The organism is Exiguobacterium sp. ZWU0009 (assembly GCF_000798935.2).
Lineage (GTDB): Bacteria > Bacillota > Bacilli > Exiguobacteriales > Exiguobacteriaceae > Exiguobacterium_A > Exiguobacterium_A acetylicum.
In genome coordinates this window covers 2,389,032-2,446,702 of sequence record NZ_CP018057.1, presented here as the reverse complement: position 1 = coordinate 2,446,702, position 57,671 = coordinate 2,389,032, and the positions used below count along the sequence as shown (strand labels likewise).

General features: G+C 46.6%; 56 protein-coding genes, 1 riboswitch and 2 other annotated features (2 of these 59 cut by a window edge). Of the genes, 36 read left to right on the top strand and 20 right to left on the bottom strand.

All coding sequences use genetic code 11. The annotated features are described in order from the left end of the window. Positions 1-60 carry the end of an EAL and HDOD domain-containing protein gene (locus L985_RS12770; protein ID WP_047393469.1) on the top strand. It extends 1,197 nt beyond the left edge of the window, so the window shows 60 of its 1,257 coding nt (coding positions 1,198-1,257); the start codon falls outside the window, past its left edge; its stop codon occupies positions 58-60. A 124-nt stretch (positions 61-184) separates the two neighbouring features. Here the strand turns inward: L985_RS12770 and pckA are convergent, their stop codons facing one another. Continuing rightward, positions 185-1,753 carry a phosphoenolpyruvate carboxykinase (ATP) gene (pckA, locus tag L985_RS12765; RefSeq protein ID WP_197499330.1) on the bottom strand — a complete coding sequence of 523 codons (1,569 nt, stop codon included), beginning with the start codon at positions 1,751-1,753 and terminating at the stop codon, positions 185-187. Between the two features lie 234 nt (positions 1,754-1,987). Beyond that, positions 1,988-2,114, top strand: a riboswitch (SAM riboswitch). A 128-nt stretch (positions 2,115-2,242) separates the two neighbouring features. Here pckA and metK point away from each other — a divergent pair. The 3 genes from metK to L985_RS12750 all read left to right on the top strand — a co-directional run bounded on the left by metK (position 2,243) and on the right by L985_RS12750 (position 4,861). Further along, positions 2,243-3,451, top strand: a complete 1,209-nt coding sequence (gene metK / locus L985_RS12760; protein ID WP_023469108.1) for a methionine adenosyltransferase — start codon at positions 2,243-2,245, stop codon at positions 3,449-3,451. A gap of 138 nt (positions 3,452-3,589) precedes the next feature. Further along, positions 3,590-4,078, top strand: coding sequence for a GNAT family N-acetyltransferase (locus L985_RS12755; RefSeq protein WP_029342389.1), 489 nt, complete (start codon positions 3,590-3,592; stop codon positions 4,076-4,078). A 78-nt stretch (positions 4,079-4,156) separates the two neighbouring features. Beyond that, entirely contained in the window at positions 4,157-4,861 is a 705-nt protein-coding gene (locus tag L985_RS12750; RefSeq protein WP_047393471.1) for an alpha/beta fold hydrolase, read from the top strand. A 50-nt stretch (positions 4,862-4,911) separates the two neighbouring features. Here L985_RS12750 and L985_RS12745 read toward each other — a convergent pair whose 3' ends face one another. Further along, the gene (locus tag L985_RS12745; RefSeq protein ID WP_256375409.1) at positions 4,912-5,511 is read right to left on the bottom strand and encodes a tRNA 5-(aminomethyl)-2-thiouridylate-methyltransferase MnmM; all 600 of its coding nucleotides are present in this window, start codon (positions 5,509-5,511) and stop codon (positions 4,912-4,914) included. A gap of 153 nt (positions 5,512-5,664) precedes the next feature. Between L985_RS12745 and L985_RS12740 the strand changes: the two genes are divergently transcribed. From L985_RS12740 to L985_RS12720, 5 genes are all read left to right on the top strand, one after another. Further along, the gene (locus tag L985_RS12740; protein WP_047393473.1) at positions 5,665-6,843 is read left to right on the top strand and encodes an MDR family MFS transporter; all 1,179 of its coding nucleotides are present in this window, start codon (positions 5,665-5,667) and stop codon (positions 6,841-6,843) included. A 184-nt stretch (positions 6,844-7,027) separates the two neighbouring features. Further along, a complete protein-coding gene (locus L985_RS12735; RefSeq protein WP_047393475.1) occupies positions 7,028-8,062 on the top strand; it encodes a peptidoglycan bridge formation glycyltransferase FemA/FemB family protein in 1,035 nt (344 codons plus the stop codon). Between the two features lie 94 nt (positions 8,063-8,156). Next, positions 8,157-8,801, top strand: coding sequence for an HAD family hydrolase (locus L985_RS12730; RefSeq protein WP_029342385.1), 645 nt, complete (start codon positions 8,157-8,159; stop codon positions 8,799-8,801). Positions 8,802-8,839: 38 nt separating this feature from the next. Beyond that, positions 8,840-9,062 (top strand) — a binding site (T-box leader). Between the two features lie 46 nt (positions 9,063-9,108). Next, complete coding sequence (gene leuS, locus L985_RS12725) at positions 9,109-11,514, top strand: leucine--tRNA ligase (protein ID WP_047393477.1); 2,406 nt, start codon at positions 9,109-9,111, stop codon at positions 11,512-11,514. A gap of 131 nt (positions 11,515-11,645) precedes the next feature. Next, on the top strand, positions 11,646-12,623 hold the full coding sequence (locus L985_RS12720) for a hypothetical protein (protein ID WP_029342383.1): 978 nt from the start codon (positions 11,646-11,648) through the stop codon (positions 12,621-12,623). Between the two features lie 59 nt (positions 12,624-12,682). On the opposite strand, the gene L985_RS12715 is transcribed toward L985_RS12720, so the two are convergent. Further along, entirely contained in the window at positions 12,683-13,954 is a 1,272-nt protein-coding gene (locus tag L985_RS12715; RefSeq protein ID WP_047393480.1) for a BaiN/RdsA family NAD(P)/FAD-dependent oxidoreductase, read from the bottom strand. A 192-nt stretch (positions 13,955-14,146) separates the two neighbouring features. On the opposite strand from L985_RS12715, the gene L985_RS12710 reads away from it, so the two are divergent. Next, on the top strand, positions 14,147-15,811 hold the full coding sequence (locus tag L985_RS12710; RefSeq protein WP_047393482.1) for a putative polysaccharide biosynthesis protein: 1,665 nt from the start codon (positions 14,147-14,149) through the stop codon (positions 15,809-15,811). Beyond that, a complete protein-coding gene (locus L985_RS12705; RefSeq protein WP_047393985.1) occupies positions 15,798-16,517 on the top strand; it encodes a pseudouridine synthase in 720 nt (239 codons plus the stop codon). The genes L985_RS12710 and L985_RS12705 overlap by 14 nt, the downstream gene beginning before the upstream one ends. A 60-nt stretch (positions 16,518-16,577) precedes the next feature. Here the strand turns inward: L985_RS12705 and L985_RS12700 are convergent, their stop codons facing one another. Together L985_RS12700 and L985_RS12695 are read right to left on the bottom strand one after the other, a co-directional pair. After that, a complete protein-coding gene (locus tag L985_RS12700; RefSeq protein WP_047393485.1) occupies positions 16,578-17,210 on the bottom strand; it encodes an SDR family oxidoreductase in 633 nt (210 codons plus the stop codon). 108 nt (positions 17,211-17,318) lie between these two features. Continuing rightward, on the bottom strand, positions 17,319-17,537 hold the full coding sequence (locus tag L985_RS12695) for a DeoR family transcriptional regulator (RefSeq protein WP_023469095.1): 219 nt from the start codon (positions 17,535-17,537) through the stop codon (positions 17,319-17,321). Between the two features lie 321 nt (positions 17,538-17,858). On the opposite strand from L985_RS12695, the gene pepV reads away from it, so the two are divergent. Genes pepV through L985_RS12665 form a run of 6 tightly spaced genes read left to right on the top strand, consistent with a single transcriptional unit; the run spans position 17,859 to position 24,896 of the window. Next, entirely contained in the window at positions 17,859-19,256 is a 1,398-nt protein-coding gene (gene pepV, locus L985_RS12690) for a dipeptidase PepV (RefSeq protein WP_047393487.1), read from the top strand. 59 nt (positions 19,257-19,315) lie between these two features. Then, a complete protein-coding gene (locus L985_RS12685) occupies positions 19,316-20,464 on the top strand; it encodes an MFS transporter (RefSeq protein ID WP_047393490.1) in 1,149 nt (382 codons plus the stop codon). 8 nt (positions 20,465-20,472) lie between these two features. After that, positions 20,473-20,991: an RNA 2',3'-cyclic phosphodiesterase gene (gene thpR, locus L985_RS12680; protein ID WP_029342376.1), complete on the top strand. Its 519-nt coding sequence runs from the start codon at positions 20,473-20,475 to the stop codon at positions 20,989-20,991. A 1-nt stretch (position 20,992) separates the two neighbouring features. Further along, complete coding sequence (locus L985_RS12675) at positions 20,993-21,868, top strand: hypothetical protein (RefSeq protein WP_231925647.1); 876 nt, start codon at positions 20,993-20,995, stop codon at positions 21,866-21,868. Between the two features lie 34 nt (positions 21,869-21,902). Then, positions 21,903-24,044 carry a type I pullulanase gene (pulA, locus tag L985_RS12670; protein WP_047393492.1) on the top strand — a complete coding sequence of 714 codons (2,142 nt, stop codon included), beginning with the start codon at positions 21,903-21,905 and terminating at the stop codon, positions 24,042-24,044. A gap of 51 nt (positions 24,045-24,095) precedes the next feature. Further along, positions 24,096-24,896: a phosphotransferase family protein gene (locus L985_RS12665; protein WP_029342373.1), complete on the top strand. Its 801-nt coding sequence runs from the start codon at positions 24,096-24,098 to the stop codon at positions 24,894-24,896. A gap of 41 nt (positions 24,897-24,937) precedes the next feature. Here L985_RS12665 and budA read toward each other — a convergent pair whose 3' ends face one another. From budA to cydS, 3 genes are all read right to left on the bottom strand, one after another. Beyond that, entirely contained in the window at positions 24,938-25,651 is a 714-nt protein-coding gene (gene budA, locus L985_RS12660) for an acetolactate decarboxylase (RefSeq protein ID WP_047393495.1), read from the bottom strand. A gap of 11 nt (positions 25,652-25,662) precedes the next feature. Continuing rightward, a complete protein-coding gene (gene alsS / locus L985_RS12655) occupies positions 25,663-27,354 on the bottom strand; it encodes an acetolactate synthase AlsS (RefSeq protein ID WP_047393497.1) in 1,692 nt (563 codons plus the stop codon). A gap of 162 nt (positions 27,355-27,516) precedes the next feature. Further along, on the bottom strand, positions 27,517-27,618 hold the full coding sequence (cydS, locus tag L985_RS17280; protein ID WP_023469087.1) for a cytochrome bd oxidase small subunit CydS family protein: 102 nt from the start codon (positions 27,616-27,618) through the stop codon (positions 27,517-27,519). Between the two features lie 176 nt (positions 27,619-27,794). Between cydS and trmB the strand changes: the two genes are divergently transcribed. Further along, a complete protein-coding gene (gene trmB / locus L985_RS12650) occupies positions 27,795-28,436 on the top strand; it encodes a tRNA (guanosine(46)-N7)-methyltransferase TrmB (protein ID WP_029342370.1) in 642 nt (213 codons plus the stop codon). A 116-nt stretch (positions 28,437-28,552) separates the two neighbouring features. Beyond that, entirely contained in the window at positions 28,553-29,068 is a 516-nt protein-coding gene (locus L985_RS12645) for a hypothetical protein (RefSeq protein ID WP_029342369.1), read from the top strand. A 41-nt stretch (positions 29,069-29,109) separates the two neighbouring features. Here L985_RS12645 and L985_RS12640 read toward each other — a convergent pair whose 3' ends face one another. Then, on the bottom strand, positions 29,110-29,466 hold the full coding sequence (locus L985_RS12640) for a DUF1304 domain-containing protein (RefSeq protein WP_047393499.1): 357 nt from the start codon (positions 29,464-29,466) through the stop codon (positions 29,110-29,112). 69 nt (positions 29,467-29,535) lie between these two features. Further along, positions 29,536-29,838, bottom strand: coding sequence for a PepSY domain-containing protein (locus L985_RS12635; RefSeq protein ID WP_012371126.1), 303 nt, complete (start codon positions 29,836-29,838; stop codon positions 29,536-29,538). Between the two features lie 119 nt (positions 29,839-29,957). Between L985_RS12635 and L985_RS12630 the strand changes: the two genes are divergently transcribed. Continuing rightward, positions 29,958-31,028 (top strand): M42 family metallopeptidase, encoded by a 1,071-nt coding sequence (locus L985_RS12630; protein ID WP_029342367.1) that lies wholly within the window; start codon positions 29,958-29,960, stop codon positions 31,026-31,028. Positions 31,029-31,185: 157 nt separating this feature from the next. Further along, on the top strand, positions 31,186-32,199 hold the full coding sequence (locus L985_RS12625) for a PTS sugar transporter subunit IIC (protein ID WP_029342366.1): 1,014 nt from the start codon (positions 31,186-31,188) through the stop codon (positions 32,197-32,199). Positions 32,200-32,282: 83 nt separating this feature from the next. On the opposite strand, the gene L985_RS12620 is transcribed toward L985_RS12625, so the two are convergent. Then, entirely contained in the window at positions 32,283-32,573 is a 291-nt protein-coding gene (locus L985_RS12620) for a hypothetical protein (protein WP_029342365.1), read from the bottom strand. Positions 32,574-32,699: 126 nt separating this feature from the next. Between L985_RS12620 and L985_RS12615 the strand changes: the two genes are divergently transcribed. The 7 genes from L985_RS12615 to L985_RS12585 all read left to right on the top strand — a co-directional run bounded on the left by L985_RS12615 (position 32,700) and on the right by L985_RS12585 (position 38,088). Further along, positions 32,700-33,008, top strand: coding sequence for a thioredoxin family protein (locus L985_RS12615; protein ID WP_023469079.1), 309 nt, complete (start codon positions 32,700-32,702; stop codon positions 33,006-33,008). Between the two features lie 53 nt (positions 33,009-33,061). Beyond that, a complete protein-coding gene (locus L985_RS12610) occupies positions 33,062-33,859 on the top strand; it encodes a DUF1444 domain-containing protein (RefSeq protein ID WP_029342364.1) in 798 nt (265 codons plus the stop codon). Between the two features lie 53 nt (positions 33,860-33,912). Next, the gene (ytpR, locus tag L985_RS12605) at positions 33,913-34,521 is read left to right on the top strand and encodes a YtpR family tRNA-binding protein (protein WP_047393503.1); all 609 of its coding nucleotides are present in this window, start codon (positions 33,913-33,915) and stop codon (positions 34,519-34,521) included. Between the two features lie 37 nt (positions 34,522-34,558). Beyond that, positions 34,559-35,491, top strand: a complete 933-nt coding sequence (locus tag L985_RS12600) for a hypothetical protein (RefSeq protein ID WP_047393505.1) — start codon at positions 34,559-34,561, stop codon at positions 35,489-35,491. Between the two features lie 78 nt (positions 35,492-35,569). After that, positions 35,570-36,865 carry a UDP-N-acetylmuramate--L-alanine ligase gene (gene murC, locus L985_RS12595; protein WP_023469075.1) on the top strand — a complete coding sequence of 432 codons (1,296 nt, stop codon included), beginning with the start codon at positions 35,570-35,572 and terminating at the stop codon, positions 36,863-36,865. 174 nt (positions 36,866-37,039) lie between these two features. Beyond that, a complete protein-coding gene (locus tag L985_RS12590; protein ID WP_023469074.1) occupies positions 37,040-37,555 on the top strand; it encodes a DUF2179 domain-containing protein in 516 nt (171 codons plus the stop codon). Between the two features lie 92 nt (positions 37,556-37,647). Next, positions 37,648-38,088, top strand: a complete 441-nt coding sequence (locus tag L985_RS12585; RefSeq protein ID WP_023469073.1) for a Dps family protein — start codon at positions 37,648-37,650, stop codon at positions 38,086-38,088. A gap of 53 nt (positions 38,089-38,141) precedes the next feature. Here L985_RS12585 and L985_RS12580 read toward each other — a convergent pair whose 3' ends face one another. Continuing rightward, positions 38,142-39,254, bottom strand: a complete 1,113-nt coding sequence (locus tag L985_RS12580; RefSeq protein ID WP_029342360.1) for an aminopeptidase — start codon at positions 39,252-39,254, stop codon at positions 38,142-38,144. Between the two features lie 139 nt (positions 39,255-39,393). On the opposite strand from L985_RS12580, the gene L985_RS12575 reads away from it, so the two are divergent. The 4 genes from L985_RS12575 to ccpA all read left to right on the top strand — a co-directional run bounded on the left by L985_RS12575 (position 39,394) and on the right by ccpA (position 42,950). Next, a complete protein-coding gene (locus tag L985_RS12575) occupies positions 39,394-39,963 on the top strand; it encodes a DUF948 domain-containing protein (RefSeq protein WP_029342359.1) in 570 nt (189 codons plus the stop codon). Beyond that, entirely contained in the window at positions 39,960-40,496 is a 537-nt protein-coding gene (locus L985_RS12570; RefSeq protein WP_029342358.1) for a YtxH domain-containing protein, read from the top strand. Before L985_RS12575 ends, L985_RS12570 begins: the two co-directional genes overlap by 4 nt. A gap of 199 nt (positions 40,497-40,695) precedes the next feature. Continuing rightward, on the top strand, positions 40,696-41,781 hold the full coding sequence (locus tag L985_RS12565) for a bifunctional 3-deoxy-7-phosphoheptulonate synthase/chorismate mutase (protein ID WP_023469069.1): 1,086 nt from the start codon (positions 40,696-40,698) through the stop codon (positions 41,779-41,781). Positions 41,782-41,939: 158 nt separating this feature from the next. After that, positions 41,940-42,950: a catabolite control protein A gene (gene ccpA / locus L985_RS12560; RefSeq protein ID WP_023469068.1), complete on the top strand. Its 1,011-nt coding sequence runs from the start codon at positions 41,940-41,942 to the stop codon at positions 42,948-42,950. A 53-nt stretch (positions 42,951-43,003) separates the two neighbouring features. Here ccpA and L985_RS12555 read toward each other — a convergent pair whose 3' ends face one another. From L985_RS12555 to L985_RS12540, 4 genes are all read right to left on the bottom strand, one after another. Continuing rightward, on the bottom strand, positions 43,004-43,759 hold the full coding sequence (locus tag L985_RS12555) for a maltotransferase domain-containing protein (RefSeq protein WP_148662038.1): 756 nt from the start codon (positions 43,757-43,759) through the stop codon (positions 43,004-43,006). Positions 43,760-43,864: 105 nt separating this feature from the next. Next, entirely contained in the window at positions 43,865-45,058 is a 1,194-nt protein-coding gene (locus tag L985_RS12550; RefSeq protein ID WP_047393512.1) for an acetoin utilization protein AcuC, read from the bottom strand. Further along, positions 45,055-45,687: an acetoin utilization AcuB family protein gene (locus L985_RS12545; RefSeq protein WP_047393515.1), complete on the bottom strand. Its 633-nt coding sequence runs from the start codon at positions 45,685-45,687 to the stop codon at positions 45,055-45,057. The genes L985_RS12550 and L985_RS12545 overlap by 4 nt, the downstream gene beginning before the upstream one ends. A gap of 18 nt (positions 45,688-45,705) precedes the next feature. Next, positions 45,706-46,338, bottom strand: coding sequence for a GNAT family N-acetyltransferase (locus L985_RS12540; RefSeq protein WP_023469064.1), 633 nt, complete (start codon positions 46,336-46,338; stop codon positions 45,706-45,708). 146 nt (positions 46,339-46,484) lie between these two features. Here L985_RS12540 and acsA point away from each other — a divergent pair, with 146 nt between their 5' ends. Continuing rightward, positions 46,485-48,188: an acetate--CoA ligase gene (acsA, locus tag L985_RS12535; protein WP_047393518.1), complete on the top strand. Its 1,704-nt coding sequence runs from the start codon at positions 46,485-46,487 to the stop codon at positions 48,186-48,188. Positions 48,189-48,233: 45 nt separating this feature from the next. Here the strand turns inward: acsA and L985_RS12530 are convergent, their stop codons facing one another. After that, positions 48,234-50,792 carry a transglycosylase domain-containing protein gene (locus L985_RS12530; protein WP_052169450.1) on the bottom strand — a complete coding sequence of 853 codons (2,559 nt, stop codon included), beginning with the start codon at positions 50,790-50,792 and terminating at the stop codon, positions 48,234-48,236. A 148-nt stretch (positions 50,793-50,940) separates the two neighbouring features. Next, positions 50,941-51,147 (top strand) — a binding site (T-box leader). A gap of 56 nt (positions 51,148-51,203) precedes the next feature. Here L985_RS12530 and tyrS point away from each other — a divergent pair. Continuing rightward, positions 51,204-52,451, top strand: a complete 1,248-nt coding sequence (tyrS, locus tag L985_RS12525) for a tyrosine--tRNA ligase (protein ID WP_029342350.1) — start codon at positions 51,204-51,206, stop codon at positions 52,449-52,451. 261 nt (positions 52,452-52,712) lie between these two features. Here tyrS and L985_RS12520 read toward each other — a convergent pair whose 3' ends face one another. The 3 genes from L985_RS12520 to L985_RS12510 form a co-directional block, all read right to left on the bottom strand. Then, entirely contained in the window at positions 52,713-53,240 is a 528-nt protein-coding gene (locus L985_RS12520) for a biotin transporter BioY (RefSeq protein ID WP_023469060.1), read from the bottom strand. Between the two features lie 153 nt (positions 53,241-53,393). Further along, on the bottom strand, positions 53,394-53,993 hold the full coding sequence (gene rpsD, locus L985_RS12515) for a 30S ribosomal protein S4 (protein WP_023469059.1): 600 nt from the start codon (positions 53,991-53,993) through the stop codon (positions 53,394-53,396). 233 nt (positions 53,994-54,226) lie between these two features. Beyond that, positions 54,227-54,712 carry a GAF domain-containing protein gene (locus L985_RS12510; protein WP_023469058.1) on the bottom strand — a complete coding sequence of 162 codons (486 nt, stop codon included), beginning with the start codon at positions 54,710-54,712 and terminating at the stop codon, positions 54,227-54,229. 223 nt (positions 54,713-54,935) lie between these two features. On the opposite strand from L985_RS12510, the gene ezrA reads away from it, so the two are divergent. Both ezrA and L985_RS12500 read left to right on the top strand, forming a co-directional pair. Continuing rightward, positions 54,936-56,642 carry a septation ring formation regulator EzrA gene (ezrA, locus tag L985_RS12505; protein ID WP_047393521.1) on the top strand — a complete coding sequence of 569 codons (1,707 nt, stop codon included), beginning with the start codon at positions 54,936-54,938 and terminating at the stop codon, positions 56,640-56,642. A 67-nt stretch (positions 56,643-56,709) separates the two neighbouring features. After that, positions 56,710-57,671 carry the 5' portion of an amidohydrolase gene (locus tag L985_RS12500; RefSeq protein ID WP_029342348.1) on the top strand. 598 nt of this gene lie beyond the right edge of the window, so only the first 962 of its 1,560 coding nucleotides appear in the window; the start codon lies at positions 56,710-56,712; its stop codon lies beyond the right edge, outside the window.

The window sequence follows — 57,671 nt, the reverse complement described above, 5'->3', positions numbered from 1 at the left end:
GAGTGGCTCAACCAAAAAGAAACACATCTTCAAGAAAAAACGGATTCTGTTTTAGACTAAAAGTGAAGTGCATGTTTTTCTTGATTGAGAAAAACGTGCACTTCTTTTTTTGTTAATCATGAATTAATTTCTTAAGAGATTTACCGATTTCTAAGCTTAAAAAAAGAGCCCGAGGGCTCTTTTTTTATAGACGTGGACCAGCTGACTTGATTGCATCTGTCGCACTTTCGAAGCGAAGGAAATTGTGTTGGAATTTCTCAGCAAGCGAACGCGCTTGTGTGTCGTATTCGTCCGGATTCGACCAGACGCGTACCGGATTGAGTAACTCGCTTGGAACACCTGGAACTTCAAGTGGCATATGAAGTCCGAAAATCGGATGTTCTTCTGTTGGAATCGTTGCAAGTGTACCGTTGACGGCAGCATTGACCATCGTCCGGGTGTAGGATAGCTTCATGCGGCTACCCGTACCGTAAGCACCACCCGTCCAGCCGGTGTTGACGAGATAAACGGTGACACCATGACGATCAATCAATTCGCCGAGCATCGTCGCATACTTTTCAGGCATGAGTGGAAGGAATGGTGAACCGAAGCACGTTGAGAACGTTGCTTCCGGCTCCGTTACACCACGCTCTGTTCCAGCGAGTTTTGATGTATAACCTGATAGGAAGTGATACATCGCTTGTTCTTTCGTCAACTTGCTGATCGGAGGCAAGACACCGTACGCATCAGCCGTCAAGAAGACGATCGTCTTCGGGTGACCAGCGCGTGATGGAACAGCGATGTTATCAATTGCTGTAATCGGATAAGCAGCACGCGTATTTTCCGTCAACGATGTGTCATCGTAATCAGGGTGACGTGTTTCATCAAGAACGACGTTTTCAAGAACCGTTCCGAAGCGGATTGCGTCAAAAATCTGTGGTTCTTTTTCACGTGACAGGTTAACCGTCTTCGCATAACATCCTCCTTCGATGTTGAAGACACCATCGTGTGACCAACCATGTTCGTCGTCACCAATCAATTGGCGGCTATCATCAGCGGAAAGGGTGGTCTTACCAGTCCCAGATAGACCGAAGAACAAGGCAACGTCACCTTCGTGTCCGACGTTTGCCGAACAGTGCATTGAAAGAACGTTTTCTTGTGGCAAGAGGTAGTTCATGACGGAAAAGATTGATTTTTTGATTTCGCCCGCATACTCCGTTCCACCAATCAAGACGATTCGGTGTTCGAACGACATGGCGATGAACGTCTCAGAGTTCGTTCCGTCAACGGTAGGATCTGCCTTGAAATGTGGTGCGTAGACGACCGTGAACGGTTCAAAGGCAGCCACTTCAGGATATTCGCGTAAAAAGAGTTGTTTGGCAAAGAGATTATGCCAAGCGTATTGTGTGAGCACACGGACCGGAAGGGTGAAGTGCGTATCTGCACCTGCTGCAGCTTCTGTGTAGTAGAGATGATCGGCTTCGTTCATGTAACGAAGAACCTTCTGCAACAATTGTTCAAATTTGTCTCCATCCATTGGTTGGTTAACGTGACCCCAATCAATGTGAGACTCGCAGGAAGAATCACGGACGATGAACTTATCTTTTGGTGAACGACCTGTAAATTTCCCCGTTTCTACAGATAATGCGCCGTTCTCAGCAAGGACACCTTCTTCGTTTCGAATCGCATGTTCGACAAGTTCAGCAACAGATAGTTGTTTGAACACATGCTCTTTCTTGAGTAGTTCTTCGATATTCAGGACCGTCATCGGCATCCTGACCCCACCTTTCCCCTACGTTGGTTTTGGCTCATCGTATTTAGTATGACACATTTATTATATATGACATACTAAAGAGAGAGCAATCATTTTCTGGTGCTGATTTCTATTTATCTGGAAACGCTTTCAGCATTAACAGTTTAACATCTCTTTCAAAAAGTTTCGACTAGAATTTGAAACCTTGCTTGACAGAGTAGTTACAACTTTATATCATGTAATTCGTAACGGATACTCTTATTCTGAGCAGGTGGAGGGAACAAGGCCCGAAGAAACCCGGCAACCGTCCTACATTAATTCACATATTAATGAGGGAAAAGGTGCTCTCCTGAAGCGAAGTAAACACTTCGAACGATAAGAGGGTAAAGGAAGAACGCACAACCTTTCCCTGACCATTTTTTGGACTTGGAAAGGTTTTTTTCATTTTACCGTCCCACTCAACTAGGGGAAATGAGTACACCGTCAAATTCTTTTTTGGGAGGGTCATACATGACAAACCTTAATCGCCGACTTTTCACGTCGGAGTCAGTCACTGAAGGTCATCCAGATAAAATCTGTGACCAAATTTCGGATTCAATTCTTGATGCAATCCTCGCAGCGGATCCAAACGCACGTGTTGCGGCAGAAACTTCTGTCACGACAGGTCTTGTTCTCGTTGCAGGTGAGATCACGACATCCACTTACGTCGACATTCCAAAAGTCGTTCGTGAGACAATTCGTGAAATTGGTTACACACGCGCGAAATACGGTTTCGACGCGGACACGTGCGCTGTATTGACATCAATCGATGAGCAATCAGCAGACATCGCTCTTGGTGTCGACCAAGCGCTTGAAGCACGTGAAGGTAGCATGTCTGATGCAGAAATCGATGCTATCGGTGCAGGAGACCAAGGTCTCATGTTCGGTTACGCAACGAAAGAAACACCAGAACTCATGCCACTTCCAATCTCGCTTTCACACCGTCTCGCACGCCGTTTGGCAGAAGTGCGTAAAAACGGTCAACTCGACTACCTTCGTCCGGACGGAAAAACACAAGTCACGGTCGAATACAACGAGAACAACGAGCCGGTTCGTGTCGATACAATCGTCATCTCGACACAACACGCAGAAGAAGTCACGCTTGAGCAAATCCAAGCTGACTTGAAAGAACACGTCATCACACCGGTCATCCCGGCTGAATACATCGACGCAGCAACGAAATTCTTCATCAACCCAACTGGTCGTTTCGTTATCGGCGGACCACAAGGAGATGCTGGATTGACTGGTCGTAAGATCATCGTTGATACGTATGGTGGATACGCACGCCACGGCGGTGGAGCATTCTCAGGTAAAGATCCAACGAAAGTCGACCGTTCAGCTGCATACGCAGCACGTTACGTCGCGAAGAACCTCGTTGCTGCAGGTCTTGCAGACAAAGCAGAAGTTCAACTTGCGTACGCAATCGGTGTCGCGCACCCAGTATCAATCGCGGTTGATACATTCGGTACAGGAAAACTTCCTGAAGCGCAACTCGTCGAATTGGTTGCTGAAAACTTCGATCTTCGTCCGGCTGGAATCATCAACATGCTTGATCTCCGTCGTCCGATCTATCGTCAAACAGCTGCATACGGTCACTTCGGTCGTACAGATGTTGAGCTTCCATGGGAGCAAACAGATAAAGCAGCAGTTCTTGAAGAACAAGCAAAACGTTTCGCATAATCAAAAAGTCCGAGAACCCTACGCGGGTTTTCGGACTTTTTTTGTTTACGGGGAACTTTGCAGGAAACGAATGTTTTTTCTAGAAGAGGGTAAAAGTACATGAGTCGATTCGTATGAATACAAAGGGGGGTTCCGATTATGGAAATACGCGAAGCTATTCCAGCTGATGCAGGACGTATTCATGACATTGCCGTCACATCTTGGTTGGATACGTATGCAGAAATCTATTCCGAACGTTCGAAAGCGCATTTCGTGCAGGAGGCGTATCCGCAAGAAGAAGTCGTTCGTGCGATCCGGACGGCGGAAGAAGCACGGGGAGAGTATTTTTATGTCGGAATCATCGACGAGGAAATCGTCGGTTTCATTCATGCTGTTGATGTTGAGGGAACGTGGGAGATCGTTCGTCTGTACGTCTTACCGAAATATCAGCAAAATGGTATCGGGCGACGTCTGATCCGTGAACTCGAACGACAAGGAGCCGTCCCACTCGAAGTCTACGTGGAAGCACGTAACTATAAAGCACGTCAGTTCTTGACCTCATTTGGTTTTGAAGAACTGAGTGAGATGACGGAAGAAGTCTTTGGTCAAGCAGAATCAGTCATTCGTCTTCGCCATGTCGCCTCGTGAAATCCGTCTTGGGACGGTTTCGATTGCGCTTGAAATAAGGTATCGTGAAAAGGAAGTATGAAGTGAAGAGGTGAGTTTGTGGTTGAACAACCAACAGGAATCATCGTATTAGTCTATCCGTTACAACTGCGTGCCCGTCCGAGTGAAGCTTTGATTCGGGTACTCGAACGAGAGTATGAAGTGTTACTCGTCGACGCACCACGTCGCATCTCGTTTGAAGAACATGGTCAACTGTTAAAAGAAGCATTACGTGAAGCCGGAAAACGTAAGTTACCGATTCATATCGTCGCCTGTAGCATGGGCGCACTTGTCGTCAATCGTCTGTTGCAAGAATATGAATTACCTGTCGCCAGTCTGTCGTTCATTTCACCGTTATTTGATTGGCACCCTTCGAAACAACTCGGAGGCGTCAAACAAGTCTTCGCAAGTGCGTTCGATCGTTTCCGACCTGATGTGCCACTCGGTACGTTACCATTTGGTCAAAGTACGGAAGATACTGTTCGTATCGGTGAACTGACCTATGCACAGTACCGGGAAATCGAAGAAGAGATCGTCGTACATGACGAGGAACGAAAAAAACTGCCGCGTGTGAACTTGGCTTGTTTTTATGCACCGGACGATCAATTCGCAGACGTCAAGTTGACGCTTGAAGTATGCCGGAAAATGGGGGGCGATCAGATTTACTTACAACGTCTACACGGATTTCCGCATTTTAGTTTCGAACGGTTGAACACACGGTTTGCAGAAAAATTAATGTTGTTCTTTAAGCTTGTTGAAGAATGAAATAACAAAAGTGATGCCTCTAAAAAAAGGCATCACTTTTTTGTGTCCAATCATCCGCGTACTTTTTTCTCGATTGCGATGATGAACGGTGGATGATTTTGTTGATTCAAGAAACGGTACTGAAGAACGGCGTAATCTTGCTGATCAAGGGCTGTCACGTAATCGAGGACGGCGTCGCGCTCTCGTTTTCCTTCCAGGTGACCGTGATAGACGACGAGGACGACAAGACCGCCGGGAGCGAGGACCGGGAGGAGGGCATCGAGTGCTTCGAGCGTCTCTTCACCTGTCGTTGTGATCGATTTGTCGCTTCCAGGCAGATATCCGAGATTGAAGACACCGGCACGAACGGGACGTTGTTCGTCCGAAAGACGGGCACCGACATGGATGTGGCTTTCATGATAAAGGTCGACGCGTGCTAACATTCCGGCTTCGTCGAGACGTCGCGTCGATTCCTCGATGGCTTGTGCCTGGACATCGAACGCAAGGACTCGACCTTCTGGACCGACGCATTCTGCTAAAAACTGCGTATCATGTCCATTTCCGGCAGTCATGTCGACGACGCAGTCTCCGGGCTCGATAACGGACTCGAGTAATTGTTTCGTATAAGGTAGTACACGGGCAAGTGACATGGCATAGACTCCTGTTCCTATAGTCTGTTTTTCTAGTAATGGTTCAGTATGTGCAAGATTCTTTCTGCATTATATCATTTTTTGATTCGTTGACGAAAAGCGAAGTGGCTTGACAGACAAGGGACGGATTGCGTAAAGTGGCAAGGTTGAGAATGAAATAGGAGGACCACAGGTATGCCAAAATTACCAAAAGCGGTCTGGATCCTTGTCCTTGCGATGGCCATCAATACGACGGGATCCTCTTTTTTATGGCCGTTTAATACATTATATATACATGAATATTTAGGAGAGTCGATGACGAAAGCAGGGATGGCGTTGTTCGTCAACTCGGCCTTAGCAATCGTCGGAAACTACTTAGGTGGAAAAGCGTTTGACCGTCTCGGCGGCAAGAAGACGCTCGTCATCAGTGTCATCGGACTTGTCCTGTCTTCCGTCGGCTTGTTGCTGTTTCATCAGACATACCTCGGATACGTCGCGATGCTTGGATTGATTGGATTCGTCGGTGGGATGGTTTTTCCGACGATCTACGCGATGACGGGTGTCATTTGGCCTGAAGGCGGGCGTCGTGCCTTTAATGCGATCTATGTCGCACAAAACGTTGGTGTAGCGCTCGGGACAGCTGTCAGTGGTCAAATCGCTGCCTTTTCGATTCAGTACATCTTCATCGCCAATCTCGTCCTCTATATCGCCTTTGCCATCATTTTGTTCGTCGGGTTGTCCTGGATTCAGGCACCAGCGCGGATGCATGCGGCCCATGAAGAGACCGAAACGACACGCACGCCCCTTGCACGCGGTGCGGCACGGACGATGTTGCTCGTCTCGATTGGTTATGCCTTACTTTGGTTCGTTTATGTGCAATGGCAGGGAACGTTTGCTGTACACACGAAATCGCTCGGTGTCACGATTTCCGAATACTCGATTCTTTGGACGATCAACGGAGCACTCATCGTGTTCGCGCAACCTTTACTAACACCAATTCTTCGTTGGTTTGGAGATGACTTAAAGCGACAACTGATGACAGGTACAGGAATCTTCCTCTTGTCTTATCTGATCGTTCCGTTCGCAGGTGGCTTCAAGATGTTCCTCGTCGCGATGATCATCCTGACGGTCGGTGAGATGTTCATCTGGCCAGCGGTTCCTGCTATGGCGGCGAGACTCGCGCCAATCGGGAAAGAAGGAGAATTCCAAGGGTATGTCAATATCGCTGCTTCAGCAGGGCGGATGATCAGTCCGACCGTTGGAGGGTTGATCTACGACTTATCTGGTATGTCAGCGGTCTTCTTGACATTGATTGGATTGATCCTGTTAGCGGGCGTCGTCTTCCTTCGTGCCATTCCTAAAATCACATCATGAGCATCATCTGTAAGACAGCGGACACTTTGATTCGCTGACTTTTGTTACGTCGTTCGTTCTAAAAACATAAAATAAATATTTAATAATATGGAATATTTCGGCAAAGAAACGGGTACTTTCTAAGCAAGAACTTGAAAAGAAAGGTCATATGAACGTTGCTTCTTTTTTGACTGGAGGTGCACGAATGGAAAGGTGTCAATTCATCACAGATGCCGCAACTTGGACGACACACGTACAGCAACAGCCTCTTGATATCTTCTACAGTCACCAATACGTCACGCTCAATGCTAGACCGTCTGAGCAAGCGGTGCTATTCCGTTATGAAGGTGATGCAGGAACACTATTTTATCCCTTTTTAAAGCGCCGGATTTTTGATACACCTTATTCAGATCTCATCACGCCGTATGGCTACGGTGGACCGGAAATCATTGGTCAACTGACTGCGACTGAAATGCAGCATGCACGCTTATTGTTCGAAAGGTGGGCAGAGCGAGAAGCGATCGTCTCGGAAATGATTCGCTTTAATCCATTGACGGGGAATGAACGCTTCATGCGGGATTGGACGAAAGTCTCTTTCATCCGTCATACGACGAGTATCGATTTACGCCCTTCAATAGAGGACATCCTGCAAACATTTCATAAGAAGACGAGAAGTATGATTCGCAAATCGCTTGCCTCTCCTTTAACTGTTAGAACAGGAACACGAGACGACCTATCTGTTTTTGTAGCGTTGTATCATGAAACGATGGACCGGAAGAATGCTTCGGCTCATTACTATTTTACAGCGAATTATTTTGAGCAATTATTTGAAGCAAATCCCCTCTGTGAGCCATTGTTACTGATTGCGGAAATCGACGGAGAACCTGTTGGTGGATACTTCGTATTGCTCGGAAAAGAATATGCCCACGGTCATTTGATTGGTTGTAAGCGGGATGAAGCGAAGGTGTTTCCGAATCAGCGACTCGAGTACGAAGCGATTCTTCAGGCGAAAGCACGCGGTCTCGTCGAACAACATCTCGGGGGTGGATATCAAGAACGGGATAGTCTCTTTGAGAGTAAATGCCGCTATACTGGATATCGACTATTTGAGTATCATCAAGGAAAATCGATTCTTCAACCAGCCATATACGATCAGTTATGTATACGATACGGGTCAGATGCCGATTCGGATTATTTTCCGGCTTACCGACAAACCAGTGTCCAAATGGCGACAAGTTAAACAGTAAGTAAATGAAGAAGGTGAAACGACTACATTGTGTAGTCGTTTTTTTGATATGCTGAAATCATGATAGATCAATAAAGGGGGATGTGTCTTGAAAAAACGAGGTCTTATTTTTGATATGGATGGGGTCATCTTAGATAGTGAAATTCGCTACTTTGAGGTCCATCAGCAGATGTTTAAAACGTTATCGATTCCGCTCGATCCGGTTCAGTATGCGACGTTCATGGGAAAAACAGGAGATGAGATGTGGGAAGAACTTGTCGCGCAACACGACCTTCCAGAAACAGCGAGTGCGTTACTTGAGGAAGAACATCGCTTGTTTCAAATTCATGCAAAACCAGAAGAATGTGGTTTAAAAGAGGGAGTCAAACAAGTCATCGAACAAGCGGCGTCTCTTGGTTATGATATCGGGATCGCCTCTTCAAGTTCGCTTCAAAAAATCGAACGCGTCATCCGTCATTATGAGCTTCCAATTACGCATTACGTTAGTGGGGAAGAAGTCGTACGTTCGAAGCCTGATCCTGCGATTTTTCGACTTGCGGCATCACGAATCGGACACGCACCTGAAGATTGTCTCGTCATCGAAGACGCTGCGAACGGGATGATCGGCGCAAAAGCAGCAGGCATGGAAGTGATTGCGCTTCTCGATGACCGGATGCCGACGCAACGTCTAGAACAAGCGGATCATGTGGCGCGATCGCATGCAGAAATCGAGGAAATTTTACGGAAGCGTTGACGCTTGAGGAAGAAACAGATTACACTAGGAAAAGATAGTCAAATGCATGGAACTGAAGTAGTAGGGGAAAGGTGCCGTCAAGAGAGCTGGTGGAAGGTGCGAACCAGTCGGTAACAACCGTGAACTCGTCAGGGAGCACGATTCGTGAAGTCGTAGTAGCGAATCCGGTCTTTCACACCGTTATCCGTGAATCAAGCGGTCTGTCATAGACAGACAACGTGGGTGGTACCGCGGAAGCCAAACCGGTCTTTCGTCCCTATTCCTAGGGGCGGAGGACCGGTTTTTTTAGATTAGAGGAGGAAAAGACATGCCGTACAATCATCGCGAAATTGAACCAAAATGGCAGGCGCGTTGGGATCAAGACAACGCCTTCGTCACGACAGAAGATCCAGAAAAAGAAGGGTTTTATGCCCTTGATATGTTCCCGTATCCGTCAGGTGCCGGACTCCACGTCGGTCACCCGGAAGGCTACACAGCAACGGATATCCTCGCACGGATGAAACGGATGCAAGGGTACAACGTCCTTCACCCGATGGGATGGGATGCGTTCGGGTTACCAGCAGAACAATATGCCCTCGATACAGGGAATGACCCACGTGAATTCACAGCAAAAAACATCGAGACGTTCAAGCGTCAGCTGAAAGAACTTGGATTCTCCTATGACTGGGATCGTGAAATCAATACGACGGATCCGAAGTACTACAAATGGACACAGTGGATCTTTACGAAGTTGTATGAAAAAGGACTTGCATTCGTGGACGAAGTCGCGGTCAACTGGTGCCCAGCGCTTGGAACCGTTCTTGCGAATGAAGAAGTCATCGACGGATTATCTGAACGCGGAAACCATCCGGTCGTGCGTGTCCCGATGCGTCAATGGGTCTTGAAAATCACGGAATATGCAGATCGTCTTCTTGAAGATCTCGATGACCTTGATTGGCCGGATTCTGTCAAAGAGATGCAACGGAACTGGATCGGAAAATCAGAAGGTGCTGAAATCGACTTCACGATTGATGGACACAAAAAACAAGTCACGGTCTTTACGACACGTCCGGACACAATCTTTGGTGCGACGTACCTCGTGCTTGCGCCGGAGCATCCATTCGTAGCTGACATCACGACAGCGGATCACAAGGAAGCCGTCGATACGTACATTTCGCAAGTCCAAACAAAGTCGGATCTCGAGCGGACGGATTTAGCGAAGGAAAAAACAGGTGTCTTCACAGGTGCTTTTGCTGTCAACCCAATCTCAGGTGATCGCCTTCCAATCTGGATCGCTGATTATGTCCTTGCTTCGTATGGAACGGGTGCAATCATGGCTGTTCCAGGACACGATGAGCGTGACCATGAATTCGCGAAACAATTTGACTTGCCAATCGTTGAAGTCGTCGCGGGTGGAAACGTTGATGAAGCAGCCTATACAGGAGAGGGCGAACACGTCAACTCACATATGCTTGATGGTCTTGGAAAACAAGAAGCAATCGAGACGATGATTGCTGAACTCGAAACGAATCAAGTCGGACGTAAGAAAATCACGTATCGTCTCCGGGACTGGTTGTTCAGTCGTCAACGGTATTGGGGTGAACCGATTCCAGTTGTTCACATGGAAGACGGTTCAATGAAGACGCTCAGCCAAGAAGAATTGCCACTTGAACTTCCGATCATTCCGGAAATCAAACCGTCTGGTACTGGCGAATCACCACTTGCGCTTGCGGAAGACTGGTTGGATTATACGGATCCTGAAACAGGAATGAAAGGACGTCGCGAGACGAATACGATGCCACAATGGGGCGGAAGCTGCTGGTATTATCTTCGTTTCATCGATCCGCACAATGAAGAGGCGATCGCGGATCCAGAAAAATTAAAATACTGGCTTCCAGTTGATATTTATATCGGTGGAGCGGAACATGCTGTTCTTCACTTGTTGTATGCGCGCTTCTGGCATAAAGTCTTGTATGATGCAGGCGTCGTACCAACAAAAGAACCATTCCAGAAGTTATACAACCAAGGGATGATTCTTGGAGAGAACAACGAGAAGATGTCGAAATCACGCGGTAACGTCATCAATCCGGATGAAATCGTCAAATCGCATGGTGCGGATACGTTACGCTTGTATGAAATGTTCATGGGACCACTCGATGCATCAGTTGCCTGGTCTGAAAACGGTCTTGACGGTGCGCGTCGTTTCCTCGACCGTGTCTGGCGCTTGTTCGAACGGACAGCAGACATTCAGGACGTCACAGAAGTCGATGCTGACTTCGAACGGACGTACCACCAGACGGTCAAGAAGGTCACAGAAGACTTCGCGAACATCCAGTTCAACACCGGAATTTCGCAACTCATGGTCTTCGTCAACGAAGCAAATAAGCAACCAGTTCTTCCACGTCACTTCCTTCGTGGATTCATTCAATTGTTAACACCAGTCGCACCGCACCTTGGTGAGGAACTCTGGGAACAACTTGGATTTGAAGAGACATTGACGTATGCGGCATGGCCAACATTCAATGAATCGAAACTGGTCAGCGATACGATGGAATTCGTCATTCAAGTGAACGGAAAAGTTCGCTCGAAAATCGAAATCAACATCGATGCGACAAAAGAAGAAATCGAAGCACTTGCCTTCGCTGATGAAAAGACACAAGAATGGATCGGCGACAAAACAGTTCGTAAAGTCATCGTCGTACCGAAAAAATTAATCAATATCGTGGCAAACTAAGCCATAGCCCCTTTCATTCGCTTGACGCGGATGGAAGGGGTTTCTTCATTTCCGTCGCAAGTCCGCTTTTTTTTTGAACGACCTTCTGCTACACTGAATCAGAAACCGAGAAAGAAAGGCGAGTACCATCAATGAAACGATCTTATATAGTCTATACAACGATTTTTGCTGTCGTTTCGGGGTTGATCCTTTGTATACTGCTCGTCTTCTCGAAGCCGGAGACGTTGTCACGTATTCAGGAAACGTTCGCGAAAATCGAGACGCAATCGAAGCATCAGGCAGCCGTTAAACAGGTGCCACCGAAAACGCCTTCAGCTATTCCAAATCCAGAAGAGCCGTTAATCAAAAATGTCCAACAAATGTTATATGATGATTCCATTGGTTCGTACCTCGTCGTCACAGACGATTATCGTTTCTTTGAAATCAGTGGAACCGGAGAACGCATCAATGCATCTTTCCAGTTAGAAGAAGGAAAGTTGTTGCTCGCTGGTCTTGACGGTATGACCCTCGTTGACGGGGAGACCGTCGCGCTATTGACGTCGAATCAGATTCTGGTCACGATTACGCGAAAAGATGGTGTCTGGAGCGAAGAGAAACGTGAAAAAGTACAAGGAACGACGATACGGGACAGTTTCCACGGTCTTGGATATGATACGAAGAAGAAAGAATTCTATACGATTAATCATATTCGAGCACTGGGACGAGTCGAGGTGACCTATTTTGCGATGAAAGAGGATAAGATCAAGATTGATCCTGACGCCTCGGAAAAGAAAAAACGTGCGTTGAAGAAAAAACAGAAACCACCTTATCTGTCAGTCATCAAACGGGAGAAGATCGAAGCGGCGAGTGGGATGCGAAGTGATGCGAAGAAATCGTTCGAGTCTGAGTTCCGACCGATTGGTCTTGCTGAACGACAAGGTCGGATCTACACACTGGATTCAGAAGCCCTCTATCTCTATTCGATCGATCGAAAGGACAAAACGATCACGGGCGAGACAGCCAGTCCGAAAGTATATGGTTCGAAGGGGATTTTCGTGCAAGATAATGAGTTGTTTGCGTTAGTCGTCACGGATAAATTCTCAAGCCGATCGTTTACACCGATCGATTAAATCCTGACACAATAAGACCCGATTCCTCTGCTAAACAGAAGAATCGGGTCTTATTCATATTAAAAGACAGAGTCACGTGCCATCTCTGCAGCGTGACTACCGGCGCAATGACCCGTCACGAATGCAGCTGTGATGTTGTAACCACCTGTATAGCCATGGATATCAAGAATCTCTCCGGCAAAGAATAACCGCTCAGCTTTTTTCGACATCATCGTCTTTGGATCAATCTCTTTGATCGAGACACCACCACCCGTGACGAAAGCTTTATCAAAGTCGAGCGTTCCTGTTGCTTTCAGTGGGAATCGTTTTAATTTTTGTAAGAAGTCCGTCCAGTCCTGTTTCTTGACTTGTGTGCAGACTTCATCGCCAAATCCGATTTGAGCAAAGAGAAGTTCAAGCAGACGTTCCGGCACGAAGCCGCGGAGGGCATTGCGCACCGTTTTCTTCGGGTTTGCTGCAAGCGCGGCTTGGAAGCGTTCCGTTAACGCACCGAGTGATTCGTCCGGGAAGAGATCGATTGATAGATGGACGATCGTTTCCTTCGAACGTTTGCGCTCCTTGATCGTGTACTGGCTACAGCGTAAAGCAATCGGACCGCTTAAACCGAAGTGTGTGAAGAGTAGATCACCCGTATGTGTTTTGATTGCTTTGTCCTTTTTACCGTGGACCGTTAAGGCGACGTCACGCAGCGACAGCCCTTGTAATGTTTTTTCGTGAATGAACGTATCCCCTAATAAGATCGGGACTTCGGTCGGGAAGAGCTCTGTGATCGTATGACCCGCTTTTTCAGCCCACGGATAGCCGTCGCCTGTCGAACCGGTATGCGGAACGGATTGTCCGCCAACCGCGACGATACAACTCTTTGCTTCAAGGCGCATGCCGTTCTCTAAGAGGACAGCTGCAAAAGAACCGTCCGGATGGAAGTCGAGCGTAGCGACTTGCGCGTCTGTTTGAATCTCAGCGCCATGCGCGCGAATTTGATCAATCAATACACGAACGACATCTGCGGCTTTATCCGAAACAGGGAACATCCGCCCGTTGTCTTCTTCTTTGAGTGCGACACCAAACCCTTCGAAGAGTTCGATGATCGATTCATTGTTGAATTGAGAGAAGGCGCTGTAAAGAAAACGTCCGTTTCCCGGAATCGACTGGACGAGCTCATCGAGTGGTTTTCGGTTCGTGACGTTACAACGTCCGCCGCCTGAGATTGCAAGCTTCCGACCTAATTTATTTCCTTTATCAAGCAGGAGCGTCCGAGCTCCAGCCTGTAAAGAGGCGAGCGTCGCCATCAAGCCGCTCGGTCCGCCTCCGATTACGATTACATCGTACATATGGTCACCTCATTCATAGAATTCTGCTTGTTTCACTTTAGCAGAAGTTGTGACTGTAAACAAACCGTCTCTTTCAATTCAAGATAGACAGCGGTATAATGATTTGCAATTGTGTACGAGAGAACTTGTATAATGAGACAGTCACGATCAGAGTGTCGAGTATAAAAATTAGAAAGCGTGAGGGATGTTACCATGTCCACAGTCAGTAATAAGCAGTCTACTTCTTCCGGCAATTCAGGGTTCGTTCGTGGAACGATGCTCCTGTCCGGTGCGTCACTGATTTCCCGCGCACTGGGTTTGATTTATCTCTTTCCGTTTCAGTTCATGGTCGGCGCGACGGGCATCATGTTCTATACCTATGCCTACAATTATTATGCGATCATGATTGGACTCGCGACAGCGGGGATTCCTGTCGCCGTCTCGAAATTCGTCGCGAAATACAATGCACTAGGTGAGTACGATACGAGTGAACGATTATATCGGTCTGGTCTGAAAATCATGTCCTTGACCGGGATTGTTTCCTTCCTCGCTTTATTCTTTCTCGCACCGTATTTAGCACACCGGGCCATTCCGGGTGGTGACGTTGATTCAGCAGCATACGTTGATGCTGTCACGATGACGATTCGGGGCGTAAGTTTCGCTTTACTCTTGATTCCACCGATGAGTATGACCCGAGGCTACTTCCAAGGGTATCAATCGATGGGACCAACAGCGATTTCGCAAATCTTGGAACAAATCGTCCGGATCATCTTCTTGCTTGCAGGAGTCAGCATTGCGATTTATTTATTTGATTCAGGTGCAGCATTTGCCGCAACGATTGCAACGTTCAGCGCCTTCATTGGCGCAATCGGTAGTGTCGCGGTTCTGATCTATTATTTCCGCAAACGTGCCAGCGGCTTGCAGGAACTTCGTGCTACTCAAACCGTCCGTTCGCCGGATCGCCCGTTAACGGATTTGTATAAAGAATTATTGACGTATGCGATTCCAATCGTCATGGTCGGTCTTTCGACACCCCTTTATCAAGTCATCGACCAGAATACGATGAATGCCGCCTTACAAAATATCGGCTACACGCTCGAAGCGGCTGGAAACGCGACTGCCTATCTGATTGCGGATAGTCATAAGATTGTCTTGATTCCGGTATCGGTCGCAACAGGATTGTCGTTGTCGGCAACTCCACTGTTGACAGCTTCCTTCACGCAAGGCGATATGCGGAAAGTACGGGCTCAAATCTCACAGATTTATCAACTTGTTTTCTTCGTGACGATTCCGGCAGTCGTCGGAATGATTCTTTTAAGCGAAGAAACGTTTCATGTACTCTTCCCGAAAGATCAAGCAGCATGGGTCTATCTGTTAAGCTATGCACCGAGTGCCTTATTCCTTGCCCTGTATTCTGTTACGGCAGCAGTCCTTCAAGGGATTAACCGTCAGTACTTCACGATCATTGCGACCCTCGCAGGATTACTTGCGAAGTACCTCTTGAATGCGCCATTGATTCATTTGACGGGTGATGGAACGGGTGCTGGTTATGCGACGATCATCGGTTATCTCGTTGCGACGGGATTGATGTTCTTCCGGATCACACAAACAGTGAAGTTCCCATTCAGTACCGTCTTGCGCCGGACATCATTGATTCTAATCATTAGTGCTTTGATGGGGGCGGGTGTCGCGCTTGTGAAGTGGGGAATGGTGTCCTTCTTACCAGAGACGACATGGGCATCTCTTTTGATCCTGATCATTGGTGCGGCAGTTGGAATCGTGATTTTTGCTGGACTCTCGATTTGGAGTGGTTTAGCAGAAGTCGTATTAGGACGGAAAATTTCATTGAAACGAGGACGAGGTCATGCGTCTAGATAAATTATTATCTAACATGGGGGCAGGCTCCCGAAAAGAAGTAAAACTTTTGCTTAAGGCAGGAGCAATTCAAGTCGATGGTGAAATCGTTCGTGATCCGAAACAGCATGTCGATGTTGAGTCGCAACAGGTTCTGATGTACGGCGAACCGGTCACGTATCAAAAATACATCTACTTGATGATGAATAAACCACCGGGTGTCATTAGTGCGACAGAGGATAAACGAGATGAGACCGTCATCGATCTGTTGTTTGAAGACGTGACGTATTTCAAACCGTTTCCGGTCGGACGACTTGATAAGGATACAGAAGGCTTATTGTTACTGACAAACGATGGAGCGTTCAATCATGCCTTGATGTCTCCGAAGAAACACGTTGAAAAAACGTATTACGCGGAAGTGACAGGTGTATTGACGCAAGAAGACGTCGAGGCAATTGCGGCAGGCGTCACCTTAGAAGACGGTTATCAGGCAAAGCCAGGAAAACTCGTCATCTTATCGACGACAGAAACAGATTCAACGCTTGAATTGACGATCACGGAAGGGAAGTTCCATCAAGTCAAACGGATGATGCTTGCCCTCGGTAAAGAAGTCACGTTCTTGAAACGGCGCTCGATTGGTCGCTTGGAGCTTGATCCGGCACTTGCACTCGGGGACTACCGTGAACTGACGCAAGAGGAATTGTCGTTATTTGATTGGCAACCTGAATAAGCAAAACGAAAAGGCGATGGAATGAATGTACATTCCATCGCCTTTTGTTATGGGATTCAATTATTGATTACGCAGTGCTTCCGCGATCGGATAAGGACCGCTGAGTACTTCGAATACACGCGATTGTGTCGGATGATCAATCAAGTGAACGAACAGCGCCGCAACATCGTCACGAGGCACCTTACGATCTTCGTATGAATCAAAATGCTCTTTCGTTTCAACAGTACCTACCGGGTCATCGTAGCTGAGTGGGCCAGGACGGACGATCGTATAATCAAGTCCGCTTTCTTTTAGGTGAGCGTCTGCTGCTGCTTTCGATTCGAGATATACTTTTAGTTCGCCTTTCGGTTCTTCCGTACCGACTGAACTGAGCATTAGGAAACGATTGATCCCGTTGGCTTTTGCTGCATCGATGACTTTAATCGCGCCTTCCTGATCGACGGCACGTGTCAATTCGTCCGATGCGCCACCAGCACCCGCTGCAAAGATAACGACGTCCGCATTACTGACGACGCCACTGACATCCTTCGTCAAATCCCCAAGTCTGACTTCAGATGCACCGAGTGCAATCAAATCATTGATTTGATTTTCTTCCCGTACGACAGCGATCGCTTGGTGATCTCCTTGTTTAGCGATCAATTCGACCAACTTACGTCCCGTCGTTCCGTTTGCTCCAATGATTAAAATATTCATTCTTATCATCTCCTTCTCCCAATAGCTATACCCCACGTTTTAAAAAAGATAACAAAAAAAGACGCGAAGAATCGCGTCATCGAAAGATATACATAGTGAAACAGTGGATCAACCCGCTTGCTTTTGTTTCTTACTCGACGTCCATGTACCGCGTCGAGGGCTCACAATGAGATTGTTGTATTCGAGCACGTTCAAATCCCGCTGGACGGTCCTTGAAGTGATGCCAAACTCTTCAACCAACTCTGCTGTCGTAGTAGCTCCGTTCTCTTGGATGTAGAGATAAATCGATTTAATCCGGGTCAACATACGGTCTGTAGAATCTTTCATTGGTATAACCACTCCCCCAATGGATAGAATAGTGTTCTAAAGCTTCGGGTGACAAAAGACAATGCAATATCCAGTTGTTTCGCCTTTAGTATAACGTTTTGATATTAAAATGCAAGTAATTTAACCGAACGTTTTCATAAAAAACATATTCAAATGGTTTGTAAAGTCGATGATTCAGGTTTTATTTAAGATTAATGTTCGTCATTTCAATAAATAAAAAAGAAAACAGAATTTGGATGTTCGTATCTGAACGAATATTCGCTATACTAGGAAGGTGTATAGGAAACGAATCCAAAACCCGTAATGAAGGAGCGAAATCAGATGGTGAATTGGAAAGAGGAAGTACTCGCACGTCGCGAGGACTTATTGGAAGATTTAAAAGAACTATTACGGATTCCGAGTGTACTCGACGAATCGACGATCGAAGAGGGCGCACCGTTTGGTCATGAAGTCAAACGTGCCCTCGATTGGATGCTCGCGACAGGGGAACGCGATGGGTTCACGTCAAAAAATGTCGATGGGTATGCAGGACATTTGGAGTATGGTCAAGGGGAAGAGTTACTCGGTATTCTTTGTCACTTAGACGTCGTACCAGCTGGTGGCGATCACTGGACATACGGTCCATTCAACCCGACGCTTGTAGATGGAAAACTGTATGCGCGTGGAGCAATCGATGATAAAGGACCGACGATGGCAGCGTATTATGCCCTGAAAATCGTCAAAGAGCTTGGCTTACCACTCTCGAAGCGCATCCGTCTGATTGCAGGAGGGGATGAGGAGAGTGAATGGCGTTGTGTCAATCATTACTTCAAACATGAAGAGATGCCAACACTCGGTTTTGCACCAGATGCCGACTTCCCGATCATCAATGCGGAAAAAGGACTCTATGATGGGTTATTGATTCAAGGGAAACCAGCGCAAGCCTCGGATACAGGCTACCATCTCGTTCGTTTTGAAGGTGGCGAACGTCCAAACATGGTTCCAGGTCATGCCCAAGCGCTTCTTCGTGTCGTCGAAGTAGGAACGCTTGAAACGGATTTCCATTCTTATCTTGAAGAACAAGGTTTGACGGGAACAGTCAAGCAAGAAACAGAAGGTCTCGTACTTGATGTCAACGGTGTCGCAGCCCATGCGATGGAGCCGGACAACGGTAAAAATGCTGCCTTACATTTGGCACGTTTCCTCAATACGCTTCACTTGGATTATAACGGTCGTCGTTACATTCAACTCGTGACGCATATGTTCCGGGATTCTCGCGGTGTAGCAATTGGTGTCGCTGCTTCGGATGAAACAGGTGACTTGACGATCAACGGTGGCGTTTTCCGCTATGCTGAAGAACAAGGAACGGCGTCGATTAACATCCGTTACCCGTATACGGCAGACTTCACGGAACGTCTGCAAATCATTAAGGAAGCCGCGGCAGGATATGGTTTTGAATTGCAGACGCGGACGCATATGACACCGCACCATGTCGATCCAAACCATGAATTGATCAAGACGCTAAGTGCCGTTTATGAGCGTCACACGAACCAATCAGCTGATCTGATAGCGATTGGTGGCGGCACATATGCGCGTTCGTTGACGGCGGGAGTTGCTTTTGGTCCAGTCTTCCCGGGTGGTCCTGAAGTTGCCCACCAAGTCGATGAATATGTTGATTTTGATGAACTATTGCTTGCTGTCGCAATCTATGCAGAAGCGATTTATGAGCTCGCAAAATAATGATTGATGATCCCCGCATCGTAAAGATGGGGGGATTGCTTCTTGAAAGGAAGTTCCGTGTGAAAAATCGTCAAACCTATCATTTCCAAGCCTTATATTTCTTTATTTTCTTTGGACAAGGAGCGCTCATTCCGTATCTCGCGCTTTATTTCTCAAACGACGCGTTCGGACTGTCGGCTTCAGAGATTGGAACGATCGTTGCGATTGGACCGATTCTCTCCATTTTCCTACAACCTGTCTGGGGAATCGCGGCGGATCGCCTCGGGAAGCCGAAACGACTCTTACTCGTCGCGATGCTTGCTGCCGGTATTTTTACACTCAGTTACTTACTGACTTCTGCTTATCTACTTTTATTGTTGATTTCTTGCGTCTGGGCGTTGTTCCAGTGCGCGCATATTCCGCTCGTGGATACATTAGCGATCGAGTACACGCGAAAGCGTAAGGTGGATTATGGTGCTTTACGTCTTTTCGGCTCAGCAGGGTTCGCTTTAGCTGTTTTTGTTCTTGGGCAAATCACTGAGGATGGCGGACTAAATCTGATTTTTTATGCAACCGGTGCAGCATGGGTTCTCGGTTTCCTTGTGCTGATCGGTATTGAAGAGACGGGCAGCGTCCATGTTTCACATCAGCAACCCGTACCGCTAAAACAGCTCTTTTCGAATCGACGCTTCTTGTTATTCCTAGCAGGGGGAAGTTTAATCTTCGGACCAATCTTCGCCAACAATTATTACTTTGGTAGCTACGTCACGATTCGTGGCGAGACGACGGCACTCGTCGGAACACTATTCTTTGTCGCCGTTCTGTGCGAAATTCCGTTCATGCGCATCGCCTCGCGTCTGTTATTACGATTCGGAGCGATTCCGGTTCTTGTATTCGTCTCCTTGTTGTCGGCTGCGCGGACGGCGATGATTGCTTTAGAACTTCCGATCGTCACGCTATGGGTATTATCTGCGATGCAAGGAATGATCGTTGGTCTGTTGATCCCTGTCGCCTTAGATTATGTCCGATCGCTCGTTCCAGAGACGATGGTCGCAACAGCCGTCAGTACATATATGGCAATGACGACGGGACTCGCGACAGCGTTGTTTAATCTGATGAGTGGTTTTGTACTCGAGGAGAGTACAATCTATACCGTCTTTTGGGTATATACAAGTAGTAGTATCCTAGGCGCGATTCTGTATGGTATTAGTGGTCGTATGAAGGAGTGAACGCGACGATGAGACAAGAACAACACTTTTTCATTGCTTTGCCGATCCCTTCTAAAGATTTGGCAAATCTTGCTGAACGGTTATCGCTACCAGAGTACTTTCGTAATGTCTATACGTTAGAAGAGTACCATCTAACACTTCGTTTTTTCGGTCCATTAGAGGAAAAAGAACAGCAGTCGTGGAAACAGCAGTTACAGCAGATCGCACGTACGATGGAACCCTTCGTGCTGCGATTCGATCGTTTGATTACGTTTGGTCGGGGTGAACGACCACGCGTCGTAGGATTTGGAACAGAATCGAAGGAATTGTTTCAACTAGTGGAACAGATTGATCCGAATTCGACTAGACCATTCGTTCCGCATGTCACGATCGCGAAAAAATGGCGCACAGAGGCAGCCGAATGGAAGACGAGTCCGATCCGATCAGTAGAGTGGACTGTTCGTGAACTCGTTCTATTTGAAGTACGACCAGAGGTTTCACCGCGATATGAGCCGGTTTACCGGATTCATCTAGGTGAAGAGGAATGAGGTGATCCCCATCGCAATTTTGATGAAACTATATGACTTAGATAGTCGATTTGAAAAAAATCCGCTAGAGATGACGAAACGATTCGGTGAACACCAAGCACTTGATTATGCCCATGTCTATCGCAGATGGGAGGCAGGAGAGTTGTTTCCAGGAGAAACGCTCATCCGTCCGAAGAAGTGGTGGCAAGTGATGAAAAAAAGTGAAGTCATTCAACTTCCGGGTAAACAATTATCTCGAAGAGCGTTTGATAAATGGTACAAAAAACGTCTCGAGTTACAAAAACTCTTGAACGTCACTGGCGGAGCAGGGGAGGAGGACATTTGGCGGATTCCATTGAAACGTCATTTAGACTTCTACCAGATGCTGCATCTACTAAATGAACAGTATGCGATGTTTTATCGAGCGGTCATCCAATATCAAGTCGGAGAAGTCGAGTTGAGTCCGTTCGTCGTCGGTCCGTCTGCGATCTATATCATGGAATGGCTTGATGGCGACGAAAGTATCTATCATATCCGACGAGATAAGTTATGGCGGGAGCAGCCGTTCAAGGCTTCTGCGAAACAAATCTTGAATCCGAACATCGGTTTAAAGCGGACAGAAGATATTTTACGGGTCGTACTCGGACGTGATTACGTCTTGCCGATTGAACGAGTCATCCTCGCCCCTTCAGGTTATTTTGATCAAATTCCAAAAGAAACAACGACGACTTATGTCAATAAAGTCGATTTTCCGAATTGGGTGCAACGGATGAATGCGAATGCGACACATACAAAGGCATTTCAGATGCGGGTGTGTGAAAAGATCCTAAAAGAGACGGTATCGATTCCGTTTCACATGGCGATTCAAAGTGAGGGGCAGTCTCGAATCCAAGAGTAAGGGAGGGAGCGACGGCATTGTCGTTGCGAAAGAGATGACGAACCAAGAAGTAGCGGTACCAGTGATCCGGGCGGAGTTCTTGTCGTTCCAAAGCATCCGGGTCGAGGTCGAAGGCAATCCGTCAATCCACTGGTCGCTTGAATGTGATGGACAATCACTTGCGATCCAGCAAGTCGAGACACACCGTGAGGAACAATTGGTGGTTTATGAATTGACGGTTCTGGAACCAGTCGAGCTAGAATGCCGATATGAGGTATTCGGAGCGGGTAGGTCAATCCGCGTCGTTCCCGACCGGTTAGTCCGGACGGAAGTATTCGAGCGCAAGTACCGTTACGAAGGGGAGCTAGGTGTCTGGGAAGAAAAGGGCGCATTTCACTTTGCTGTTTGGTCACCGGTCGCAGAACGGATCATGTGTGTCGTGTACGATCAAGATGAACAATTGCTCGGAAAGCACGAAATGGAGCGACAAGAGCAAGGTGCCTATCATCTTCACCTGGAACAAGATATCGCAGAGTGCTGGTATCGGTATGAAGTGACGACATACCTTGGCACACAGGAGGTCGTTGATCCGTACGCTAGTGCGATATCGGAGAATGGTCGATACGGCGTCATCGTTGACGTCGAACGGACGATTTCCAAGTGGTTCCCGAAGCGCGTCGCGCGTCCTCTGTTCGTCAAACCGTCAGACGCTGTCATCTACGAAGCGAATATTCGTGATTTCACGATCGATCACTCAGCTGGTTCAAGTCATCCGGGTCAATACGCAGGGATGACGGAACGAGGGACGTGCTCTCCTCGAGGTCATGCGACGGGACTTGATTATCTCCTGGATCTCGGGATCACCCATCTGCAATTGCTACCAGTCCACTTTTTTGAGACGACCGATGAACGAACGCGGTCTCCGTATAACTGGGGATACGACCCAATGCTTTGGTTCGGGTTAGCTGGGAGTTATGCGAGTTCGGTTGAACCACTCGTTCGCGTCAGAGAGTACGCGGAAATGGTAGAGCGGCTCCATGAAGCAGGCATTCGTGTCACATTCGATGTCGTCATGAATCACGTCTTCATTCGAGAACGCTCCTCTCTCGAACAGCTTGTCCCTGGTTATTATTTCCGCTACGAAGTAGACGGGACACTATCGAACGGAACGGGTGTCGGAAATGATACCGCATCCGAGCGATTCATGATGCGCCGCCTCATCGTTGACTGTTTGACGTACTTTGCTCGTGTCTACCGTATTGATGCCTTTCGATTTGATTTGATGGGGATTCATGACATTGAGACGATGAATGATGTTCGTTCGGCGCTCGATGCGATTGATCCAACGATTCTGGTGTATGGAGAAGGATGGGATCTTGCGACAGCGTTACCGGAACGATTAAAGGCGATGAGTGCCTCTGCTGCGCAAATGCCGCGGATTGCCCATTTTAATGATGTGTTCCGTGACGCGTTAAAAGGATCGACGTTCAGTGAGTTCGACCGAGGATTCGTTGCGGGAGATGGCTGGAAGGAAGGGGAGGTCCGAAACGGAATTGCGGGAAGTATTCACATCGACAATCAAACGTACGGACGTTTTCCGGAACCTACCTATTCCATCAATTACGTCGAGGCGCACGATAATCATACGTTATACGATAAATTAAAGTTATCTTGTCCAGGGGCGGATGAACTGCAATTATTGCGGATGAGTCGCCTAGCTCAGACGATTGCCTTGTTTGCGCAAGGGATTCCGTTTCTTCACGCAGGTCAAGAGTTTTTGCGCACAAAACAAGGTGTTGAAAACAGCTATAACGCACCAGACGAGATCAATCGAATGGACTGGGAACGGCGGGATGATCATCTGTCCCTTGTAACCTACATCAAGACGATTTTGCAGATTCGTAGAATGCATGGCGGATTCCGATTGCACCGAGCGAATCAGATTCGCGAGTTGCTTCATTTCATCGACTTACGTCCGGGTGTCATCGCTTATGAACTTGGAGCGGTCCACTCGTATGATGCATGGCAACGCACGCTCATCGTTTACAATACGACGCGCGAAATCGTTGAAGTCGGACTGGAGCATTCGCGCTGGAATGTGCATGTACAAGGGGATGAGGCCTCGGTCGACCCGCTTCTAAAAGGTGTCGACAGGATTCAGGTCCTTCCGTTGTCAACGACGATTGCAACGTGTTAAGATAAGCATTGTGCCTTAGGCAAATCTACTAAAAAAGTTGAGCGGATTATAATGGAATTAGATATTTTAGATGCGCTTGGCGAAGGCTGGACCCTTACGCCAGCAGGTGGAATCACAGGAGAAGCGTACATCGCTTCAACCGGACAATCGAAGTTGTTCTTAAAACGAAATTCATCGCCGTTTTTGGCGATTTTATCCGCAGACGGAATCGTTCCGAAGTTATTATGGACGAAACGGATTTATAGTGGGGACGTCATCAGCGCCCAACAGTTCATTGAAGGGAACGAGTTAGAGCCCGAAATGATGGAACGCCCTGAAGTAGCACGTTTGCTTGGGAAAATCCATGATTCGAAGGAATTACTGTTCATGCTACAACAGCTTGATCAGCGCCCGATTGAACCTGATGAGTTATTGCGACAATGTCGTTTGTACTTCCAACCGGATGATTTAGAGGATCCGGAGCTCGTGGAACATGCGATGGTTTACCTCGAACAAAATCTGGAGCAGGTAAGAACGGATGAGCAGGTCGTTTGTCATTCAGATTTGAACCACAATAACTGGTTGACGGGAGCAGACGGTCAACTCTACCTGAACGATTGGGATGATGCGATCATTGCTGACCGTGCGTACGATCTTGGAATGATGTTATACAGTTATGTCGACGAAGCAGCTTGGCCAGAATGGTTTGAACATTATGGACATCCATTGACGAGTGATTTGAAGCGACGCATGCACTGGTATGTCGTAGCGCAAGCGGTACTATCACTCTACTGGTATGAAGATACGCGTCATCCAGATGTCGACGACAGTTATCATTTTCTTGAACAGCTACTTGAATACTCAAACGACTAAAAAGCGTGTCATTCCGAAAGGGAACGACACGCTTTTTTTGCTTAACCTTCTGCGATTTTAATTTCTTTTTCAATATCGTGACTTTCGAGATCTGCCGATCGATAAGCCTCTGTCGTCGGTAGACGTAAATCAAGTTGCGACTTTTCTTCGAATGTGACGGTGACGTTCTTGACTGTGTAGTCAAAGACGTGACCACCACCTTCGTGGGCAGCATCGATGAAATGAAGATGATATCCGGCGACGGCGATCCCGTGACCGAATCGTGGTGTATAGTATCCGGCAAGCGTTCCTTCCGTGTGCTCGAACGTACGAGCACTTTGAGAAGCGACAGCTTCCGTAATCGGAACGAACGGCTTCTCCTGACGCGCAACGGTGCGTGTCTGAACCTCCGTGAACGTTCCATCAATCCGGATAGCATAAAAGCTATTGATCGTAGGGAGTTGTTCGTTCAGCCAGTGCTCAAACGTCGCTTTTGACATCTCTTCCGTCACGGTCAGGGTTTGTTCCGGCTCGAAACGGGTTAATGTCGCGAAAGGGGTCGTCGTCTCGGGTTGAAGCGGTCGAGCGCTACCATCTGAGCGGAGTTGATAGAACTGTCCATCGAATCCAATCATCTCACCGTCTAAGTGGTCAAACGTTCCGATACCGAAATCACGTTGATCAAGGACGGAAGCGTACGTCACTTCACTCTCGAATACGCCGTCAAGCAGTGCCATCATCGTTGAAATCTGGACGAGTGTTTTATCGTGTGCCATGTGAATCCTCCTTAGTTCAATTGATCGAGATGAACTTGTTCTCCGAGTGCAATGTTGTCGCGGTAATCGATCGGCACATCAACGATGACGGGACCGTCTGTCGCGAGTGCTTCATCCATGATTGCTGCGAGTTCCGAAGGATGATTGACACGGAGTCCTTTTGCTCCAAAGCTTTCCGCATATTTGACGAGATCGACGTCACCAAATGACGTACCGGATTTCCGTTTGTATTTCATCTCTTGTTGGAACGCGACCATATCGAATCCGCTATCGCGCCAAACGAAGTGGACGAGTGGTGAGTTCAAACGGACAGCTGTCTCAAGTTCCATTGCAGAGAAGAGGAATCCGCCGTCACCTGAAATCGAGACAGCTTTCTTCCCAGGACGGACGAGTGTAGCTGCGATTGCCCATGGAAGTGCGACGCCGAGCGTTTGCATCCCGTTACTAAAGAGGAGGTGGCGTGGTTCGTACGAACGGAAGTGACGTGCCATCCAGATATAGTGTGAGCCGACATCGACCGTGACCGTGACATCGTCCGCAATTTTTTCACGTAACGTCTTCATGAAATAAAGTGGATGCGTCAATGGAGAATCCGCGACAGGAGGAACATCGCGATCGACAAGACGTTGATGTAATCCTTCAAGGAACTGAACCGAGCTTTCCGGTAATGTGAGTGGTTGCAGGCGTTCAGCGATCGCGTCGACTGTTTTCGCCATATCACCGACAAGCTCACGGTCGGGACGATAGAAATGATCAATTTCAGCACGCATTTGATCGATGTGAACAAGCGTCCGGTCGTGCGTTGGTTGGTTCCAGAATTTCGGGTCATAACCGATTGGGTCATATCCGATCGAGAGGACGAGATCGGCTTCTGCAAGTAACGCATCTCCCGGCTGATTACGGAACAATCCAACACGTCCGTAAAAATTCGATTCAAGCTCACGTGATAATGTACCGGCCGCTTGGAATGTCTGAACGACAGGGATCGAGACATTTTTGAGTAACGAACGAATCGCATGTACGACGTCTGGTTGACTCGCGCGCATACCGAGTAACAAGACAGGGAGTTTTGCATCTTGAATCAGACGGGCTGTTTCGTCGACCCATGCTTCTGGTGCCACACCAAGCTTTGGTGCTTCGACCGCACGGAACGCCGTGACGTTCGCTTCGCTTAGCCCGACGTCTTGCGGGATACTGACGAAAGCAGCTCCAGCTGTCGTTTCAGCTGTTCGGAAAGCATTCGATAATACTTCTGGAATGTTGTCGGCATCTTGCACTTCCGCACTGAAGTTCGTAATCGGTGTAAAGAGTGCCTGGTTGTCCATTGACTGATGTGTTCGTTTTAAACGATCGGCTCGCGTGACAGCTCCGGCAATTGCGACAACAGGGTCACCTTCAGAGTTCGCTGTCACAAGACCAGTCGCTAAATTCGATGCCCCAGGACCAGATGTCACAAGGACAACACCCGGTTTGTCCGTTAAGCGTCCGATGGCTTGAGCCATGAAGGCAGCATTTTGTTCGTGCCGTGCAACGATGAGTTCAGGTCCCCGGTCCTGTAACACATTGAAGACGGAATCGATTTTGGTGCCGGGAATACCGAAGATGTAATCGACACCCTGCTCGATGAGTGAATCGACGACTAGGTCCGCACCTGTTTTCTTCTGTACTAGTTCTTTTGAATCACTGTTTTTATTTTCGTTCATTACAATTCTCCTTTTTACCAACGTTTTTGGTGTTCGATAGCTGTAATAAATTATCTGTTTCAAAAAAAGTATACATCTGTTTCATGGTAAAACCAACCTAAAATCGTTTAGAAAATAAAAAAAGTACCTTGTGTACGATTACACAAGGTACAGAGATTGCTCTTATTCGACGTCGACTTTTCCGAAAGTCGCCCAGACGAACAAAGCAGTGATTCCCAATACGAGAACGATGGGAGATGCCCAACTAATCAAGAAATCATCCACAGGATAGCCCTCCTTTTCGGTTCTTACGTACCTTAAGTGTATTAGAATGCTCACTATTTCTCAAGTGACGAACTGCTGAACATTCTTCGAAAGGAAATGAAGAAGTTCTTATATAATTACCCGAATCATGATAAACTTATCTGCGGATAATTTAAGTTTGGAAAGGATGAACGATAGTGCGTTTACGACATAAACCATGGGCGCAGGATTATATGAAGGAACAATCCTCGATCTATATAGCAGAACCAGCATCTCTTAAAGGAGCATGGGCTAGCGAGTTCAAAAATGATAATCCGATCTATATCGAAGTGGGATCAGGGAAAGGAGCCTTCATTACCGGAATGGCGCACCAACACCCGGATGTCAACTTCATCGCGATTGAATTATTCGAAAGCGTTGCCGTGACAATCGTTCAAAAATTGGTCGAGACACCACAATCGAACGTTCGCGTCTTGACGGTCGATGCAAAAGACCTACGTGATTACTTTGAAAAAGGCGAAGTGGCCCGCGTGTACTTGAACTTCTCTGATCCATGGCCAAAGACACGTCATGCGAAACGCCGTTTGACGTATAAAACATTCCTCTCGACATATGAAGATATTTTACCGGCGAAAGGGCAAATCCATTTCAAGACAGATAATCGGAAGTTGTTTGAATCGAGTTTGATGACGATGTCAGCATACGGCATGCGCTTCGACTGGATGTCGCTTGATTTACATGCGAATGAACCGGAAGATAACGTCCGAACAGAGTACGAAGAGCGTTTTTCATCAATGGGTCAACCGATTTATCGGATGGAAGCAACGTACCAAAATTAATTTAGACAAAAAGTTTTCTTATTTTCCTGGTATTTCTTTCACACTTTTTTCTTATTAATTGGTACAATGTTGTTGACTGAAGAACTTGTACTTATAGGTAAAGGGGGAATTTGGGGATGTGGCAGAAAAGCTTAGCCTTCGTAACGGCGCTCTTTCTCGCGTTAAGTATCGGTCAATCGGTACTTGCTGCGGTTGATACCTCAGAAATGACGAAAGCATTAAATGAGGAATTACCAACGACGCATTACGATTATAAAAAAGGTTCGGTCGAAATCGAGGATCCGAAGACGTTCACGAATGAAAAAGGAGAAGAAGTCATTGGCGGAATCGCTGTCATCGAGACAGTCCGTGACGGCATCTTCATCACGATCAAACGTGAAATCCACTTCTTCAATGCCGATAGCGGTAAATTGTTGACGAGTGCCGATGCTGCAAAAGTTGATGGCGTAAAAGAATACATCGACAGCAACTCGGATAATCTTCAACAAAAAGTCGTCTACTGGTTACCGATGCTCTTGATGTTGTTGATCATCGCTGTACCAGCGGTCATCTTATACATCGTTGTTCCACGTCTATACTCGACGACGGAATACATGAACCCGATCTACGAACGCAACGACAACCCGCGTTAATTAAGAAAAAAAGCCTCTATCCAATCGGATAGGGGCTTTTCTCATGCAAGCAATACAAAGATGAAAGCAAGTATGGCAGGCAAGCCTTGTTTGAGTAAAATAGAGCGATTGGCAGTCGCGGCACCATAAAGCGCAGCGATGATGACACACGCTAAAAAGAACAATTGGACAGCGGCATCCTCACGAATCAGACCGAATACTAATCCGGCTGCTAAAAACCCATTATATAAGCCTTGATTCGCAAAAAGTGTGCGAATTTGTTGTGATGCAACAGCTTCATCCGTTAAACCGAATGTTCGACGAGCCGCTTTGGAAGAAAGAAAGAACATTTCAAGTGCTAAAATATAAAAGTGCTCCAAAGCAACGAGGATAACGAACAGCGTAGCAAGAATCGACATGAATCATACCTCCCTCAGATGAACGTGGAAAAAAGACCGTACTTCATCGATCGAAGCACGGTCTTTTGATTAAGCGTATTCGAGTAAAGCGCCAGTTTCGGCATCAACTGTGAATTGATACGTTTTTTCGTCATCACCTTCAAGGACCGAGATGCCACCTTTGTAGCTTTGGTAGTCACGTGACTCATATGCGTAAGCCTCTGGTGTTGCAGAGATCCATGCACCTTGGACACGTCCTTTTGCTGAAAATGTGCGTTTCGTGATTTCGAGCGCTTCCTCGGCAGAAAGTTGTTTGTTATCAACGGCTTTCTTCACTGCGAAAGCGGCGACGACAGCTGCTGCCAATCCGATAATCCAATAGCGTTTTTTCATTAAAATTCCCCTCCTTACAGGTTCTATTCCTACTGTACCAAATAATTCGTTCAGAGAGAAACAAAAGGTTAAGTGATAGAAGCAATTTTTTGTATAATGAGAAGCAGGAGGCGATACATATGAATGAAAAAACGAGAGAGTTATTTCGAACACTGACGGAATTAAATGGGGCACCGGGGTTTGAGCACGACGTTCGTCAGTTCGTTCGCGAACGCATCACACCTGTCACGGATGAGATCGTTACGGATGGACTCGGTTCGATTTTCGGAAAACGAACAGGCGATGTGACAGGACCGAAAGTCATGGTTGCCGGGCACATGGACGAAGTGGCATTCATGGTGACGCAAATCACGAAGAACGGAATGTTACGGATTCAACCGCTCGGTGGCTGGTGGAGCCAAGTGTTGCTTGCGCAACGCTTCTCGATCTGTACGGACAACGGTGTCATCCCTGGTGTTATCGCATCGATTCCACCACACTTATTGACAGAAGAAGTACGCAATAAGCCAATGGCGATCAAAGACATGTTCATCGATATCGGTGCGGACTCCAAAGAAGAGGCGGAATCGTTCGGAGTACGTCCAGGTATCCCTGCCGTACCATTCTTCCCGTTCACACCGATGGCGAATCCGAAGAAGATCATGGCGAAAGCATGGGATAACCGCTATGGTGTCGGAATGGCGATTGAATTGCTGGAAGAGACGACAGCGGCGGATCATCCGAACATTTTGTTCTCGGGTGCAACGGTTCAAGAAGAAGTTGGATTGCGCGGTGCGCAAACAGCGACAGCACTCATCGATCCCGATGTCGCGTTCGTCGTCGACGCTTCTCCTGCCAATGATGCATCAGGAGACAAAACGGAATTCGGTCAACTCGGACAAGGACCATTGCTTCGAATTAAAGACAGTGTCATGATCCTCTCAAAAGAGATGACGGATTACGTCCTCGATACGGCAGAATCGAACAAAATCCCGTACCAATACTATGTCGGTGCAGGTGGGACCGATGGTGGTGTCATCCATCGTTCGAATAATGGGATTCCAACGACAGTCGTTGGCTTACCAGCACGCTACATCCATACGCATGCATCGATCATGCATACAGATGATTATGATGCGGCGAAGGAATTGCTTCGGAAACTCGTCACGAATCTCGATGCGACAACGCTCGCGACGCTACAAGTCAAGTGAATGACATGACAGACAGTGGATGTGAATCCGCTGTCTGTTTTTGTTTAATAAGAATGATGTAAATACTAACTGTCTTGTCAGTTGAAAAAACAATGTAGTCGGATAGAAAGGAGATTTGATATAATGATACGCGATGTTAAGAAAAGGACGTGACAAGATGTTCAAACAAAAAGGGATTTCACTTAGCCCTAAAGTATATTTCATAACCGTATTAAGTTATATGGCACTTGGCTTGTTTAGTTCGTTGATCATGGGTCTCATCATCCGGACGATTGGTGAAGGACTGGTCGATCGTGGTGTAGAGGCGAAGTTTCTCATTCAGTTAGGAGAGCAGGCGATCGCGCTGACGGGACCAGCAATCGGTGTGGCTGTAGCGTTTGCACTTGAGGCACCACCGCTGATCTTGTTCGCAGCAGTTGCCGTTGGTGCGTTCGGATATGAAGCAGGAGGACCAGCAGGTAGTTACATTGCAACGCTTCTTGCGACAGAGATCGGAAAACTCGTTTCAAAGACGACGCGACTTGATATTTTATTGACGCCGTTCGTTACGTTACTAGCTGGATTCGTTGCCGGACGTTACGCAGGGAAGTGGATTGGAAAAGGCATGACGGATCTGGGCGAGTTGATTCGTTGGGGAACGGAACGCGAACCATTATTCATGGGAATTTTCGTTGCTACCGTCATGGGTCTTGCATTGACAGCGCCGATTTCGAGTGCTGCGCTTGGAATCATGCTTGGTTTGGATGGACTTGCTGCAGGGGCGGCGACGATCGGTTGTGCGGCACAGATGATTGGATTTGGCGTCATCAGTTACCGTGATAACGGAATCGGTGGTGTGGTTGCCCAAGGGATTGGAACATCGATGTTACAAGTAGGGAATATCATTCGAAATCCTTGGATTCTTCTACCACCGACGGTAGCCGGTGCTATACTAGCGCCATTCGCGACTGTTCTGTTAATGCTTGAGAGCAATCCAGAAGGTTCTGGTATGGGTACGAGCGGATTCGTTGGTCCGTTGATGTTATTAAAAACGATGGGGTTCGAAATGGAGTATTACCTAGCAGTTGCTGTCCTCTGTTTCCTTGCGCCTGGTATCATCAGTTATTTCATCTATCGTGTCTTACGACGCTTTGGGCGAATTCAAGATGGCGACTTAAAAATCGAATATTAAGTACAAAAAGCTGATTCTAAAGGATATGCCTGTTTGACCGGATGGTGGACGAACAAGCATATGACTTTTTGAATCAGCTTTTTTCATAAAGAGAATCCAAATGAACTTGAATAAAAACTCGTAAAGAAAACGTAGAGATAAATGAGATAAAGTGGAGTCAAATACCGCATGCGTACGACGGGTAATTTTCGAGCGAGTCGTTTTCCGAGTGCTTCGAGTAAAATGATGATCGCAAAACCGATGACTAAATACAAAAAGATTTCCGGTAAGCTCCGTTCGGAATCGATGAAAGAATAGCCGTAACGTAAACAACTTGTCATGCCGATGAAGCCGACGAAGCGTTCGAACGGATGTTTGATTGGTTGATCTGCCATAGTGAAGTCCTTTCCAGGTGTTTTCTAGTTGCAGTATAGCAAACCAAGCACGAAAACGCACAGCCACAATTGAATATGCTATGATGAGAGCAATGACTTCTAGGGAAATCAAAGGAGGAAATCATCATGAAAACATTACAATCCAAACAAGAATTCGATACAGCAAAACAAGGAAATGCCGTCTTTTTATTCTCAGCAAACTGGTGCCCGGATTGCCGCTTCTTAGATCCGTTCATGCCGGAAATCGAGCAAACATTTAACGGCTTCGAGTTTTACTATGTCGATCGTGACGATCATATTGAAATTGCCCAGGAAATGGACATCTTCGGAATTCCAAGTTTTGTTGCGTTCCGCGATGGTGAAGAGACAGGGCGTTATGTTGGGAAAGAGCGGAAAACACCAGAACAGGTGACAGCATTTTTAGAGACGGTTTAAGAAAAAAGCGAGCGCTGACTCGCTTTTTTTCATGATAGAAAGGATGAATTCGAATGGAACTACAACAAATCCGAAGAATGATGACACAAACATTTGAAGAAGAAGGGTACACGACGTATTTCGATCGTGAAAAGTCTGTATTACGAATTGAGCGAAAGCACGATAAATCAGGCGTTGATGTCGGATTGAATCCGCTTGTCGCAAAAGCAAAACGAAGAGGTGTCATCGCGGTCGAAGAGACGATCGAATATATCCGTGCTGTACTCGGACAAACGGATCAAATCTCACTCGTTGGACAAGAACAAAAAATCTTTCCCGTCATTCGCGCTAAATCGTTTGCCGATACGACAAAAGAAGGAAAGACGCTCGTCAGTACACCACATACGGGCGAGACGAAAATCATGTACGCACTCGATTTAGGAGCGACTTATCGTTTGATTGATGAGGAGTTACTGGCATCTGCAGAGTGGACAGCTGAACAGTTATCAGAAGCAGCGCGTTTTAATGTGAAATCGCTTGATGCGCCATTCAAACAAGACGAAGTCGCAGGGAATATCTTTTATTTCTTGAGTCTCGGTGACGGATACGAGGCGAGTCGTGTTTTGAACAAGACGTTATTAGCCGATTATGCGGCGCAAATCGAAGGAGAATTCGCTGTAGGGATTCCGCATCAGGATGTCCTGATTTTCGCTGATATTCGGAATGATGCCGGATATGATGTCTTACAGCAACTGATGTTTGACTTCTTCTCGAACGGTCGTGTCCCGGTCACGGCATTACCATTCTTATATGAAGATGGCAATCTAGAACCGGTCTTCGTCCTTGCGAAAAACAAGCAGCCGAAAGAGTGAAGAATCTGATACAATAGGCATTGTGAGAAAGACGGAAGGGAGTCATGGATTGAATGAATGTGTTTTATAATAAAGAGGGCGTCGGCGACGTCTTAATGATTATTTTGGAAGACGCACCACGTGCGGAAGTGACAGCGACTCGTGAAGGAGACGTAGCAATTATCAAGCATGGTGATCGTGTCGTCGGTTACAACCTGTTTGATGCTTCGACTACATTTACGATCGAGACACAAGGACCGGTTGAATTGACGGAAGAATTGGCAACACGCATCCAAAAGGAACTGGCGAGTCGAGATATCAAATTGTCACTCGAACAAGTGGATTATTCTCCGAAATTCGTTGTTGGGTTCGTTGCTTCTTGCGAGAAGCATCCGGATGCTGATAAATTATCGGTCTGTCAGGTAGAAGTAGATAACGGAACTTTACAAATCGTTTGTGGAGCACCGAATGTAGCGGCGGGTCAAAAAGTAGTCGTTGCTAAACCAGGAGCGGTCATGCCGTCTGGGTTAATCATCCGTCCTTCGGCGTTACGCGGCGTACCATCAAGCGGTATGCTCTGCTCAGCGCGTGAGCTCGGGCTTGTCAATGCACCACAAGAAAAAGGGATTCTTGTACTCGATGATACAAAAGCAGTAGGGGAAGCATTCTCAATCGGTCGATGATTCGACCGATTTTTTAACAAGATGGAGGGGTGAACGTATGAGTAATCGTTATGAACAGTCACTAAAAGAGCAGGCTGCCCGGATTCGTCGAGAGCTTGCAGGGGAACGTGAGACAAAGCCGGTAGAACGTCCGAAAAAAGAGGAGCGTGAAGATCGCTTCGTTTTAACGGATGTTCCTTCACCGATTTATGGATTCCAACGTCCGAAGCAATCTGCATCGGAAACCGTAAAAGCTACGGAAGAAACGGAAACGAGTGAGCAGGTTTCGGAAACAGTGGAAGAGGGAAATACCGATGAGGTTGCTTTGACGGATCAAGAACTGATCGCGCCAGAAGTCGTAGTAGACGAAGCGGAAGCAGATGCTGGTCTTGTACCGGTGACGGACGTCGAATTGCTCGTACCGGAACCTCACACAAGTGAAGAACTCGTGAGAGAAGAAGTACCGACCGTAACGGAAGTAGAAGAAACGGACGTAATTGAAACCTCTTCCAACAGTGAGGCCGTGGAACACTCAACTGTTCCGAAAGAAGTCGTATTAGACGAAGCGGAAGCAGATGCTGGTCTTGTACCGGTGACGGACGTCGAATTACTCGTACCGGAACCTCACACAAGTGAAGAACTCGTGAGAGAAGAAGTACCGACCGTAACGGAAGTAGAAGAAACGGACGTAACTGAAACATCTTCCAACAGTGAGACGATGGAACAATCAGCTATTACGACAGAGGCATCAAATGAAGCGTCTGCTGATGAAAAAGAAGCTGAGCAACAATTGGAGAGCTTCGAACCGATTCTTGATACATCTGCTATTGAAGTAGATCAAGATTCATCTGTTACCGAGGTGGATAAGCCTGTTCAGTCGGAAGTGAAAAAACCGGTCGGACCGCCTGTCAACGTCGTCATGACAACGAAAGACTTGATGGCGATGTATCGCGCACGTCGCGAGCAAAATAATTTACATGGTAAAAAATAAATCGGTTTGCTATAATGGTACAGGTTTTGTACCCGAGCCCGATGGTACGGACCGGAACGTGAATTGGAGGGCTTTTATATGACAAAGTATCATTTTGTTGGAATCAAAGGAACGGGGATGAGTGCGCTCGCCCAAGTACTACATGAGATGAATCATGAGGTACAAGGTTCAGACATCGAAAAGCACATTTTTACTGAAGACGCGTTACGAGCTAAGGGAATTCCATTTTTCCCGTTCAATGCGGATAACATCAAAGAAGACTACGTCATCATCCAAGGGAATGCCTTTGGGGATGATCATCCAGAAATCGCACGGGCAAATGAACTTGGTTTAACCATCCATCATTATTACGATTTCTTAGGACACTTAGCAAATGAATATCGTTCAGTCGCCATTACAGGCTCACACGGAAAAACGTCGACGACAGGTTTGCTTTCACACGTCTTAAGTGGAATCACACCAACGGCTTTCTTGATCGGAGACGGTACAGGAGCAGGTGTAGAGGATGCGAAGGCATTTGTCTTCGAGGCATGTGAATACAAACGTCACTTCTTATATTACAAGCCGGACTACGCTATCATGACGAATATCGACTTCGATCATTCGGATTATTTCACAGGAATCGATGACGTCGTTTCGGCATTCCAAGAGATGGCGATGCAGGTTAAGCAAGCGATCGTTGCTTGTGGAGATGATGAGCATCTTCAAAACATTCAAGCGAATGTACCTGTTCTCTATTATGGATTTGGAGAAAACAATGATTTCCGCGCAGAAAACGCGACGTCAACGCCAGACGGTACATCATTTGATGTCTATTTACGTGATGATTTCTACGGCACGTTCCTCATTCCAGGATTCGGTCGTCATCATGTCTTGAATGCACTTTCTGTCATTGCGATCTGTCAGTACGAAGGATTGAGCAAAGACGACGTTGCTGAACGTTTAGCTACATTTGGTGGTGTGAAACGCCGCTTTAGTGAGTCGGAATTCGGCACACAAATCCTAGTAGATGATTACGCGCACCATCCGAAGGAAATCAGCGCAACGATTGAGTCGGCACGAAAGAAATATCCGGACCGTGAAGTCATTGCGATTTTCCAACCGCATACGTACACACGCTTAAAATCATTCATGGATGATTTCGCGACTTCTTTACGTGAAGCAGATGCGACATATCTATGCGAAATCTTTGGATCGGCACGTGAGCAGGAAGGGCAAGTTCGCGTCGAAGATTTACAAGAGAAGATTCCGCAAGCTTCTATTCTGACACGCGACAACGTTTCTGTCCTACGTCAGCATGAAAATGCTGTGCTTCTGTTCATGGGAGCAGGCGATATCCAAACGTACCAGCACCAATACCAAAGTGTAAAATAAATAACAGATCAAAAAGTGTCACTCGACTGGAGTGGCACTTTTTTTGTCGTAATTTTGAATTATGATAATAATTTCAAAAAACCGATGAGGAAAATCTAAAATAGGATTGCATCTTGAAATAAAGTTTGAAATAGTGTGTATGTGTTGAAGTTATTAACAGAAAGGAAAGACACCATGGGACAGATTTTACTCATCTTATTGCTCCAGTTGATTTACGTTCCTGTATTGACATTACGGACGATCATGCTCGTCAAAGGGCGGACGGTCATCGCCGGATTATTTGGAACGGTTGAAACATTAATTTACATTTTTGCACTAGGAATCGTGTTCCAAGACTTAACGACACTCGGTATGGTCGTTTATGCGCTTGGATTTGGTCTAGGAATACTCGTCGGTGGATATGTCGAACGAAAACTCGCCATCGGTTACAATATGATTCAAGTGCATACGCAAGAATTTCCAGCGGAACTGATTCAAGTCATTCGTGATAATGGATTTGGTGTGACACATTATCAAGGACAAGGACGCGACGGTGTCCGTTACCGGTTAGATGTTCTTGCAGCCCGAACACGTATGAAAGTGTTACGTAATCTCGTTGAGGAATACGAGCCAAAGGCCTTCCTCGTTGCCTTTGATTCCGTTGACTTTAAAGGTGGCTACATGTTGAAAGGTCTAAAACGCCCTCGTTGAATGACTCTTCCTGAAAATGATGTTTATCCTTTGTTATTTAAGGATAAAGATGAAGTAGGACGTCATTTGAAATCAGGAAAGGGGAATGTCAGATGATTAGTAATCATGCAAAATCAGCTTTAAATCAACAGGTAGCAAACTATGGAGTACTGTTCGTTAAACTCCACAATTATCATTGGTACATTAAAGGACCAGATTTCTTAACACTTCACGAGAAGCTCGAAGAACTGTATACATGGGTGTCTGAACAATATGATGTCGTTGCGGAACGTCTCCTAATGAATAACGGAACACCTTCTGCGACACTGAAAGAGTATTTAGAGCAAACGACGCTTGAAGAAGCGAAATCGGGGTTATCGGCAGATGAAATGATTGATTCTGTCATCAAAGACTTCCAACAAGTCCGAAAAGAGATGCTCGATGCGATTGAACATCTTGAGGCACAAGACGTGACGGTTGAAGATGATCTGCTTGGTCAAGCGAAGGAAATCGAAAAACAAATTTGGATGCTTCGTGCGACATTGAAAAAATAAGTTAAAGAAAACGGATGACCCGGTCCTGTAAAGGATCAGCCATCCGCTTTTTCTTATTTCAAGTTTTCAGGATTGAGGACTTCGAGTTCTGGAAGGACGAAACGACCGTCTTTGCGGATCAATACGTCGTCGAACCAGATTTCTCCACCACCGTAATCAGGACGTTGGATGTTAACGAGATCCCAGTGAACGGATGAGTCATTACCGTTGTAGGCTTCTTCGTAAGCTTGACCTGGTGTGAAGTGGAAGCTGCCATCGATCTTTTCATCAAACAAGATATCTTTCATCGGATGCTGGATGAATGGATTGACACCGATCGCGAATTCGCCGACGAAACGAGAACCAGCATCTGTATCGAAGACTTGGTTGATTCGATCTGTATCGTTTGCCGTCGCTTCTACGATTTTACCGTCTTTGAACGTCAGTTTGACGTTTTCAAAGGTGAACCCTTGATACGGAGATGGTGTGTTATATGAGATGACACCGTTGACCGAATCCTTGACCGGTGCCGTAAAGACTTCGCCGTCTGGAATGTTGGCGTTTCCAGCGCATTTGATGGCTGGGATGTCTTTGATCGAAAACGTTAGATCCGTTCCTGGTCCGACGAGGCGAACGCGATCCGTCCGGTTCATCAAGTCGACGAGTGGTTCCATCGCTTGGCCCATTTTTTCATAATCAAGCGTACAGACATCAAAGTAGAAGTCTTCGAATGCTTCTGTCGATTGGTTGGCAAGTTGTGCCATCGATGCAGTTGGGAAACGAAGGACGACCCATTTCGTTCCTTTGACACGATCTTGTGTGTGCATCTTACCGATCGTTTGACCGTACAGTTTCATTTGTTCAGCCGGCACATCTGATAATTCATTGATGTTATCACCAGCACGTAGTCCGATGTATGCGTCCATCGCTTGCATCTGCTTGCGTTCAATGTCTGCCATCAATTGGAGTTGCTCTTCTGAAGCATTTCGGTATAATTTTCGTAGGATACGATTATCCTTAAGTAAGACGAACGGATGACCGCCAGCCGCGTAGGCAGCTTCAACGAGTGCCTCGACCAGTTCGCGTTCGATGCCGAAGTTTTCAATCAATACTTTTTCACCAGGTTCAAGGGCAACCGAATAGTTAATGAGATTCGTTGCCAGTTGAGTAAGACGTGGGTCACGCATGAAATTTCCCCCTCGAAATGGATGATATAGGTTTCAATTATCATTGTAACGGAAATAAACCATTTGGAGTAGCAGGAACGACTTGCTGCACGTCGAACTAACAATAAAAGACTATGCAAAAAAATTGGAGGCAAGAACCATGGAAATCACATTAGGCGGAATCGCCGGATTAGTCGCTGCGATCGCATTCGTAGTGCTCGTCATTTTCCTTGCCCGTGTATTAGGTGCTGCGAGTAAGACGCTCAACAATGTAGCCAACACGACAGCAGGACTTGAACGTCAATTAGACGGTATCATGATGGAGACGACAGCGTTGTTACATAAGACGAATCGTCTGGTAGATACGATTGAAGAAAAAACAGAATTGCTTGCACCTGTCGCAAACTCGATCGAAGAACTCGGTACGTCTTTAAACAAAGTGACAGATTCTGTCCGAACAGTATCCGATACGGTTGCTGGTGCGGCGGATACGAATAAAGAACAGATTGCGCAAGCAGTCCGTTGGGGCTCAGTCGCTGTAGAGTTATTTAAGAAAAATAAACCGGCAGAAACTACGGTTCAAAATCATTCGACGGCAACGACGACGGTTGAGAAAAAGCCACGTCGTCGATTCCGGAAAAAGGCAGAGGCGCCGGTCACACCGGAAGTCGTATCTGTACCAGACGTCGAAAGCATTCCAGATGAGTTGAAGGGAGATCGTAAATCATGACGAAACAACACCCATATCAAGCACAAGATTCTTCTAAAGGAGGAGGCTTCCTTGCCGGAATCATCGTTGGTGGATTGATCGGTGCTGCGGCAGCTCTCCTTTCTAGCCCGAAATCAGGCCGCGAGATGCGCGACATGATCGATGAGCGTACAGCGCCTGCGCGTCAACGTTTGACGGAACAGACACAAGTCGTTCGCGAAAAAGCAGAACCACTCGTAGGTGAGTGGATTCAACTAGCAAAAGATAAAGCAGCACCTGTCATTGAAAAAGCAAAGAATAATCCAACGGTTCAAGAAGCGGCACAATATGCGGGCTTTGAGAAGGATCAGGCAAGCATTGATGCTGCTCTCGCAGAAGCAGAACAACTCGTACGTGACATCGAACGTGAAATTGGCGACGAAGTCGATGGGGCGTCAGTGGCAGAAGAAATCGACACGGAGACGGTCGTTGAACTTTCGGAGTTACGTGAACAGTTAGCAGACGAACAAGATGAAGACAATGATCCGCAGTCTGATGTGAATCATAAGAAATAATCAATAAATGAGGAGCTCTCATCATGAGGGCTCTTTTTCTATGTTTCCTTATAGAGAAAACATAAAAAAATTATATGAAAAAACGTAATTTATTTTCATATTTTAAGAAATCATGCAGCTTCTTTATGTACAATAGGGAAAGAGTTCGCTATAATTAGTTGCTATTACGAGCTATATGCTGATTAGGGAGTGGTAGGACATGGATCAACATGCAGAATTAAAAAGATTACGTGATGAACTCGATTTAGTGAATGCAGAATTATTGGAATTGATGAACCGACGTGGTCAAATTGCCGTCGAAATCGGAAAAGTCAAACGAGCACAAGGGCTAGATCGATACGATCCTGTTCGAGAACGTCAAATGCTCGAATCAATTGCCGCTAATAACCATGGACCTTTTGAAACAGGACGCCTTCAGCATGTATTTAAAGAAATTTTCAAAGCTTCTCTCGAATTACAAGGAGAAGATCGGACTCGGAAATTACTCGTATCACGGAAACAAAAACCGACGAATACGATCATCCGGATCGGAGATGCCGTCATCGGAGACGGTTCGCAACAATTGATCGCTGGACCGTGTGCGGTCGAGAGCGAAGAACAAGTATTTGAGGTCGCGGAACAGCTCGCGAAACATGGCGTGAAGTTCATGCGAGGCGGAGCGTACAAACCACGTACATCGCCTTACGACTTCCAAGGTCTAGGACTCGAGGGTCTAAAAATGTTGAAAAAAGCAGCCGACGCGCACGGTTTGCATGTCATCACTGAAATCATGACACCGAGCGCCGTTGAATCTGCTTTACCATATGTCGACATCATCCAGGTCGGCGCACGCAACATGCAAAACTTCGATTTACTCAAAGAAGTCGGTCGTACGAATAAACCAGTTCTTTTAAAACGAGGTCTTTCTGCAACGCTCGAGGAATTCATGTACGCGGCTGAGTACATCATGGCAAGTGGTAACGATCAAGTCATCTTGTGTGAGCGTGGTATCCGGACGTACGAGCGTGCAACACGGAACACGCTTGATATCTCAGCAGTTCCGATTCTGAAGCAAGAAACGCATCTCCCTGTCATGGTCGATGTCACGCACTCGACAGGACGTAAGGATTTACTCTTGCCAACAGCAAAAGCGGCATACGCGATTGGAGCAGACGCTGTCATGGTCGAAGTCCATCCGTTCCCAGCACTTGCGTTGTCTGATGCGAACCAACAACTCGATTTCCAAGAATTCGATACGTTCATCGAAAACTTGACGACTACCTTTCCGGCACTAAACGTTCAATGATTTCCGAAAAAGGGTAACCTAAAGCGAATGAAAACGTTTTACAATGAAGGAAGAATGGGAAAAGAAAACTATCTTTTCCTGTCTTCCTTTCGTGTTGCCTAAAAATGAAAACGAAATGAAAACACTTGAGATGGATCATACTAAAGGAGGAATTTGTTTTGAATAGTAATATTACGATTTACGATGTCGCGCGAGAGGCTGCTGTTTCGATGGCGACCGTATCGCGTGTCGTCAACGGAAACCCGAATGTTAAACCATCCACACGAAAAAAGGTCCAAGACGCAATCGAACAGCTTGGTTATCGTCCGAATGCTGTTGCCCGTGGACTGGCAAGTAAAAAAACAACGACGGTCGGTGTCATCGTGCCCGATATCTCGAACATCTTCTTTGCGGATTTAGCACGCGGAATTGAAGATGTCGCGACAATGTATAAATACAACATCATTTTGTGTAACTCCGACCAAAACCGGGAAAAAGAGATTCATTTGCTCAATACATTACTTGGGAAACAGGTGGATGGAATCATCTTCATGGGCGGACGTCTGCATGAGGATCTCGTTCGTGAGTTTAAAACATCACCGGTACCGATCGTTCTTGCTGCAACGTTGAATCAAGATTATGATCTTCCTGCCGTCAACATCGACTATGAGAGTGCTGCGCACGATGCTGTGAAGTCTTTGATCGACCGTGGACATGAACGGATCGGGTTCATCACTGGACCACTCGAACAGCAAATCAATGGTGAAAAGAAATTTGCGGGTTATCGCCGAGCACTTGAAGAAGCAAATCTTCCGTTTAACGAGCAAAATGTCGTCCTTGGAAACTATACGTATGATTCGGGAATGAAGGCGATGAATCAATTGCTTGAACTTGGAGAAGATTGCCCACGCGCGATTTTTGCTGGAACGGATGAGATGGCTCTTGGTGTTATCCATGCCTTACAGGATGCTGGACACCGTGTACCGGAAGACTTCGAAGTCATCGGACACGATAACACACGTCTTGCGACGATGATTCGTCCGAAACTGACGACTGTCGTTCAACCGATGTATGATATCGGAGCAGTCTCGATGCGTCTATTGACGAAAATCTTGAACAAAGAAGAAATTGAAACGAACGATGTTACATTACCACACCGAATCGAACAACGGGATTCGACACGCCCTTAATCGAAAAAACGTCTCTTCTCTCAAGCAAGCTGCTTGAAAAAAGAGACGTTTTTTTATTTCGCGACGGTAATAAGTTCATCTTGATGATGGTGAAGTTGATCATTTTCGACATGGAGTCGAACCGTAGTCTGACCAGGTGCAGTCAATGTCACTTTCCCGCTGTACGCATCACCCTTTTTTTCTAAAGGAACATAGGTATGCTTTTCTATGCCCGTTTCAATGACTTCCACTTGTACGTTCGCCTTTAGCGGTTTCCCATCAAGGAAAACATGAAAGGAGACGGGGAGTTCAGCACCAGCTTTCGCTTTTGTTGCGCCCATGTAATGGACAGACAGACCGTCGACGGTTTCGTGATCATGTCCATGCTCGTGCGATGCTTCCTCTTTTTCATGTGAATGATCCATGACGACGAATGAGATCTTATCCATATGATGGAGTCCTTTTTTATCATTGATATGATACAGTCCTTCATATTCCCCTTCAGCAAGTTTTGCTTCCGCTTGATAATAACCTGTCTTTTTCAAGGTTGCCTTGAACTTTTGATGGGCACCATCTTGTTTTCCAGCTTCCCACACTTCAAATGTCACGTCTTCAAGGTTAACTGGTTTCTTTTGTTCGACAGCTGACGCTTTAAAAACAACTTTATCTTCTTCCATTGTCTTGGCTGGAACATTGACGTTGACTTCGACCGTCGGTTTTCCTGACCCTTGCATGTTATCGTGATCCATTGCCTGTTTTTCATTGCCACACCCTGCGAGTACGATCCCCGTCGACAGAATAAGACCGGAATAAAGCCATGCCTTTTTCATGATGATTCCCCCAACTATTATTCATTTACTAAGTAAAAATTCCATATTTAGTATAGCAACAAGTTGTGAACTCCGAACGAAATAAATGTGAAGATACAAAGTCAATTAATCAACGGAGTACGGGGAAGTCGTAGTCAATTGTCTCTTACGCTCATCGCTAACGAACGGCCAAATCAATCGTTTGACGGTTTCCCAATTTTTTTCTTCGATTTCAGGTCGTCGCGGAATGGCCGGGTAGAGTGGCGTTGGATCATGCCAGTGTGTTGGCGGGGGTGTTTCTTCTCCACTCCAACGTTCTTGCCATGAAATAGGAATCTCTCCATGGAATGGAGCTTGTCCGGTCATGGCAGCAAAAACTTGACTCCACGCGCGGGGAACGACACGATACCAGTCATAGCCACCGCCTCCTAAAGCAACGATTTTTCCATTCGTATATTTATTTGCTGCAGCGACGGCGATTTGAGGTATCTGTTCATAACTTTTCATCGTTAAGGATAGATGAGTCAATGGATCAAGCGTGTGTGCATCGGCACCATTTTGCGTAATGATGAGATCCGGTTGGAACAATTCACAGGCTTCAAAGAGTGCCGTCTCATACGCGAGTAAAAACGAATCATCTTCCGTAAAGGCGTCCAGTGGCACGTTCCAACTAAATCCATACCCTTCTTCAGATCCCCGTTCCGTCACCATTCCCGTTCCTGGAAACAAATAGCGACCTGTTTCGTGGAGCGATAACGTCATGACGTCCTTTCGATTATAAAAGGCCCATTGCACCCCATCGCCATGATGGGCGTCCGTATCGACATAAAGAATTTTACAGTGATATTTTTCAATCATGGCTGCCATGGCGACAGCGGTATCGTTATAGACACAAAAACCAGAGGCACGTCCTCGGAATCCGTGATGCAATCCACCACCGATATGAAAGGTTCGTTTATATTGACCAGATAAGACGAGGTCACATGCTTCGATCGTGCCGCCGACAAGGAGAGAAGCGCCCGAATGCATCCCCTGGAACAAAGGTGTATCTTCTGTTCCTAACCCATACATTTGGGCTTTAAGTGGCGTTAATGCACCGGTCCCGGCTGCTTTGACTGCAGCAATATAATCCTGATCATGAATGAGTGCCAGTTCTTCATCGGTCGCATGACGCGGCGCGATACAAGGAATATCATCTAATTGATGCATCGCTTCAAGTAAGGAAACGGTTAATTCGAGACGAATCGGATTGAATGGATGTGTCTCCGAAAACCGATAAGTCGCTTCTTCAGGACTGTACAGATAGGCAAAATCCTTCATCTGCTCACATCCGGTCCAAGTACATCGAATCCTTCTTTGCGCAACTTGTCGATGATCCGAATCGGATTCATCGTCTGGACACGAAACGCAACGATCCGGACATACGGATCGTCTGTTGGATACACGAGTACATTTAAGATATTGATATTCGTTTTGGCAAGCAGTGCGGCAATTTTTGCTAATGTTCCAGCAGTGTTTTCAACACGGATTTCGATTTGAGAACTTGGTTCGAGTGCACCCGTCAATTGAACGAATGTCCGTAACAAATCCGTTTCCGTGACGACACCGACAAGGCGTCGACCGCGGACGATTGGCAGACACGTCAATCGATATTCATAAAACAGCACAGCCGCATCTTCGAGAAAATCGAGCGGGTGGGCCGTGACAGGACTTTCAATCATGATGCTTGAGACCGGATACTGTAGGTCTTGTTTTGCCGTATCCGGATGAAAGATGCTACTTGCGCTTTGAATTTCCTTTAGTCCGACAAGACCGACGAGTTCATGACGGGCATTGACGACGAGAATATGACGAATCTGATGACGTTGCATGAGTTCAACCGCATGCGCGATGGAATTCGTCGGTTGCATCGTGATGCACGTCGTATTCATGATTTGTTCGATTAACATGACGATTCCTCCTCGAGCTCAGTCATACATGAAACGTCTTCTCAAGCGTAGCGCATCAAAATGAGCGACGACTTCAGGTGAGACGTGTTTTCCGATACGCGCCATCAGGCAGTTGGCAGGATGGGAGGCGATTTCCGGATCGTCGGTCGGGAAGAAGACGAGACCACCATGGTTCATCATCTTCTCCATGATCTTCCGGTAATCCCAGACCGATAGTCCGCTCCCTTTTAGGTCCCAATGCCAATAATATTCAGTCGTTAAAATCAAATAGTGTTCCATGGCGGGGTCCAGCATGGAGATTTCAAGTAATTTTTTACCGATCTGTTGTCCGCGGAACCGAGAGGAGACTTCAATCGCTCCGAGTTCCAAGATGTACGGATTGTTTCCTTCACTCCACGTTTCATAGGGATCAGGGTATAAGTAAGTCACATAACCGATGATTTCCGTTCCTTGACGAGCGACGATGATCCGTCCTTCTTCAAGATCCGCAATCTCAACGAGCGCTTGATGTTGTTCAGCGGGTGGACGAAAAGCCGTCAACCCTGAATCGAGTGTATACGTTGCTAGTGTTTGACTCGGTACGGGACCTTCGATGTCGACAGGACCGAGTGATGTTTCGTGCGTCCGATGATTGAATTGTTTTTCAAACATGTAAGCGTCACCACCTTCTTATTCATTATAGACGAAAGCGCTTGAGCAAAGAGAGGGATTTTTTAACAAATTGACGGCAAATGGATTGAACTGACGGATAACTAGCTTATAATAAAGAGGAAAACATAGAAGGGGAGGAACGAGACATGAAAGTTTTGAAAGCGCTTCCGGGGAAGCATTGGTTAGCAGAGTATGATGAAGCAAACACGTACGACTGGAAAGATGCTGAGCAGTACTTTTCATGGGCGACAACGGGGAAAGTCAACATGGCTCATGAAGCAATCGACCGCCACGCAGAAGGCGAGCGAGCGAACAAGGATGCGCTGATCTATTTCGATGGAACGACGGAACAACGATTCACATATGCAGATATGAAACGATTGACGAATAAAGCGGCAAACGTATTAGTCGATGCAGGGGTCAAAACGGGTGACCGTATTTTCATCTTCATGCCACGTTCACCGGAATTGTATTTTGCCTTGCTTGGCGCACTGAAAGTAGGCGCAATCGTCGGTCCGTTATTTGAAGCATTCATGGAACAAGCGGTCCGTGATCGCCTGCTTGATTCTGAAGCGAAGTTACTCGTGACGACGAAGGCACTGCTCCCACGTGTTCCAGTTGGGGAACTGGAATCACTTGAAAAGGTAGTACTTGTCGACGAAGATGTCGAAGAATCGGACACATTACTCGATTTCCGCAAAGCGTTCGAGCAAGCATCCGATGTATTCGAACCGGTCTGGTTAGATCGTGAAGACGGATTGATCCTGCACTACACTTCAGGATCGACAGGGAAGCCGAAAGGTGTGCTCCACGTTCAAAATGCGATGATTCAGCACTTAATGACAGGTCGCTGGGTACTTGATCTCCAAGAAGATGATGTCTACTGGTGTACGGCTGACCCGGGGTGGGTCACAGGAACAAGTTACGGTATCTTCGCACCATTCTTGAATGGCGCGACGAACATCGTCGTCGGTGGACGCTTCAATCCGGATTTCTGGTACAGTGTCATCGAGAAGTACAAGGTAACGGTCTGGTATAGCGCACCAACGGCTTTCCGGATGTTGATGGGAGCAGGAGCGGATGTTGCAAATCATCATGATCTCTCAAGTCTTCGTCATGTATTGTCTGTCGGCGAACCGTTGAACCCAGAAGTCATTCGTTGGGGGAAAGAAGCCTTTGATCAACGGATTCATGATACATGGTGGATGACGGAGACAGGCGCGATGATGATTTGTAACTACAAGTCGATGGACATCAAACCGGGATCGATGGGGAAACCGATTCCAGGAACTCAGGCTGCGATCATTGATGATCAAGGAAATGAGTTACCGCCATTCCGAATGGGGAACCTTGCTTTAAAAACACCATGGCCATCGATGATGCGTCAAATTTGGAACAATCCGCAGAAATATGAATCGTATTTCTTTAAAGGATGGTATGTCTCAGGGGATTCTGCCTATATGGATGACGAAGGTTACTTCTGGTTCCAAGGACGTGTCGATGACGTCATCATGACGGCTGGAGAACGGGTTGGTCCGTTTGAAGTCGAAAGTCGTCTCGTCGAGCATCCAGCTGTCGCGGAAGCTGGTGTCATCGGGAAACCAGATCCAGTCCGCGGTGAAATCATCAAGGCATTCATTGCCTTGCGTGATGGTTACGAGCCAACGGATGAGCTAAAACAAGAAATCCAAGCATTCGTTAAAGAGGGGCTTGCTGCTCACGCAGCACCGAGAGAAATCGATTTCCGAGATAAGTTGCCGAAGACACGAAGTGGTAAAATCATGCGCCGTGTTCTGAAAGCGTGGGAGTTGAATCTTGAAACAGGCGATCTGTCGACGATGGAAGATTGAACGAAAAAAGGATGAATCACCGTGACAGGTGATTCATCCTTTTTGTTAGTTTTCAGAAGCAGCATCGTTTTTCTTTTCATCTTGTTTCTTCTGTTGTTCTTGTTGTTTCTTTGCCTCTGCTTCTTTCTTCTTAGCATCAGCTTCTTTTTGCTTAGCGTCCGCTTCCGCTTTCTTTTTTGCCTCTGCTTCAGCTTTTGCCTCTGCTTCGGCTTTTGCTTTTGCGTCGGCAGCACGTTTTGCGTCGTCGGCTGCTTTTTTCTTGGCATCAGCTTCAGCTTTTTCTTTAGCCTGATCTTGTTCTTTTTGTTGCTCTTCTTTCTTCTGTGCGTCCGCTTCTTTTTTCTTTTCTTCTGCTTCTTTCTTTTTCTTCGCTTCGGCTTTTTTCTTTGCTTCTTCCGCTTTTTTCTTCTTATCTTCTTCTTTGAAGCGACCACTGTTTTTAAAGTCGTTTGCTGTTACAGAAGATGGTTGCGTGAAGCGGGCACCGGATTTGAAGTAGCTACTGTTCGCGGCATACGTCGCATTCGCCATTTGTGACCACAGCGTTTGTGTTCGTTGGTAATACGTCGTTGGACCGATGAGCGAGTTGTTCTGATCGTGTCCTGTCCAAACGGCAAGCGTTACACCAGGAGTGGAACCGACAAGGTAAGAGTCTTTAACATCGTTCGTCGTACCTGTCTTACCAGCCCAATCTCCAGGAACGTTTAATCGACTTTTTGCAAACGTTGCTGTACCTTTTGAGAAGACGCCACGCATCATATCAAGCGTCAGGTAAGCTGTTCGTGGTTCATAAATTCGTTTTTTCTTCGGTTTTGCTTTATAGATATCTTTTCCGTCTTTCGTGATTTTCGAAATGACGTATGGTTGCACGAATTCACCATAGTTGGCGAGTGTCGCGTAAGCACCGGCAAGTTCGACAGGTGTGATCTCCATCGTTCCGAGTGCTGCTGAAGGGGCATAACGAATCGCATCCGGTACTTCAACACCCATATCGACGAGTTTTTGAATCGAGTTCGACATGTTCATCTTCTCGTAAATCTTAACGGCAGGTACGTTCAATGAGAGTTCAAGTGCTGTACGAACCGTCACGTTTCCACGATAACGTCCACCTTCGTTCTTGATCGGACGATCGCCTGGTTGACGTGGTACGGTCTGATAGTAGTACTCTTCATCATTGACGGTAGATGCCGGAGTGATTAAACGATTTTCAATCCCGTTCGAATAGACGAGAATTGGTTTTGCCGTTGACCCGATTTGACGTTTCGCTTGGAATGCTCGGTTGAAATCATCGGCTTTTCCATCAAGGTAACGTCCACCAACGAATCCGAGAATACGACCCGTCTCATTCTGAACCATGACCGCAGCTGTCTCTTCTGGATCTTGTTTCGAAACGGTTTTTTTCGTTTTTGGATCCACGACTTGTTTGTACTGCATGCCGCCAGGGAAGTTCCCGTTGTTCTTCGCAGGTTGTTGCATCGATTCATGAATTTTTTTATCTAGCGTCATATGAACTTTGTATCCACCTTGACGGAGTGCAACCAGTGCTTGATCTTGATAGTTTGCCCGGACTTCTGCCAGTTCAGACGGTTTGACTTCGTCTTCTTTCACACCATCTTGTTTCATCAAGTACTTCGTCATGATCTTCGTCGCTTCACGTTCTGCTAAATCATAGACATACGGATACGTGTCACGCGAACGTTTCGACTGTTTCGCGAAGTCTTTCGTGATGTCGTGTTTGATTGCTTTTTCATATTGTTCTTTCGTAATGTTTTTTGCGACATACATTCGCTTCAACACGGTCTTCATCCGATTGACACTTGGCGTCAAGTCCTTTTTGACGACACCGCCCTGTAGATAAGGTGTGTAGTAGTAAGGGTTTTTCGGAATACCAGCGAGGAAAGCTGCTTGTGGTAACGTCAGTTTTTTCGCTGATTTGTTGAAGACCCCTTGGGAGGCAGCTTCGATACCAGCGATGTTACGCCCGAGTGAATTTCGTCCGAATGAGACGACATTCAAATATGCCTGTAAAATTTCATCTTTTGACATCGCATTTTCAAGGCGGAGCGCTAAGATGATCTCTTTTGCTTTCCGTTCGAATGAAACTTCGTTCGTCAGGATTTGGTTTTTAATTAATTGTTGTGTAAGCGTACTTCCGCCGGTGCGTGACGCTGAATTCGTCAATTCTTGTAAGACTGCTCGTAAAGTCGCTTTTGGAACGACTCCATCATGTTGATAAAAATCTACGTCTTCCGTTGATAGAAGCGCATCAATTAAATAAGGGGAGATATTCTTGATATCAACCGGCTGACGTTCTTCATCCGTTGAGATGTTCGTCAGCTTTTCGCCACTTCCCCAATAAATTTGACTTGTCACCGCATAACTGTTCACTTCTTGTTTCATCTCAGTCAAAGGTGGTGCTTTCGTATCTTTGACGAGGGAAGCGAAATATCCTCCAGCCGCTCCGACAGAGAAGCTGCCGATGAGAAGGACTGCTATGATGAGGAATAAAATGATGTTCCACGAAACATCGTATGTGATATTCGACCAGTGCCGAACGGCTTTCGTCCGGGGGTGATTCCAAAACTTGAACCAGTTCTCGCGCATAAATGATCTCCTTTGCATCTTAAACTTAGGTGTAAATTAATATTAAATCACAGATAGACGTATTATACCATAAATCCACCAGTAAAATCGGACTTGACAGCGGATTCGCCTTCGACGTATCATGAAACCATCTTATTTTCATATATTACGTTAAACAGTGATCGGAATACAGTAGTAAGTCACTCCCTGTGACAGAGACCTAGTGGTGCTGCGAACTAGGACACAGTGAACTTACGAATTACGCTTCCGGGAGTTTCTTGAGAAATCAAGCGGTCCGTCCCGTTATCGACGAACCAAGTGGTCCTTTTATGTAAAGGGCAATCAGGGTGGTACCACGGAATTTTCCGTCCCTTCGTCTTAGACGAAGGGACGGTTTTTTATTGTTAAAAGTGAACTTTAGGAGGAGACACAATGACGTTATTAGAGGATTTAGAATTTCGCGGTTTAATTAACCAAATGACGGATGAAGAAGGACTTAAGACATTACTCGAGACACCAACGACGCTATACACGGGTTTCGATCCAACAGCTGATTCATTGCACATCGGGCACTTGTTGCCGATTTTAGTCTTAAAACGATTCCAACAAGCAGGTCACCATGTCGTAGGTCTCGTCGGTGGGGCGACGGGAATGATTGGAGACCCGAGTGGTCGCGCAACGGAACGTTCATTGAACACATCGGATATCGTTGAAGAATTTGCAAACCGGATTAAAGATCAACTGTCGCGTTTCTTACCGCTTGAAGGAGAGAACCCGGTCACGATCGCCAATAACTTGGACTGGACGAAAGACTTGACGATCATCGATTTCTTGCGTGATATCGGAAAACACTTCCCGGTCAGCTACATGCTTGCGAAAGACTCTGTTGACTCACGACTTCAAAACGGAATCTCGTTCACTGAGTTCTCATACATGTTACTTCAATCGTTTGACTTCTTGAAACTTTACGAAGACAAAGGATGCCGCCTTCAAGTCGGAGGAAGTGACCAGTGGGGGAACATCACAGCAGGGATGGAATTGATTCGTCGTGCCGGTCATGAAGAAAAAGCATTCGGTTTGACGGTACCGCTCGTTACAAAAGCAGACGGTCAAAAGTTCGGTAAGACAGCAGGTGGTGCGGTTTGGTTAGATGCTGACAAAACATCACCGTACGAGTTCTACCAGTTCTGGTTCAACGTTGACGATCTTGACGTCATCAAGTTCTTGAAATACTTCACGTTCTTAACGCACGAAGAACTTGATGCGCTCGCAGAAGAAGTTAAAGCAGCACCAGAGAAGCGCGTCGCACAACGTCGTCTCGCAGAAGAGATGACCGTTCTCGTCCATGGTGAAGAAGGTCTGACACAAGCACAACGTATTACGACGGCACTCTTTAGTGGAGATATTAAATCGTTGCAAGTCGAAGATATCGAAGATGCGTTCAAAGGAATGCCACGCTTTACACTCGGTGAAGCGACAAACCTCGTCGACGTTCTCGTTGAGGCGAAGATCAGTCCGTCAAAACGTCAAGCACGTGAAGACGTAACAAACGGTGCGATCTACCTGAACGGAGAACGCGAGCAAGATTTAACGAAAGAAATCACGGAAGCTGATGCAATCGGTCGCTTTACGATCGTACGTCGCGGAAAGAAAAAATACTTCGTCGTCGAGCATGCTTGATGATCAATTAAATAGGGTTAACTCAAAAAAGAATGACTTGTCTTTTCACGCCCTTTCCTCAGGCGAGACACAAGCCAGTTTTCCTGCTTCACTTCAGCAGGAAAGCGGGTCTTGTTTGTCTCTGACAGCGCAAAAATGCGCTTATTCCTGTAGGAGTTGCGTGCAACGAGTCATTCTTCTTTTTACGAGATAAGGGTGGCAGACTCATGATCTGCCACCCTTATCTTTTTATAAATTGACTTATGGGTCAGCCTCGTATTTTTAAGCTGTTCGGAATAAACGGAGTGGTAACAAGCGAACGGCAATCGTCGTGGCGATGACAGCTTTGATTGTATCCCATAGGACAAACGGATAGTTAATCGCAAAAGCATCTTTGAACGATAGATCGAGTACAGCCATTAGACCGAATGTGCCAAGCAGGTAAACTAAACCAAGTCCGAAGACGATCATCCCGATGAAGAGAGGAACGAAGCGGCGCGTTTTTTCTGCAACAAGACCGATGAAGAAACCGGCAATCGGAAAGGCAATCAAGTACCCAACGGTTGGTCCGACGAATGGAGCAAGTCCACCTTTTCCGCCAAGCACCGGTAGACCAGCTGCTGCGAGTAATAAGAAAATCAAGACAGCGAGTCCGCCACGTTTGCCACCAAGGATTGCGCTGACCGTCATGATCGCGAGCATCTGAAGCGTGATCGGAACGGCACCGACAAGTTGAATCTGTGGCAAAGAACTGACGGCTGCGATGATGGCAGCACCAAGGGCAATGAATGTTAAATCTCTTGTTTTCATGAATAAAGTCCTCTTTTCTGTTTGTGTTAACTATGTATATTTAAAGGTTAACACAAACAGGTAAATGACGTCACTCTTTTTTTAAGACCAGGTATACATTTTAGTCATAGGTATAAAAAAAGCACCCACCGAAGTGAGTGCTGGAACAATCGATTAACGTGAGTAGTACTCGACGACGAGTTGTTCTTGGATTTGATCGTTCAATTCAGAACGCTCTGGAAGACGGACGAATGTTCCTTCGAGCTTCTCAGCATCGAAAGTAACGAAGTCTTTAGTTGCTGGAGCAACTTCGAGTGCTTCTTTGATAACGACAAAGTTCTTCGATTTTTCGCGAACTGAGATCGTTTGACCTGGTTTCACGCGGAATGATGGGATATCAACGCGTTGTCCATCAACTTGGATGTGACCGTGGTTGACGAGCTGACGAGCAGCACGACGTGTACGAGCCATACCCATACGGTAAACGACGTTATCAAGACGTGCTTCGAGTAAGAACATGAAGTTCTCACCGTGGATACCAGGCATTTTGCCAGCATCGTTGAAGATACGGTTGAATTGGCGTTCGTTTACTCCGTACATGTGACGAAGTGTTTGCTTCGCTTGAAGTTGAAGACCGTACTCAGATACTTTACGACGGCTGTTACCGTGTTGACCTGGTGCGTAAGGGCGTTTTGCGATTTCTTTTCCTGTTTCAGTAAGTGAGATACCGAGACGACGTGAGAGTTTCCAAGCTGGACCTGTATAGCGAGCCATAATAAGACTCCTCCTTATTGTTCGTTATTATTTGCATAAAAATAATAACGCCATCAAACCCACATTACGCCCATTTCATGATGTGGCACCCTCGCTTGATAGCAAAGTTACACGATGCCCCTCCGGTTATTCACCGAGTCATGAAATGTGATACGTAAGCGATTTGACCGCTATCGTTATCATTTCTGCACTTTTACAAGTATACGGTGTGGACAATCGACTGTCAATCAGAATTACAGATGGCGAAGCAGAGTCGTACAGAATGCTTCTAGACCAGCTTGATCGACTTCGTCAAAACGATTGAATTCTGGGCTGTCGATATCGAGGACACCGATCGTTTGTCCGTCTTTGACGAGTGGAATGACGATTTCTGAATTCGAAGCCGCGTCACATGCGATGTGACCTGGGAACTGATGCACATCTTCGATTCGTTGTGTCGTTTGCTCTGCTGCAGATGTTCCGCAGACACCACGACCGAATGGAATACGGACACATGCTGGAAGTCCTTGGAACGGTCCGAGGACAAGTTGGTTTTGCTCCGTATCCGTCAAATAGAAGCCGACCCAGTTGATACGGTCGAGGAACTGGTTGAGCAACGCGCTCGCATTCGATAAGTTCGCAACTTGATTGTCTTCTCCCATTAATAACGCATCAAGTTGTTTTGAGAGCATGTCATATTGTTTCGTCCGGTCACCTTCATATGTCTTTGTTTCGAACATAATAAAAATTCCTCCCATGAAAAGCGTATTTTTTTTAGTTTAACGAGTTTTTGCGTAGCTGACAAACAATTGATTTTTGGAAAAAGGATTCAAAACAGCGGAAGAAATCAGGAAAAGCCCTTGTAAATCTATGCAAAACGGTTGCGCTATACTATTATAAGGATAAGATTATTGCGATTTAGAGAAAATCTAAAGTCGTAGGACAGAGTGGAGGTCGTGACAAATGTGGGCATGGGTGATCGGAGTCATCGTCATCGTATTACTCGTCATGCTATTTAGCATGATCAGTCGAAAAAAATACTACGCGAAAATCGATGAACTTGATATGCGCAAACAAGGCATCGTCAGTGCATCGATTCCAAAGGAGTTGCAGGACTTAAAGCAACTACCGATGGCGGGTGAGACGGAGACGAAGTTCAGCTCCTGGCATCAAGCGTGGGAAGAGTTATTAACGGTCCACGTCGCCCAAATCGATGAGACCCTTTACCGGGCGGAGGAAGCGCTCGATAAATATCGGTTCATCGCCGTCAAGAATGACCTCGAAGTAACGGAACAATTGATTGCGGAACTCGAAGGATTGATCGATGAAATGCTCGTCGAGATGTCGACGTTCAAAACGAATCAATCGGTTCTAGCCGAACTGAAAGCGCAAGGGGAAGCCGATTCAGGGCAAGTTCGGAAATCATTATTGATTCAAGCGAATTCATTCGGTCCGGCGCTTGCGCGTCTGGAAGAACGAAGTGAACAGATCGACGCGCACTGGAATGAGATGTGTCAGTACGAAGCTTCAGGTGAAGTGACGAAGGCGTATGAAACAAGCTTGTTACTCGAGCAAGAAGTAGCAACGACGCGTCAACTCGTCGAACTCGTACCGAAACAATGGAAGATTCTCGCTCATGAATTGCGTCAACGGATTGATCAGCTTGGAGCGGGCTATAAGGAGATGTCGTTAGATGGGTACCCACTTGAACCACTCGGTCTCCAATCCGAGATCAAACGGTTCGAGGAACAACGTCTGAGCCTCTCTGAGAAAATCGAAATGCTAGAAGTCGACGGGTTGGAAGAGGCGATTCAACAGTTATCGGCCGATGTTGATCAAATGTATGATACATTCCGTCGTGAGGTCGATGCGCGTCATCAAGTGAAAAAAGAAAATCAATTCTTGAAACAAAAAGCGCTACGGATGCGTGAACGGATTCATCAATTGGCACAAGAATTTAGCATCTTACGTGAAAAATATGAAATCTCAGCAGATTTAGGGATTCATTATGAGACGATCCAGCGTGACGAAGAGCTACTGTTTGAAGCTGCAAAAGATCTCGATGAGTCGATTGCCGGAAAAATCATTCCGTTCAGTATGCTCGAAGATCAGATGCGCGATGCGATTCGCCTCGAAGAACAGTTGATGATTCAGTACGAACGCTTTACGGTCGAACTCCAGGCACTTCGAAAAGAAGAGACGGAAGTTCGCGAACGAATCGTCGAATGGCGTCATCAGCTGTCGCAGACACGTCTCCGTCTGAAACGACTCGGATTACCGAACTTACCGGCTGAGGTGGAAGAAGCGCTCCGAAATGCGAATCGTTCACTGCAGACGCTTGAAACACGGTTAGAAGAGTTACCGTTTAACGTTCGATCGATCGTCGCACAAAGTCAAGACGTCCAAGAAACGTTTAAACATGTGCAAGAACGGTTAGATACATTAGTGTTCGAAGTCACGTATGCCGAACGGCTCGTCCAGTATGCGAACCGGTACCGTCGCCACGACAACGAGATACATATGTCGCTGACGATCGCGGAAACGAAGTTCTTAGCGGGAGACTATGAACGAACGATTGTCTTAGCGGAACGTGTCCTAAATGAATACGATCCGGCCGCGATCGAACGTATTAAACGGTCGTGTGCACCAGAAGAAACATTGCACGTTTAAATCAGGATCGACAATTCAGGGTGACCGTCATGGTCACCCTATTTTTGTAAAAAGAGGAGTGAGTGGAATGGGAACACTATACGTAAACGGATTGATTCGAACGATGGCACACGAAGAGGATGTCCATTCAGCGATGTTCGTCGAGAAGACGCGGATCATCGCGATGGGAGAGGAAGGAAAGCTACGCCGCCGTTTCGGTAGACGTATTGATCAGATTCACGACTTGAACGGAAAAGCTGTATATCCAGCCTTTACGGATGCGCATATTCATCTGATCGGTTACGGGGAAGCGATCAATCGTGTCGATGCCTCGCGTTATACGACGCTTGAAGCGTTAGGGCAAGCTTTTCTCAAGGCGGAACCAGTCAATGGGATCCATGTGGCAGAAGGCTATGACGAAACGAAGCTTGATCGTGCACCGACGAAAGCATGGCTCAATCAGTTGTTCCCTGATGCACCTGCCTTGTTGAAACGAACAGACCGGCATACAGCACTTGTCAACGATGTCTTGTTCCAACAGCTCGGATATAAAGCGTCGACTGTCATCGAAGGTGGAAAGGTCGGTATATCGGATAATGGTGAAGCTGACGGATTCTTGTACGATGCGGCGCTTGAACCTTTATATGCGTTACAAGCTGGAAACTTGGAGCGGAATAAATCGTCCCTCCGGTCAGCGATTAAGAACTTATACCAATACGGCATCATTGCGGCACACACAGAAGACTTGTCGTATCACGGTGATGTCGCGGACATCTTGCAAGCCTATAAGGAAGTGACGCAAGAGACAGGCTTCCATACGCATTTGCTCGTGCATCATCTTGTCATTGATGAGTTCGTGCAACAACAACCTACTTTACCGTCAACGATGTCAATTGGTGCGATGAAACTGTTCGTCGACGGCGCTCTCGGAGGACGGACAGCTCTTCTCGGTCGTGGTTATTCCGATGATCCGACGACACGTGGTATTGAAGTGCATACGCCAGAACAACTCGAGCAACTCGTCAAACGTGCACGTAGTTACGGGTTCAC

Excerpts from the sequence above, each read along its gene's own strand:
- pckA (WP_197499330.1), bottom strand. The coding sequence starts at position 1,753 with ATGCCGATGACGGTCCTGAATATCGAAGAACTACTCAAGAAAGAGCAT.
- metK (WP_023469108.1), top strand. The coding sequence starts at position 2,243 with ATGACAAACCTTAATCGCCGACTTTTCACGTCGGAGTCAGTCACTGAA.
- L985_RS12755 (WP_029342389.1), top strand. The coding sequence starts at position 3,590 with ATGGAAATACGCGAAGCTATTCCAGCTGATGCAGGACGTATTCATGAC.
- L985_RS12740 (WP_047393473.1), top strand. The coding sequence starts at position 5,665 with ATGCCAAAATTACCAAAAGCGGTCTGGATCCTTGTCCTTGCGATGGCC.
- L985_RS12735 (WP_047393475.1), top strand. The coding sequence starts at position 7,028 with ATGGAAAGGTGTCAATTCATCACAGATGCCGCAACTTGGACGACACAC.
- leuS (WP_047393477.1), top strand. The coding sequence starts at position 9,109 with ATGCCGTACAATCATCGCGAAATTGAACCAAAATGGCAGGCGCGTTGG.
- L985_RS12720 (WP_029342383.1), top strand. The coding sequence starts at position 11,646 with ATGAAACGATCTTATATAGTCTATACAACGATTTTTGCTGTCGTTTCG.
- L985_RS12715 (WP_047393480.1), bottom strand. The coding sequence starts at position 13,954 with ATGTACGATGTAATCGTAATCGGAGGCGGACCGAGCGGCTTGATGGCG.
- L985_RS12710 (WP_047393482.1), top strand. The coding sequence starts at position 14,147 with ATGTCCACAGTCAGTAATAAGCAGTCTACTTCTTCCGGCAATTCAGGG.
- L985_RS12705 (WP_047393985.1), top strand. The coding sequence starts at position 15,798 with ATGCGTCTAGATAAATTATTATCTAACATGGGGGCAGGCTCCCGAAAA.
- L985_RS12700 (WP_047393485.1), bottom strand. The coding sequence starts at position 17,210 with ATGAATATTTTAATCATTGGAGCAAACGGAACGACGGGACGTAAGTTG.
- L985_RS12695 (WP_023469095.1), bottom strand. The coding sequence starts at position 17,537 with ATGAAAGATTCTACAGACCGTATGTTGACCCGGATTAAATCGATTTAT.
- pepV (WP_047393487.1), top strand. The coding sequence starts at position 17,859 with ATGGTGAATTGGAAAGAGGAAGTACTCGCACGTCGCGAGGACTTATTG.
- thpR (WP_029342376.1), top strand. The coding sequence starts at position 20,473 with ATGAGACAAGAACAACACTTTTTCATTGCTTTGCCGATCCCTTCTAAA.
- pulA (WP_047393492.1), top strand. The coding sequence starts at position 21,903 with ATGACGAACCAAGAAGTAGCGGTACCAGTGATCCGGGCGGAGTTCTTG.
- L985_RS12665 (WP_029342373.1), top strand. The coding sequence starts at position 24,096 with ATGGAATTAGATATTTTAGATGCGCTTGGCGAAGGCTGGACCCTTACG.
- budA (WP_047393495.1), bottom strand. The coding sequence starts at position 25,651 with ATGGCACACGATAAAACACTCGTCCAGATTTCAACGATGATGGCACTG.
- alsS (WP_047393497.1), bottom strand. The coding sequence starts at position 27,354 with ATGAACGAAAATAAAAACAGTGATTCAAAAGAACTAGTACAGAAGAAA.
- L985_RS12645 (WP_029342369.1), top strand. The coding sequence starts at position 28,553 with ATGTGGCAGAAAAGCTTAGCCTTCGTAACGGCGCTCTTTCTCGCGTTA.
- L985_RS12640 (WP_047393499.1), bottom strand. The coding sequence starts at position 29,466 with ATGTCGATTCTTGCTACGCTGTTCGTTATCCTCGTTGCTTTGGAGCAC.
- L985_RS12635 (WP_012371126.1), bottom strand. The coding sequence starts at position 29,838 with ATGAAAAAACGCTATTGGATTATCGGATTGGCAGCAGCTGTCGTCGCC.
- L985_RS12630 (WP_029342367.1), top strand. The coding sequence starts at position 29,958 with ATGAATGAAAAAACGAGAGAGTTATTTCGAACACTGACGGAATTAAAT.
- L985_RS12625 (WP_029342366.1), top strand. The coding sequence starts at position 31,186 with ATGTTCAAACAAAAAGGGATTTCACTTAGCCCTAAAGTATATTTCATA.
- L985_RS12620 (WP_029342365.1), bottom strand. The coding sequence starts at position 32,573 with ATGGCAGATCAACCAATCAAACATCCGTTCGAACGCTTCGTCGGCTTC.
- L985_RS12615 (WP_023469079.1), top strand. The coding sequence starts at position 32,700 with ATGAAAACATTACAATCCAAACAAGAATTCGATACAGCAAAACAAGGA.
- L985_RS12610 (WP_029342364.1), top strand. The coding sequence starts at position 33,062 with ATGGAACTACAACAAATCCGAAGAATGATGACACAAACATTTGAAGAA.
- ytpR (WP_047393503.1), top strand. The coding sequence starts at position 33,913 with ATGAATGTGTTTTATAATAAAGAGGGCGTCGGCGACGTCTTAATGATT.
- L985_RS12600 (WP_047393505.1), top strand. The coding sequence starts at position 34,559 with ATGAGTAATCGTTATGAACAGTCACTAAAAGAGCAGGCTGCCCGGATT.
- murC (WP_023469075.1), top strand. The coding sequence starts at position 35,570 with ATGACAAAGTATCATTTTGTTGGAATCAAAGGAACGGGGATGAGTGCG.
- L985_RS12590 (WP_023469074.1), top strand. The coding sequence starts at position 37,040 with ATGGGACAGATTTTACTCATCTTATTGCTCCAGTTGATTTACGTTCCT.
- L985_RS12585 (WP_023469073.1), top strand. The coding sequence starts at position 37,648 with ATGATTAGTAATCATGCAAAATCAGCTTTAAATCAACAGGTAGCAAAC.
- L985_RS12580 (WP_029342360.1), bottom strand. The coding sequence starts at position 39,254 with ATGCGTGACCCACGTCTTACTCAACTGGCAACGAATCTCATTAACTAT.
- L985_RS12575 (WP_029342359.1), top strand. The coding sequence starts at position 39,394 with ATGGAAATCACATTAGGCGGAATCGCCGGATTAGTCGCTGCGATCGCA.
- L985_RS12570 (WP_029342358.1), top strand. The coding sequence starts at position 39,960 with ATGACGAAACAACACCCATATCAAGCACAAGATTCTTCTAAAGGAGGA.
- L985_RS12565 (WP_023469069.1), top strand. The coding sequence starts at position 40,696 with ATGGATCAACATGCAGAATTAAAAAGATTACGTGATGAACTCGATTTA.
- L985_RS12555 (WP_148662038.1), bottom strand. The coding sequence starts at position 43,759 with ATGAAAAAGGCATGGCTTTATTCCGGTCTTATTCTGTCGACGGGGATC.
- L985_RS12550 (WP_047393512.1), bottom strand. The coding sequence starts at position 45,058 with ATGAAGGATTTTGCCTATCTGTACAGTCCTGAAGAAGCGACTTATCGG.
- L985_RS12545 (WP_047393515.1), bottom strand. The coding sequence starts at position 45,687 with ATGTTAATCGAACAAATCATGAATACGACGTGCATCACGATGCAACCG.
- L985_RS12540 (WP_023469064.1), bottom strand. The coding sequence starts at position 46,338 with ATGTTTGAAAAACAATTCAATCATCGGACGCACGAAACATCACTCGGT.
- acsA (WP_047393518.1), top strand. The coding sequence starts at position 46,485 with ATGAAAGTTTTGAAAGCGCTTCCGGGGAAGCATTGGTTAGCAGAGTAT.
- L985_RS12530 (WP_052169450.1), bottom strand. The coding sequence starts at position 50,792 with ATGCGCGAGAACTGGTTCAAGTTTTGGAATCACCCCCGGACGAAAGCC.
- tyrS (WP_029342350.1), top strand. The coding sequence starts at position 51,204 with ATGACGTTATTAGAGGATTTAGAATTTCGCGGTTTAATTAACCAAATG.
- L985_RS12520 (WP_023469060.1), bottom strand. The coding sequence starts at position 53,240 with ATGAAAACAAGAGATTTAACATTCATTGCCCTTGGTGCTGCCATCATC.
- rpsD (WP_023469059.1), bottom strand. The coding sequence starts at position 53,993 with ATGGCTCGCTATACAGGTCCAGCTTGGAAACTCTCACGTCGTCTCGGT.
- L985_RS12510 (WP_023469058.1), bottom strand. The coding sequence starts at position 54,712 with ATGTTCGAAACAAAGACATATGAAGGTGACCGGACGAAACAATATGAC.
- ezrA (WP_047393521.1), top strand. The coding sequence starts at position 54,936 with ATGTGGGCATGGGTGATCGGAGTCATCGTCATCGTATTACTCGTCATG.